The organism is Rahnella bonaserana (assembly GCF_019049675.1).
In the GTDB taxonomy this organism is placed as follows: domain Bacteria; phylum Pseudomonadota; class Gammaproteobacteria; order Enterobacterales; family Enterobacteriaceae; genus Rahnella; species Rahnella bonaserana.
This window is the reverse complement of the sequence record NZ_JAFMOW010000053.1, coordinates 57,672-113,284: the sequence shown is the minus strand read 5'-3', so window position 1 is coordinate 113,284 and position 55,613 is coordinate 57,672. Positions and strand designations below refer to the sequence as shown.

Here is a 55,613-nt window from a genome sequence, read left to right as displayed (position 1 = left end):
GCCCAGCCCTCCCGCAAACAGAAAAAGAATGATAAACATCAGGCGATATAGACTTGTCCTGAACGAACGACGAACCGCCACCTTCACCTTTTGTTTGTTTAAGTGGCTTGTGTAAGCCGATAAGTGGATGTTTTGCATTTTTAACCTAGAGATCTTCTTTTGTAAGCAGTTCAGGCATGTTGCCAGTACGTTTAGCGATTTGTATAAGGGTGCCTTTACCTACACGTCCATCAACAACCAGATTTTCCCGCTGCTGGAATAATTTAATCTTACCGATTAAATCGTTGTCCCATCGCCCGGTTTTACTGAATGGAAGATTAAGGATTTTGCTCAGGGTCATATCCAACCAGGCGGTATCCGTTTCGGGGCTGGTATTGTTGATGACACTTTTCCCGCTCGGGGTCTGTGGCAATAGCTGGATATACTCCCCCGCCCACACGCTATCAAACCAGTTGCGCTGAACCGTCCACGTGCTGCCTTTAATGAGAATATCTAGCGTCTCATCTGTCACTTTCACTACGGTAACGTAGACAGTCTGTCCATCGACGCTAATCGGGCTCAGCCAGGGCATGCCTTGCTCAATTAAGGTATCGAGTATTGCTGTGCCTTTTTTACAGCTCAGCTGTGCCCGCGCAGCTTGGTCGCAAAACGCATCATCAAGCGAGACATCATATCCCCATACCTGGAAGAGCTGACGCATCCCGTGACGCTCATTACTGCCAACATCAATGAGTGTGTTGGCTCCCGCAGGGATTTCATGCAGCCTTTGCGAAAGGCTCACTGGCAGAGGGAGATAAGGTTTTGCATAATTGAAATACGTCCATCCCAGAACACCGCCAAAAAGCATGTAAGAGGCGATGAGCAGCGTGAGGCATTTTTTTCTGCCCGGCATTAGTCCGCGGGTTTCAATGCAGACCTTCATCTGCCGGTAGGTGACTGACGATGTTTTTTCTGCATACGCGCTGTTAAGCGAATCCGCGGCCAATTCATTAATCAACTGGATCTGTCCACCCGAGGCGTTATGCAGTAGTTTGGCCACCGGTCCTTGGATCAGCGCGGGTTCCTCTCCAGCTGATTGCAATCGTTGTGACAGATAATCTGAGGTTTCGGTGAAGCTCATTGGAAGCAGTTGGTAATAAGTATGCGCAAAAGGCTTCCGACAACCTTTACCATTGCCAGAAATCCCCTTGCGTTCCTCAACGAGCAGGAACGAGATGCGAGAGGATTGCGGATAGCTTTTAAATGTTCTTAAAAACTCATAGCTTTCTCTAGTGAGGTTTTCAGCATTGTCTACAACGATCAACCACGGCTGAGCGGTATTTTCATTTTGGCCAAAAAATTCTGCAATTCGTAGAGCAAGAACAGAAGCGGGTAATGAACGCCATTTTTTTAAATGAACACAGCAGGCTAGCAATTGCCCCAGGCATTCGGTACCGGTATCGTCCACTGAGGCTGCACTTAAGTTCAGGATCTGACGCTGACTCTCTCTGGCAATTTCATGCGCAAGACGCGTTTTCCCCACACCTTTATCCCCACCGATAATCGCAATGCCGCCCTGATTTAACGTCTGTAGAATAAAGTCCTGAGCAGCCAACAAACGTATATTATTGAAATAATTATCGACCAGAAACGGGTGGGTAATAAATTTAAAGTAATCACAGTACATGCCAATTTCCATAACATTTTACACATTCAACGAATGGTGTATAAATACAAGAACCCGAAAAAGGAGTCAGTCTGAAAGATCAAGACACACAACCTCATTCATATTGAACATGTATTAATGTGCATCAATGTTTTTCTGCGCATAATATAGCTTAATAAGTAATCCACAGGAATAATGAAAGTGCAAAGGAATGATCCAACACATGTCTGCCATCAAGAATAAAGGGTATTGGCCTAAGATATCATTGAAGATGGCAATGTATATCGTAATTATATTCATATGCGTGATGATTTGTTGCTCCAGCATATTCTTTTTTGTGATGAGTGACAGAACAAACAGTGGGTCGTTGCAGCAGCCTTCTCGCACGTTTCACCCCATAGCCAACACGCCCAATACGCTCTTCGAGAATCGTAAAAACCCGGCGGTAACACAGGCAGTACAGGCTCCTGTAGTAAATGTGATGCTGCCGTTAGTCCTCAAAGGGGTTCTGACAAGCAGCAACAACATTCGCTCGCTGGCCATCCTGCAAGGCCCTTCCGGTCAGCATAGCTATCGCGAGGGCGAGAAAATTGATGATATGGAAAGTGTATACCTGCAGTCAGTAAAACCCGATGAAGTGTTAATACGCACACCGCGGGGAACGGCAACTTTATCCCTTAATGATAAATTAAGAGATAATAAATCTCCTAAAGCAATAATGGATAACGCAAAAAGAGAACATGCAAAATACTTAATACATTATTTAGTTGCCAACCCCATATATAAAAATGAGAAACTTACAGGTTATAGGTTTAATCCCAGAACAGGCAGTGATATTTATCTTAGGGCAGGACTTATTCCTGACGAGGTTGTGGTAAAAATAAATGGGCAAGCTCTCGATGACATTACCACCGCAGAAAAATACATTGGGCAACTGGAAAATCTGAGAGATGTGCAACTTACTGTTCTGAGAGAGAATCAGCTTCAGAATATCTATATAAATTTAGCTACTATCGAAACATGGTTGGATACAAAAAGTTATGAAGAAGTCCATTAATCCTCTCTTAGTAAAGGCATGCATATTATTTGCTATCCTTCCGGGGATTGTCCATGCGGAAGAGTTTACTGCCAGCTTCAAGGGCACGGATATTAAAGAGTTTATTGACACCGTCAGTAAGAATCTTAATAAAACCATCCTAATCGATCCCTCCGTGCAGGGAACTGTTTCTGTAAAAAGCTATGATGTTCTGAATGAAGAGCAGTACTACCAGTTCTTTCTGAGTGTGCTGGATGTCTATGGTTATGCCGTGGTTCCAATGGATAACGGGCTGCTGAAGGTTGTGCGTTCAGCGAATGCTAAAATGTCAGGCGTACCTGTCGCGGACAAAAATCGTCCTGGCATAGGAGATGAAATAGTCACCCGAGTGGTGACGCTCCGTAATGTACCGGTCAGGGAATTGGCGCCTTTGCTTCGCCAGATGAATGACAGTACCGGAGTAGGTAATGTCGTTCACTACGAACCTTCCAATGTCTTGCTGCTGACCGGCAGGGCTTCAGTGGTCAACCGGCTTATTGATCTGGTCGAGCGCGTTGACACGATGGGCGATCAGCAAAGGCAAACTATTAAGCTCAGGTACGCCTCTGCGCCCGAAATGGCAGAGATGATGAATAACCTGATCCGCGAAGAATCCAAAGGGCAATCATCCTCCATATTACAAGCCAAAATCGTCGCTGATGAGAGAACCAATACTTTAATCGTCAGCGGGCCAGAAGGCGTGCGTAGCCGCGCTGCAAAGCTGGTCAGCCAGCTTGATAAAGACCAGTCGTCCCAGGGCAACACACGTGTTTTCTATCTGAAATATGCCAAAGCAGAAAAAATCGTTCCTGTGCTGACAGGCATCACTCAGGAAATGAAAGAAGGCAAGGCGACTCAATCATCGAATGCCTCTAACACCCCGATGAGTATCACTGCAGATGAACAAACGAACTCCATCGTCATTACTGCGCAGCAGGATGTGATGCAGTCACTGGAGCAGGTCATTACCAAGCTCGATATCCGCCGTGCACAAGTGTTAGTCGAAGCCATTATTGTTGAAGTTCAGGATGGTAACGGACTCAATCTGGGTATCCAGTGGAGTAACGACAAATTTGGTGGAACACAATTTACCGGTACCGGTGCACCCATTTCGACCGTTGCGGCCGGCGTACGGCAGTACAAAAAAGACGGTGTAATCAGCAGCGATAACCCGCTGAGCAGCACCCTGCAAACCTTCAACGGCATGACAGCAGGTTTCTTTAGCGGTGACTGGAATGTCTTAATGACCGCCTTATCCACCAGTAACAAAAACGACATTCTTGCTACGCCAAGCATCGTCACACTCGATAATAAAGAAGCCTCATTTAACGTCGGTCAGGAAGTCCCTTCCCTCTCCGGGTCGCAGACGACATCCGGAGATAACATTTATAGCAGCGTGGTTTACAAAACCGTCGGCACGAAATTGAAGGTCACACCACAGATCAACGAAGGTGACTCGGTGCTGATGGAAATCGAACAGGAAGTATCCAGCGTGGATACCTCAACCAACTCTTCGCTTGGCCCAACCTTCAATACCCGCACTATTTCCAATGCCGTACTGGTTCGAACCGGGGAAACCGTAGTGCTTGGCGGTTTGCTGGATGACAGTACCAAAGAAACCAAATCGAAAGTCCCTCTGCTGGGTGACATTCCATGGGTAGGTAATTTGTTCCGCTATACCAGCACGGAATCGGCCAAACGCAATCTGATGGTATTTATCCGGCCGACGATTATTCGTGATGATGAGGTGTATTCCTCAATTTCTAACAAGAAATATTCACATTTCCAGAAACTGCAGAAAACACGTCAGGATGAAGATCATCAGGATCTGCTCATACCGAATACCCGTTCTGTTTTACCGGATTACCCGGAAAGCACTGCACCTAAAACGTCCATTTCAGCTACACCAAATGACGGCAAACCTCGTAACCCGTTTAGCGGATAAGCCATGAACAGGGACAACGAATCACCCCATGCTCCGCAAGCAGAACAGGTCAATCCTGTTCTGCCTTATAGCTATGCCAAAGAAAAGGGCATCACTCGCGTTGATAGCGTGCTTTTTTGCCGTCAGGACATTTCAGTAGAAACGCTGCTTGAAGCGCGGCGGGTCATGGGTGAAATCACAGCGATTGAGATCGTGCATGCACAAGTTTTCGATGAAAAGTTATCTGCAACTTACCAGCGCAGCAGCGGCGCCTCTCAGCAAATTATTGATGATATTGATAACGAGGTCGATCTCCTGTCTTTATCTGAAGAACTGCCTGATAACGAAGATCTGCTGGCGAGTGATGAAAACTCACCGATTATCCGCCTGATTAATGCAGTACTGTCCGAAGCAGTAAAGGAAGGCGCTTCAGATATTCATATCGAAACCTTCGAACGCATGCTGAGCATCCGGTTCCGTATTGATGGAGTCCTTCGCCAGATCCTGCAACCGGCACGCAAGTTGGCGCCGTTCCTCGTATCCCGTATCAAGGTCATGGCAAAACTGGATATCGCCGAAAAACGGTTACCTCAGGACGGACGCATTTCGCTGCGTATCGGCCACCGGGCGATTGATATTCGCGTTTCAACCATTCCTGCTCAATATGGCGAGCGTGTTGTAATGCGACTGCTGGATAAAAACAATTTGTGCCTCGATATTCCGAAGCTCGGCCTTTCCCAACAGGATGAACAACGGCTCACCGCCTTAATCCACAAACCTCACGGGATCATTCTGGTCACCGGCCCGACCGGTTCCGGTAAAAGTACAACCCTGTATGCGGTGCTCTCTGCACTGAACAATAACGAGCGGAACATTCTTACCGTAGAAGACCCGATTGAGTATGAACTGGAAGGCGTGGGACAGACCCAGGTTAACCCGCGTGTAGACATGACGTTCGCTCTCGGGCTCAGGGCAATTTTACGCCAGGATCCGGATGTAGTGATGGTCGGTGAGGTCCGCGACAGTGAAACCGCTCAAATTGCAGTGCAGGCATCGCTAACCGGCCACCTGGTGATGTCAACGCTGCACACCAACAGCGCCGTGGGTGCCATTACCCGTTTACGTGACATGGGACTTGAACCTTTCCTCCTCGCCTCGTCACTGTTAGGCGTGGTAGCTCAGCGCCTCGTGCGGCGTCTGTGCCCGCACTGTGCTCAACCCGCGCCACTGGATATCTCACATATTCCTTTGTTCCACTTTTTACCTGAGCCACCGGCCGCCGTTTTTAAAGCCGTCGGATGCGCGCAATGCCACTTCACGGGTTATAGAGGCCGGGCAGCGATCCACGAATGCATGGTGGTCGATAATGCTATCCGTCAGGCCATTCATGAGAATCAGGATGAATTTTCCATTGAGAGCATTCATCGCATAAAGGCCCGTAGCCTGCGGGAGAATGGCTTGCTCAAGGCCATCAGCGGCGAAACCACTCTCGAAGAGGTGATCAGGGTTACCGCGGAACAAGAGATTACGACAGGGAACCTTGTCTGATGAGCCGCTTCTCCTTTCATTCCACGGATTCGACGGGCAAGACGCAACGTGGCGTAATTGAAGCCGATACCCTCCGCCAGGCTCGCCAGATTATGCGGGAGCGGGGTTTAACGCTGCTTGAAATAAAGCTGGTAGGAAACTCACTGACATCCAGCAAGATGAAGAACAAAGGATTAAAAACCCGCGTCCCATCCCATGCTGTCGCATTATTTTCTCGTCAGCTTGCAACATTAACCAATGCGGCCCTGCCCGTAGAAGCGGCTTTGGCCGTTATCGCCCGACAAACAGAGCACGCAGGACTCACGCAAGTACTTACTGCTATTCGTCATAAAGTAGTGGAAGGACACACCCTTGCCGATGCTCTGGCCGATTACCCGCGCATCTTTGACCCGATGTTCAGAACGCTGGTCACCGCCGGTGAACGAACCGGCCAGCTGGGTACCGTGCTGGAAAAAATGGCGGATTATTATGAAATCCGGCAACAGATCAAAAGCAAACTCTCTCAGGCAATGATCTACCCGACCATGCTCACGATCGTCGCCATCCTGGTGATCGTTATTCTGCTGGTCGCCGTCGTCCCACAAATCATTGAACAGTTTGTTCATATGAAGCATACGCTGCCCATCACCACCCGCATCTTAATCGGCGTGAGCGGATTCCTCGAGCGAACATGGTGGCTGTTAGTCATCGGCGCGCTGGCAGCTCTCGCTGCCATAAAACTGCTTCTTCGCCGTCAAAACAACCTTATGCGGTTTCATACGGCGTTGCTCAGTGTGGCGGTTTTCGGCCCCCTTATCAGGGCGATAAACAGTGCTCGCTATGCCCGCACCCTCAGCATTTTGCAATCCAGTGGCGTCCCTTTACTCGATGCAATGAAAATCTCGACTGAAGGGATAACCAACCTGCGCATCCATTACCTGCTTGTGCAGGCGGCAGAGCATGTCCGACAGGGCAGTTCGCTCTTTGCCGTGCTGGAACAAACACACCTCTTCCCGCCCATGATGCTGTACATGATTGCTTCCGGCGAACAAAGCGGACGTCTTGGTGAGCTCATGGCACACGCTGCAGACAATCAGGACAAGCTGATGCAGCACCGGCTTTCGATGGCATTAGCACTGTTTGAACCCCTGTTGATCGTCACGATGGCGAGCATCGTCTTGTTCATCATCATGTCGATTTTACAACCTATCCTCCAGCTCAATAACCTGGTCAGTTAAAGGAATAATCCAATGTTAAATATTCAAAAACATCATCCTGTTACGGATAAAAAGCAACAAGGTTTCACGTTGATGGAACTGATGGTCGTCATCGTCATCCTTGGCGTTCTGGCTGCCCTCGTCGTCCCCAATGTCATGGGTAACAAAGAGCGGGCGGATACGCAAAAAGCCGTCAGTGATATCGTCGCGCTCGAGAACGCACTCGATATGTATAAGCTGGATAATCATCGCTATCCGACCACCGAACAGACGCTTGAGGCCCTTGTAACCCTGCCCACGATCAACCCGTTACCTGCCAATTATCGCAATGACGGATATATAAAACGTTTACCCGCCGATCCATGGGGTAACGAATACATGCTGCTCAGCCCGGGTGAACATGGCGCTATCGATGTCTTTTCTGCCGGACCAGACGGTGAGCCAAACACGGCTGACGACATCAAGAACTGGGTTGAGAAGGATCAATAACCTTGTCTGCGGCTAAGCAATCCGGCTTCACGCTACTGGAAATCCTGATGGTACTGGCAATATTTGCCATTGCCGCAGGTGTGGTGGTGATGGTTTTACCCTCCGATAATGCCCAGCTGCAGCGCGCTGAGCAAATGAAGACGATAATGGAATATGCTTCAGAACGCGCTGTGTTAGAAGGAAAGCCGGTTGGACTTTCCCTGACGGCCAGTGCCTATCGGTTCGTTATTTTGGGTAACACTCTGCAGCTAATTCCTGATAGCCGTGAGCCTCAGTGGGCAGAAATAGACTCTGCCCGCATGCCGCTTGCTGGTGAGTTTGAGAAACAAGAAACCCTTGCGCTCACTCCGTTGACGCTCAACAAATCTATCGACCGGCCACCACAGATTCTTTTTATGCCTGACGGCACGGTTTCCATATTTGAACTCAGTTTTTCTTCTTCCCCATCTGAGCCAGCCTGTTGCAGCATCATTTCAGAAGGACGATTGCCTCTGAGATTCAATGTCAGAAGGCCTGAAAAATAATGCGTATGCCAGCAAAACCTGACGCTAAAAGTCAGCAAGGGATGACTTTGCTTGAAGTCATCATTGCACTCGCTATTTTCGCCACTGCCGCGCTGGCGTTACTGAACAGCATGAGCTCCCAGATGAGTGCAGTAGAGCATTTCCGCACCACCCTTTTTGCCAGTTGGGTCGCCGAAAATGCTCTGATAAACACGCAGATCCAATCCGAAAATAAAGGCAATAAAGAAAATAAACCCGTCAGGCTTGCAGGTCAGCAGTGGTTCATTGATCAACAGTATGCCGTTGACAAAGAGAACAAAATTCGCCTGAACCGCGTATTCGTTCTTCAGTCTGAAGAAGCCCGTTCACCGATCCTTTCCGTCAGCAGCTGGACGCAGACACCGGCAGAAAAACCATGAGTAAAAGCCGCATAGCCAAACAGCAAGGCTTTACGCTGATAGAAATCATGATTGCGATGGCAATATTTGCGATGCTGAGCCTGCTGGCCTATCAGATCCTTTCTGCATCCGTGAAAAACAGTGAAATGGCACAGGAACACACTGCTCGGCTGAACGAAATTCAGACAGCATTTTCCCTGCTGGAACGCGACCTGATACAAATATTGCCAAGACAGACCAATACAGAAGAGGCGTTCTTATCAACAACTGAAACATCATTGCGCTTTACCACTATTGGCAGCTATCCGGCAGCAGTGCCTTTATCTGCCAGTGATTTGACCCAGGTTGAGTGGGCAATAACAGACCATACGTTGACTCGCAGTGTAAACGCCCTGCCTTCCCCGCCTTTATCGGATGCATCAACATCCTCTGTCCTGAACATGCTGACAGGCATACGCACTTTGCACTGGCGTTTCTATTCCACCGGCTGGACTGACCGCTGGAGCCAAACCGGCACTTTCCCTGAAGCCATCGAACTCGTTGTCACTCTGGAAGACATGGGTGAAATACGCCGGCTGTTCCTGCTGCCAGCAGCCCCCGTGAGCACAGAAGTTGCTGCCCCGGGCAAAACGCCTGGGCCGACAGATTCTGTGCCCACACAGCAGGAGCCGATGAGTGGGGAGGGCATCATCAATGAATAAACAACAAGGTGTGGCACTGCTGATCGTATTAATGATTCTGGCCATCATGGCAGCATTAGCTGCAAAAATGACGTTGCAATTTCAGGTCAGCCAGCAGCGGCAAAGCTGGTTACTCAACCAGCAGCAATTGCGCTGGCTGACGTTTGCCGCAGAGGAAATAGCATTGCCGCGTCTTCAGAACGAACTGACGGAAAATACGCAAAACAACAATCTTGATCAGTTTTCCATGCAGAAAGGCGTTTTTAACGGGCAAGACGGTTTCTCCGTCAGCTATATTGTCGCGGATGGTCAGAACTGCTTTAACCTTAACAGCCTGCGTAATAACGAACCTGGCAAAACGCTGGAGGATGAGCCCTACAATACGCAGATACTCAAGCAGCTGCTGCTTAATGCACAGGCAACTTCCGTGCAAACTGAGCGGTTCACCGACACTCTCAGCGATTATCTTGATACCGATAACGATATCCGCTCCGCCGGTGCCGAATCCGACTATTACGAATCACTGACGCCGCCACGTGCCGCAGCTAACCAACGTCTTTTTTCCATAAATGAACTGGCATTACTTCCCGACCTGCCTCTTATACCGCTGCAGCAAATTCGAAATCAGCTTTGCACACTCCCGGAAGAGTTCCAGCAAATTAATGTGAATACGCTGACACTGGAACAGACCCCCCTTCTGAGCGCCTTATTCCTCGGTGACATTAATCAGGACGACGCAGCGAAACTTATCGCTATACGCCCGCGCAGAGGCTGGGTTTCTGTTGATGCTTTTCTGAAAGAGGTCAAAAAACAAAAGCTGTCTCTGGAAGTAAAAAGCGGGGAATTGAAACCGCTGCTGACAGTCCGCAGCCAGTATTTCGTACTCCATACACAAGGCCAGTTCGAACAACAACACACCATGAGCAGTTATGTTCAGTTCAATCCAAAGGATTCAAAAATCCAAATTTATCAGCGACGCTATCGGGTAATTGAGTAAATGGAACACTTTCAACCGGCCAACAGGCTGTTTATCAGAGCTGGCAACACGCCAGAGCACTCACTCCACTGGTTCACGGAGAGGGCAGAAAACGATGACGACATTCATCTGTTGCCGGATGCTGAGCATTTATCAGAACTCGCCACACAACCGTCAGCACAGGATGTCTGCCTGCTCATTCCTGCCAGTGAAGTGATTTTTCGTCAGGTAACATTGCCGCCACGCGCGGGTAAAAATACCCGCCAGATAATTGCCTGGCAGACGGAGGAAAGCATCGCCAGCGATGTCGATACATTGCATTGGGTTGAGCTTTCTCGTAAAGAGCAGACACTTTTTGTGGCAGGTGTTGAAGCCGAATTCCTGAGAGGCTGGCTACAGAGATTTAGTGATGCGGGACTGCGGGTACGACACGCCTGCATTGATGCATTACTGTTACCTCTGCCTGAAGATGGCTGGTCAGCAACTCGTCTTGATAATCAGTGGCTACTGCGGCAGTCAGAATATTCAGGATGTCTGGCAGAGCAGGTTTTACTCGATGTGCTGCTGGACATCGCAAAACCAGAGGCATTGCACTATTACGGACATGAGCAAGATATCCCTGCTGACTGGGTTCGCGCTGAACTGCCGGATCATCCTTTGATTGCGATGAAAAATAACACCCCGTCCGCGGTGAATATACTGCAGGGCGAATTCGCCGTACGCGAAGAAGAACCTGCGTGGGGCCGCCATCTGCAGCGGATAGCAACAGGTATGGCAATATTCACGCTGGTGTTGATTATCTCTACCAAATTGTTCACCTGGTGGCAGGTTGCACAGCAGGAAGCATTATTGAAAAACGAGATGCTGGCACTTCATCAGACCTGGTTTCCGCAGGACAAGCACACTCGTAATCTGAAGTTCTATTTTGAACAAAATATGAAAAAAGCTCCCACGGCGTTTCTTCCAGCCCTGGCAAAACTGACCGTTTACCAGAGTAAGATCCCACAAATTGCTATCGATAAACTGGATTTCCAGCAGGAAACAAAATCGCTCACGTTGCAGATTACGACCGATGATCGCGCGGCTATTGATGATTTCGTCGAACTGACTGCCAGTGATTTCCATTTTGCCATTTCTAATTTAACCACGTCCTCAGCGGGCATCACCGCCACACTCACTCAGCGGAGTAAATCATGAAACAGTGGCTGATGTTGAAAAGTGAAAGTGAAAGGCGACTGATACTGATTGCCACTTTTTTGCTGGCGGTGGCTTTTGTCTGGTACGGCATTTTAACGCCGCTTAACAATCAGATTGCTCATTCAAGGATCCAGGTCAATACCCAACGTCACCAGCTGGAATGGATGGTTCAGCAAACTCAGCGTCTCGGAGCACCTTCCGGACTGCGGGTTAAGAAAGAAAAGCTGACAGAAGCTATCAGCACCTCAGCGGCGGATTTATCCCTCGAACTTCCTAAGACCACCCAGGATGACCGGGGAGTCACCCTCCGCTTTGAACAAATCTCTTACGCTACACTTTTACGCTGGCTTGAAATCCTCAATAAGGAACACGGTATTCAGGTTGTGGTCATCTCCATAGTGACAGGTAGCGGGCCGACCGGAAGCGTCCGTGTTCTGCAGCTCACACTGCGATAACGGGCAAATGTCATAACAAGGAAGATATTTCATATGGACGAAGGATGGCAGCAATTGACTTATATCGCCTCATTACCCGGCTGGTTTTATCACACCTGTATCGCTGTTTTGGGATTGCTGTTGGGCAGTTTTCTCAATGTCGTCGTTTATCGCTTGCCACTGATAATTCAAAACGAGGGTCAGCTGGCAGAACATGGCTTTAATCTGAGCCTTCCGGCATCACACTGCCCGACCTGTAAACACCCGCTAAAATACTGGCAGAACATTCCGGTTCTGAGCTGGTTGTTGTTACGAGGAAAATGCCATTATTGCGCAGCTTCAATCTCGAAAAGGTATCCTCTGACAGAAGCCGGTTGTGCTGCCATGTTCCTTGGGCTCTCGTTTATATTTACCACGCCGTTAAGTTTACTGAGTGCCCTGACATTATTTTGGTTTCTGCTGGCGTTAAGCCTGATTGATCTGGCCACTTATCTGCTTCCCGATCGACTGACGCTGCCACTGCTGTGGGCAGGATTACTTGTTCATTCCATTATCGGGGAGGTGACTCTTCAGGATGCGTTGTACGGTGCAGTTGCAGGTTATCTGGCGTTGTGGTCTTTGTATTGGGGAGTCAAAATCTTCAGTGGAAAAGAAGGCATGGGCTATGGTGATTTTAAACTGCTGGCGGCACTGGGTGCCTGGGTGGGCTGGCAGATGTTGCCCTATTTATGCATTCTGGCTGCGCTGGCGGGGATTGTTTTCGCACTGGTGCGGATGGGCCTATATAAAATGTCAGAGCAAATCCCTTTTGGCCCCTGCCTGGCACTGGCCGGTGCGCTGATTTACATCAGCCAGGAAAGCAGAGCGATCTGGCTGATGTTTAGCTAAGACACCGAAGTTTACTGTGATTCTTCTTTCAGCTGAGACTGAATGTAATTCTGGATGCCGATACGTCCGATCAATTCCAGTTCGGTTTCCAGCCAGTCGATGTGATGCTCTTCATCCGCCAGAATAGTAATCATTAAATCGCGACTGACGTAATCATGCACCGAGTCCGCGTAAGCAATGCCTTCGCGTAAATCCTTCGCCCCTTCGAGTTCAAGCAGCAAATCAGACTTCAGCATTTCCTCAACGTCTTCACCAATATTGAGTTTGCCGAGATCCTGCAAATTTGGGAGGCCTTCCAGGAAAAGGATCCGCTCAATGTAGATATCGGCATGCTTCATCTCATCAATGGATTCATGATATTCGATACCGTTGAGACGCATCAGTCCCCAGTTTTTAAACATGCGGGCATGCAAAAAGTACTGATTGATAGCAACCAGTTCATTTCCAAGAAGTTTATTGAGGTGTGCAATGACTTTTTTATCGCCTTTCATAGGTAACTCCTCCGTTCCGGTATCTAAAGCGTAGATCCGGTTCAGAGTAAGTCAAAAAAAAGGCACACTTTTTAGCTAAGTATTTTTACGCGATGTTTTTGTACTCAGGAATTTGCTGTAATTCATCTTCCATTATCTGTCGTGCCGCGCGCACGCATTTGCCACATTGCGTTCCTACCGGAACAAAACTTCTAAGCTGTTGGAACGTTTGCGGCTGGTAACGTCTGACTGCCTGTCTAATCGTTTTATCGCTGACTGAATTGCACAAACACACGTACATATTAACCACACTTCGTTTAAATCTTAAACTAACTGTAAATGAGAATGGTTATTATTGCAAATGTAGTTTGTACTCTTTTACCTGCAAATTTTGGGCAATAAAAAAGGGTGCCGAGGCACCCTTTTTTTGCTCTTAATTATCAGCGATTAAGCGATAACTTTAGCAACAACACCAGCACCTACAGTACGGCCGCCTTCACGGATTGCGAAACGCAGACCGTCATCCATCGCGATTGGGTGGATCAGGGTAACAACCATGTTCACGTTGTCACCAGGCATTACCATCTCAACGCCTTCTGGCAGTTCGATAGTACCGGTCACGTCAGTTGTACGGAAGTAGAACTGTGGACGGTAGCCTTTGAAGAATGGAGTATGACGACCACCTTCATCTTTGCTCAGGATGTACACTTCGGAATCAAACTTGGTGTGTGGTTTGATTGAACCTGGTTTAGCCAGAACCTGACCACGTTCGATGTCTTCACGTTTGATACCACGCAGCAGAACACCAACGTTCTCACCAGCACGGCCTTCGTCCAGCAGTTTGCGGAACATTTCTACGCCAGTACAAGTAGACTTAACAGTGTCCTTGATACCAACGATTTCAACTTCTTCGCCCACTTTAACGATACCGCGCTCTACACGACCGGTAACAACTGTACCACGACCGGAGATGGAGAATACGTCTTCGATTGGCAGCAGGAATGGCTTATCGATAGCACGCTCTGGCAATGGAATGTAGCTGTCCAGTGCTTCTGCCAGTTCGATGATTTTCGCTTCCCAAGTTGCATCGCCTTCCAGTGCTTTCAGCGCTGAACCTTTGATGACCGGGATGTCGTCGCCTGGGAATTCGTAAGCAGACAGAAGTTCACGAACTTCCATTTCTACCAGTTCCAGCAGCTCTTCATCATCAACCATGTCGCATTTGTTCATGAACACGATCATGTATGGAACGCCAACCTGGCGACCCAGCAGGATGTGCTCACGAGTCTGAGGCATAGGGCCGTCAGTTGCAGCAACAACCAGGATAGCGCCGTCCATCTGTGCAGCACCGGTGATCATGTTTTTCACGTAGTCGGCGTGCCCTGGGCAGTCAACGTGCGCGTAGTGACGAGTCGGGGTGTCATATTCAACGTGGGAAGTGTTGATGGTGATACCACGAGCTTTTTCTTCTGGTGCGTTATCGATCTGGTCGAATGCGCGTGCAGAACCGCCGTAGGTTTTAGCCAGAACGGTAGTGATTGCTGCAGTCAGGGTAGTTTTACCGTGGTCAACGTGGCCGATAGTACCAACGTTAACGTGCGGTTTGTTACGTTCAAATTTTTCTTTAGACACGGCTATATTCCTTACTCTTGTGCTCTCCCTTCATAGAGAGAGCACGGGATCATTGTGTTTAAAACTGTGGCTTATTTGCCACGAGCTTCAATAACGGCCAGGGCCACGTTATTTGGCGCATCATCATACTTCAGGAATTCCATGGAGTAAGATGCACGGCCTTTGGTCAGTGAACGCAGCTGAGTCGCATAACCGAACATTTCGGAAAGCGGAACTTCAGCATGAATCACAACGCCAGTAGCGTTAGATTCTTGGCCTTTCAGCATACCACGACGACGGCTAAGGTCACCGATGACGTCACCAGTGTTCTCTTCCGGAGTTTCTACTTCAACCTTCATGATCGGCTCAAGCAGAACTGGTTTCGCTTTCTTAAAGCCATCTTTAAAGGCGATAGAAGCGGCCAGTTTAAACGCCAGCTCGGAGGAGTCGACGTCATGGTAAGAACCGAAGTGCAGACGCACGCCCAGATCTACTACCGGGTAACCGGCCAGTGGACCAGACTTCAGCTGTTCCTGGATGCCTTTGTCAATCGCGCCGATGAATTCACCAGGAATTACACCGCCTTTGATTTCGTTGACAAACTCATACCCTTTCGGATTTGTGCCAGGTTCTAATGGGTACATGTCGATCACAACGTGACCATACTGACCGCGACCACCAGACTGCTTAGCGTGTTTACCTTCAACATCGGTAACTTTAGCGCGGATAGCTTCACGGTACGCAACCTGCGGCTTACCGACGTTAGCTTCAACGTTAAATTCACGACGCATACGGTCAACCAGGATATCCAGGTGAAGTTCACCCATACCTGCGATGATTGTCTGACCAGACTCTTCATCAGTCCAAACGCGGAATGATGGGTCTTCTTTCGCCAGACGGCCCAGAGCCAGACCCATTTTTTCCTGGTCAGCTTTGGTTTTTGGTTCTACCGCAACGGAGATTACCGGCTCAGGGAATTCCATGCGCTCCAGGATGATCACGTTATCCGGATCACACAGAGTATCACCTGTAGTCACGTCTTTCAGACCGATCGCTGCAGCGATATCGCCTGCGCGAACTTCTTTAATTTCTTCACGCTTGTTAGCGTGCATCTGAACGATACGACCCAGACGTTCACGCTGAGATTTCACTGGGTTAAATACAGTGTCACCTGAATTGACGAGACCGGAATAAACACGGAAGAACGTCAAGTTACCCACGAATGGGTCAGTAGCGATTTTGAACGCCAGAGCAGAGAACGGCTCTGAATCGTCAGAATGGCGAACTGCCGGAGTGTCTTTACCGTCATCCAACAGACCGTTGATAGCTTCAACGTCAGTTGGTGCTGGCAGATACTCAACAACAGCATCCAGCATTGCCTGTACGCCTTTGTTTTTAAACGCAGAACCACAGGTAACCAGGATGATTTCGTTGTTCAGAACGCGCTTACGCAGAGAAGTTTTGATCTCTTCTTCAGTCAGCTCTTCGCCACCAAAGAATTTCTCCATCAGCTCATCAGAGCCTTCAGCAGCGGCCTCAACCAGTTTCTGACGCCATTCTTCAGCCAGTTCTTGCATGTTTGCAGGGATTTCTTCGTATTCGAAGGTAACGCCCTGATCAGCTTCGTTCCAGTTGATAGCTTTCATCTTCACCAGGTCAACAACACCGGTGAATTTCTCTTCCGCGCCGATTGCCAGTTGCAGTGGCACCGGAGTTGCGCCCAGACGTTTTTCAATCTGATCAACAACTTTCAGGAAGTTAGCACCCATACGGTCCATTTTGTTAACGAACGCGATACGAGGAACTTTATATTTGTTTGCCTGACGCCATACGGTCTCAGACTGTGGCTGAACACCACCAACAGCACAGTAAACCATTACCGCGCCATCAAGAACACGCATGGAACGTTCAACTTCGATGGTGAAGTCAACGTGCCCTGGGGTGTCGATGATGTTGATGTGGTGTGGTTCGAACTGCTTAGCCATACCTGACCAGAAACAGGTGGTCGCAGCGGACGTGATGGTAATACCACGTTCCTGCTCCTGCTCCATCCAGTCCATGGTGGCTGCGCCATCATGTACTTCACCGATTTTGTGGTTTACACCGGTGTAGAACAGAACACGTTCGGTAGTGGTTGTCTTACCGGCGTCGATGTGAGCACTGATACCAATGTTACGGTAGCGCTCAATGGGTGTTTTACGAGCCATTTGATTCCTCTATAACTAGGACGTTCAAGTTCAGTTAACCCAAGCGGGTTGGCTTCTTGAAGCGCCCGCTTGGTTAGCATAACTACTGCGAAGTGATTACCAGCGGTAGTGCGCGAACGCCTTGTTGGCTTCAGCCATACGGTGAACGTCTTCACGTTTCTTAACTGCAGTACCTTTGTTCTCTGCAGCATCAGAAAGTTCGTTCGCCAGGCGGAGAGCCATGGATTTATCACCGCGTTTACGAGCAGCTTCAACGATCCAACGCATTGCCAGAGCATTACGACGAACCGGACGGACTTCAACTGGAACCTGATAAGTAGAACCACCTACGCGGCGGGACTTAACTTCGACAGTCGGACGAACGTTGTCCAGAGCGACTTCGAAAGCTTCCAGGTGGCCTTTACCGCTACGTTGAGCCAGGGTCTCAAGAGCAGTGTAGACGATTGCTTCTGCAGTAGATTTTTTACCATCTACCATCAGAATGTTGACGAATTTTGCCAGCAGTTCGGATCCGAACTTAGGATCTGGCAGGATTTTACGTTGACCAATGACGCGACGACGTGGCATGGAAATACTCCGTTGTTAATTCAGGATTGTCCAAAACTCTAAGAGTTTATTTTGACAGTAAAGTGAAAATGTTTGGCCTTACTTAACGGAGAACCATTAAGACTTCGGCTTTTTAACGCCGTATTTAGAACGAGATTGCTTACGATCCTTAACGCCTGAACAGTCCAGCGCGCCACGGACGGTGTGATAACGCACACCTGGCAAGTCTTTTACACGACCGCCACGGATCAGGATCACGGAGTGTTCCTGAAGGTTATGACCTTCACCGCCGATGTAGGAGGTAACTTCAAAACCGTTAGTCAAACGCACACGGCATACTTTACGCAGTGCGGAGTTTGGTTTTTTAGGGGTGGTAGTATATACACGAGTACATACGCCACGTTTCTGCGGGCAAGCTTCCAGCGCTGGAACGTTGCTTTTAACAACCTTCGTAGAGCGTGGTTTGCGTACCAGCTGATTAATTGTTGCCATTAAAAAGCTCCTGGATTTTGGTTCATAAACTACTTTGTAAACGCGTGATAAATCGCCCCATAAAAAGCATAAGCTAATATGGGGACGCAGAATTTTAGGGCTGACCTAAGAGGGTGTCAAGAAATATACAGCACATCAGTAAATCACCATGCTGTTTGCTGGGTATGTTTCTCAGTCAGCGCGACGAATCCAGTATAGTCGATCAATGTGATTCTGTGCGAAATTTGACCAACCAATCCTCTGGCCGCCAGATCCTCGCTGAGGACATAAATCGACTGAACATGTTGGCTGAGCAGATTACATGCCTCACTGCCATCAAGCGCAGCCAGTACGCCATCCTGCATCAGCAAAAGTGCATCTTCCTGAGCGACCAGCTTAACAATCAATGAGAAATCACATTGTTGCGGGGAACGGGCAAGAGTAAAAAGCATGGAATTTCCTGATTTAAAACGTCATCACCACATCAAAACTGGCCAGTCGTCCGCGAATTTCAGTCGCAGACAACGGCTCGACATCCAGTACCCATTCATGTCCCGCAGATAAACCACGTGACTTCAGCGAGTCTTCACAGACAAAGCACTGATCGACGTCGTAAAGTGATAACACACCGAATGTGGCAATATAATTACGGGCGAGAATTTTTTCTGGTTGTTGTGCCGGCATGAGCTGAAAAACGCCATCAGCCATAAAAAACACGCCGATATCTTCGGTCAGGGCTGATGTCGCCAGCAGCGCATCCAGGCCTTCTCTTCCCGCTGAAGTGCCGTGGGGTCCCTGAGTGAACACAAACGCTATTTTCTTCATTGCCGGTCCCTGCTCCATCAGAACTGCACCACGCGATCGCAGGTCAGCGACGCTTCTGCGAGGCTGCCCAACCCGGTCAGGGCAAAACCGGCTTGTAAATTCGTCTGGCCGTGTCCCTGATTGTGGGCTTCTGTTTCATCGATGACACCGCGACGTAAAGCCGCTGCCACGCAAACATTGAGAGCGACCTGATGGTCCGCCGCCATACGCTGCCAGGATCTGACCAGATCAAATTCGTCCGACGCGGGTGCGGAAAGCATATTACCGTTGAGAACGCCCTCACGATAAAAAAACACGCTGTCCAGCTGATGGCCGCTGTCTATCAAGGCCAGGGCGAACTGATACGCTGCACTGGCTTGTTGTGTTCCGTAAGCAGGACCGGTTACCAGGAGGCAATAACGCAGTTTCAACGCTCGTTCCCCACCAGATCCCCGCTTTTAAACTGGCGGATATACAGGTAAACCGTATGCTTGGAAATATTGAGGCGGTCAGCAACCTGATTTATGGCATCTTTGATATCAAAAATACCCTTTTCATAAAGATTCAACACAACCTGACGGTTCTTCGCGTTATTAGAAACGGTGCGGTCAGCGTTCACTTCTTCGATAGTGAATTCCAGCGTTTGCGCAACCAGGTCATCCACAGATGAGGCGAAGTTTACGGAAGATGCCACTTCCTGAGTTTCAGGCGGCATAAAGGTCTGAATAATTTGCGAGAAAGGTACGTCGAGATTCATGTTGATGCACAGCAGACCAATAACGCGTTGCTCACGGTTACGAATAGCGATGGTGACCGACTTCATCAACACACCACTTTTCGCACGCGTGAAGTAGGCTTTGGACACATTGCTGTCCGCACCGGTCATGTCATGCAACATGCGCAGAGCTAAATCGGTAATCGGTGAGCCGATCTTACGGCCGGTATGCTCACCATTTGCAATACGAACCGCTGAACATTTCAGGTCTTCCAGTGAATGCAGAACAATTTCGCAATGCTCACCGATCAGCATCGCAAGTCCGTCCACCACGGCCTCGTATGAAGACAAAATCTCATGATCGACCTGGCTGAACGGACGTTGGTCCAGCAAATCCAGTTCACCGGTTTCGCCAGTTATAAGCGAATTAGACATCGAAGCTACCACCCTCTCTATCGCGCCTTCCAACGGGAGTCAGGACGCATTATTCATCATTCCACGGTCGTTACTGTATCAAAGACACAGAAAAAACGGCCTTGCGATTATATGGATCTGTGACGTTATGCCGGGGAAACAAAAGCGTCAAGTTATCATCATAGAGTAACCTCAATAAAATGAAGGGCGGGCTGTAAGAAAAGTTTAAGGCGAAAAAAAACCGCCGCATTTAGCGACGGTTTTCTGCAACAGCTCAACAGCAACTTAGTTTGCTTTTGGTGCCGCTTCAGCAGGTTTTTCAGCTGCTTTCGGGTCAGCCTTTGGTGCCGCTTTCACATCCAGCAGTTCAACATCGAACACCAGAGTAGAGTTAGCAGGGATCCCCGGGACGCCAGTTTTGCCGTAAGCCAGTGCTGGTGGGATGACCAGCTTGATTTTGCCGCCTTTCTTAAGGTGTTTCAGGCCTTCGGTCCAGCCCGGGATAACACCGTCAAGACGGAAAGACAGCGGCTCGCCACGGGTATAGGAGTTATCAAACTCAGTACCGTCGGTCAGAGTTCCTTTGTAGTTCACTACAACGGTATCGCTGTCTTTTGGCGCTGCGCCAGTACCTGGTTTTTCTACCTGGTACAGCAGGCCTGATTCAGTCTTCTTCACGCCTTTTTCTTTGGCGAAATCAGCACGGAATTTGTCGCCTTTGTCAGCGTTAGCTTTAGCGTCCTGCTCCATCTTAGCCTGTGCAGATGCTTTCACACGGCCTTCGAAGGTTTGCAGAGTCTTCTCGATTTCCTGATCAGACAGTTTGCTTTTGTTGGCGAACGCATCCTGAACACCGGCGATCAGCTGGTCTTTATCCAGTTTGATGCCCAGTTTTTCTTGCTCTTTCAGGGAGTTGTCCATGTAGCGACCCAGTGATGCGCCGAGAGCATAAGCAGCCTGCTCGTCATCATTTTTGAACTTGGTCGTGTCTGTTGCTGCCGGAGCAGCTGCAGCAGGGGCAGCGGCTGGCGCAGGGGCAGCAGCGGCCGGTGCTGTGGCTTCAGCAGCCATAACCTGGGTGGCATTCAGGGCGAGCGCCATGGTAGTTGCCAGCAGAGTTACTTTAAACAGTGATTTCATCCATTTCTCCAAGACCAGAAGCATATGACCTCTGGTAATAATTACGAAAGTTCGGCGGTTACTATAACTGTCCGTCTCACGACAAAACAATCTCTATACACGCCATTAGCGTCATATTCAGACCTTTTGTACCTCAATTAGTTTCGTCTGGTTATGAAGAGTCGAAGATAAAGCGCCGCAGAGGTCAGGCAATTAAGCAGGTTTACGGGTAGAATCGCCGGTCTACAATAGAGTATAGGGTTCCGGTCAGTGCTCAACCTGATCAACTTGAGCCGCACAATGAGGTAATGATTATGGACTCAAACACCGTTGAACAACGTCTTGAGATGCTGGAAAACAAGCTGGCTTTTCAGGAAATCACGATTGAAGAGCTGAATTTGATCGTCACACAGCACCAGCTGGAGATGAGCAGATTGCACGATCACCTGCGCCTGCTGACAGACAAACTTCGTGCCAGCCAGCCATCAATGATTGCCGATCAGTCGGAAGAAACGCCTCCGCCGCATTACTGATGCTGTTTCTGACGCAACAAAAAGGCGCCCTTGCGGCGCCTTTCGTTTTTATCACTGTGCAAAGACAGTGATTAGTGGCAACCGCAGCCACCATTACCGCCACAACCGCCTTTTTTGCCGTGATCATGACCGTGGTCGTGATCATGATCGTGGCCGTGACCACCGCAGCAACCTTCACCGTGTTCATGGTCGTGACCATGATCGTGGCCGTGTTCGCCGTGAACGTGGCCGTGAGCCAGTTCTTCTTCAGTCGCTTCACGAATTGCCACAACTTCAACGTGGAAGTTCAGATCCTGACCTGCCAGCATATGGTTGCCGTCGACAACAACGTGGTCGCCATCAACTTCAGTGATTTCTACAGGAACCGGACCCTGATCGGTGTCAGCCAGGAAACGCATACCCACTTCCAGCTCATCAACACCCATGAACACGTCTTTAGGCACGCGCTGAACCAGGTTTTCATCGTAGTTGCCGTAAGCGTCATTCGCGCCAACATGCACGTCAAAAACGTCACCAATGGCATGACCTTCCAACGCAGTTTCCAGACCGGAGATCAGGGAACCATGGCCATGCAGGTAATCCAACGGCGCGCTCACCGGAGATTCATCAACCAACACACCGTCTTCTGTACGTACCTGATATGCCACGCTGATGACCAGGTCTTTTGCTACTTTCATGATAACTCCTACCGTTGGAAACTCAATTTGTTGTCTGCGGGCGTTTCATCACGCACGCAACTTCGCTTAAGGCTAATTCAGTGACGGCCACTTTTCGATGAGATCATCCTGAAAAGCGCGGCCGGATAAATTTGGCGAAGAGTGTAGCGGAAATCCGCGTCTCTGTACTACCAGCATAAAAAAACACGAGCAATAACGCTACTTCGGATCGAAAATACCAATCACCTGCTCTTCCGGCCGCAGCTTCTTGCTGACCTGTGCATCGGTCTGACGCTGATGGTGCCCGCACTTCACACACTCCACCACTTCGACCTGATCTTCCTGCCATAAAGCCAGCGTATCCATCGCCTTACATTTCGGACATACCGCACCAGCGATAAACCGTTTACGGGTTGTAGCCATGTTACTTCTCCTGAAATCTGCGACATTGCGTCCGGTCATTTTTCATTCAGACGGCAAAATTATTTTTTCGCCAGCCGGACTATTCGTCATCGTCCCAGCCATCAAGCTGACGACGTTCGTTGTGCATTTCGCTCTGGAAGATATCTTCCAGTTCGCGCCGCGCTTCTTTCACACGGGAAATCTGCGCCACATCGCCGCGGTTTTGCGGTACCAGTTCACGTAGCATCCGCATATCAAGACGACGGAAATGTTGCTGGGCGCGGTACGCACTGTGCGGATGCATGCCCAGCGTGACCAGCGCCTTTTTGCCTAATTCCAGCGCACTGGAAAATGTCTCACGGGAGAAATTCGCCACACCAGCCTGCAACAGCTCATGCGCTTCAACACGTCCGCGGGCGCGCGCCAGAATATTCAAATGAGGAAAATGCTGCTGACACAAATGCACGATGGTCATGGTGTCCGCAGGCTCATCGCAAGTGATCACAATCGATTTTGCTTTTTCAGCACCTGAAGCCCTGAGCAGTTCCAGTTCGGTCGCATCGCCGTAATACACTTTATAACCGTAAGTCCGCATCAGCCCGACGGCACTGATATCACGCTCCAGCACTGTGATGCGCATTTTATTGGCCATCAGCAAACGTCCGATCACCTGTCCGAAGCGTCCGAATCCGACAATAATCACCTGCGGTTCGTCATCCTGCACAAAATGCTTTTCATCACTCTCTTCGCCGTCGTTGTAGCGACGTACCAGGATCCGGTCGACCCACTGCATCAGTAGTGGTGTGGTCATCATGGATATTGTTACCACGACCAGCAACAGCGAAAGCTGCGAGGAGGAGATCACTTTCTGCGCGCCAGCCGCCGAAAACAGCACGAAAGCAAATTCACCGCCCTGACTGAGCACGGCAGAAAACTGCAGGCGTACCGATGTGCGCAGGCCAAATATGCGGGAAAGCCCGTACAGTACCGCGCCTTTGACCGTGACCAGAATGATCACGCCTGCCAGCACCAGCAAAATGTGGGTATATAGCACGCCCAGATTCAGCGCCATGCCGACAGAAATAAAGAACAGCCCGAGCAGTAAACCCTTAAATGGCTCGATAGCGATTTCCAGTTCGTGCTGATATTCGCTTTCAGCCAATAAAATCCCGGCGATAAACGTTCCGAGCGCCATCGAAAAGCCCAGCGTATCCATGAACAGCGCCGAACCAAGCACCACCAGCAGTGCGGCGGCGGTAAATACTTCACGCACGCCGGAAGCCACAATCAGCCGGAAAATCGGCCGCAGCAGATAACGTCCGCCGATCAGCATGCCGCCAAAGGCCAGCACTTTCAGGCCGATCATCTCCCAGTTATTGCTGCCTTCAGAGCCTCCCGCCAGAATCGGTATCAGCGCCAGCGCCGGGATCACCGCGATATCCTGGAACAGCAATACGGCAAAACCCAGCTGACCGCCTTCGTTACGCGTCATGCCTTTGTCACGCATCAGCTGCAATGCCATCGCCGTGGATGACATCGCCAGCCCGATACCGCCGATCACCGCGGCTTGCCAGGAAAACTTCGTCAGATACAACAACCCGCCAAGTACCAGCGCGGTCAGGATCACCTGCCCGGCGCCGACGCCAAAGATTTGCCGCCGCAACGCCCACAGTTTGCCGGGGTTCAGTTCCAGCCCGATGATAAACATCAGGAAAACCACGCCGAGTTCAGAGAAGTGCAGAATTTCATCCACGTCGCGGATAAAGCCCAGTCCCCACGGACCGATGGCGATCCCGGCCAGCAAATAACCCAGCACTGCGCCAATCCCTAAACGCTGCGCCACCGGCACGGCGACCACAGCAGCGAACAAAAACAGCAGGATCGCCATGGGAATATTGGAAACGTCCATTATGCAATCCCTCCGTTTGGTAACGGGGATTTCAGCCATTCGCCGTAAGCTTCGGCATGACTTTGCAGCACATCCGGTTTCTGGCGGCGCGCCCAGTAAATGATGATGGGCGTCATCCAGTGCATATGGCACATAGCAGACGTCAGCTCGAATGGGCGCATAATGTCGGACATCGGATAACGGTTATAGCCCCCCGCCCGGTACGCACCCTCCGGTTCACCCGTGGTGACCACCGAACGCCAGTACTTTCCGTTAAGCGCATTGCCGCCTGCCCCGCTGGCAAAACCGCGCGCGAGGACGCGATCCATCCATTCTTTCAACAACGCCGGACAACTGTAGGTATAAAGAGGATGCTGAAAAACAATCACCTTATGATCGCGCAGCAGTTGTTGCTCACGATGGATATCAATAAAAAAATCAGGGTAGTGGGCGTACAAATCATGCACGGTGACATGTTCAAGCTGTTGAGCCTGTTGCAGTAAAACGCGGTTGGCGACCGAATCGGGTGATTCCGGATGGGCATACAGCAGCAAAACCTTTGGTGGCTGCGACATCAATACCTCCAAAGCGTCGTCAGGGTGCGGTTTTTCCGTTACCATGCTTCGCAAAGACAAAATGGGACGCGATACGTCTTGTTTAGATCATTATCATGACAATTTAACATACTCTCAACACGGCGCTTTATGATTGTTTTCTCCTCCTTACAAATCCGACGCGGCACAAACGTGCTGCTGGACAACGCGTCTGCGACCATCAATCCCGGCCAGAAAGTCGGGCTGGTGGGCAAAAATGGCTGCGGTAAATCCACCCTGATTTCCCTGTTAAAAGGTGAAATGAGCGCCGATGCAGGCAACCTGACGTTTCCGTCTAACTGGGCGCTGGCCTGGGTGAATCAGGAAACGCCTGCGCTGGACGAACCGGCGATAGAGTATGTTATCGACGGCGACCGCGAATTCCGCCAGCTGGAAGCACAATTACAACAAGCCAACGAGCGGGATGACGGCCATGCCATCGCCACGTTGCACGGTAAACTCGACGCGATTAACGCCTGGACCATTCCTGCGCGCGCGGCCAGCCTGCTCAGCGGTTTAGGGTTCACGCAAAATCAGTTGCAGCAACCGGTGAAATCATTCTCCGGCGGCTGGCGTATGCGTCTCAATCTGGCGCAGGCGCTGATTTGCCGTTCTGATTTACTGCTGCTCGACGAACCGACTAACCACCTGGATCTGGACGCGGTGATCTGGCTGGAAAAATGGCTGAAAAGCTACACCGGCACGCTGGTGTTAATTTCCCATGACCGGGATTTCCTCGATCCCATCGTCGATAAAATTATGCATATCGAACAGCAGTCGCTGAACGAATACACCGGCAACTACTCGTCCTTCGAACGCCAGCGCGCGACCAAACTGTCGCAACAGCAGGCATTGTTTGAAAGTCAGCAGGAAAAAGTGGCGCATCTGCAAAGCTACATCGACAGGTTCCGTGCACAGGCGACCAAGGCCAAGCAGGCGCAAAGCCGTATCAAAATGCTTGAGCGTATGGAGCTGATTGCCCCGGCACACGTCGACAATCCTTTTCATTTTAGCTTCCGTTCGCCGGAAAGTTTGCCCGATCCGCTGTTGCGTATGGAAAAAGTCAGCGCCGGTTATGGTGACACCACCATTCTGGAGTCGATCAAACTGAATCTGGTGCCGGGATCGCGTATCGGCTTACTGGGCCGTAACGGTGCCGGTAAATCCACTTTGATCAAACTGCTCGCAGGTACCATGCCACCGCTGCAGGGTGATATCGGCCTGGCGAAAGGCGTCAAACTCGGTTACTTCGCCCAGCATCAGCTGGAGTTTTTGCGCGCTGAAGACTCACCGTTGCAACATCTGGTTCGTCTGGCGAACAAAGAAACCGAACAGCAGTTGCGCGATTATCTCGGCGGATTTGGTTTCCACGGCGATAAAGTGACAGATCCGACCGGGCGTTTCTCCGGTGGCGAAAAAGCGCGTCTGGTACTGGCGCTGATTGTCTGGCAGCGCCCTAACCTGCTGCTGCTCGATGAGCCGACCAACCACCTAGATCTCGATATGCGTCAGGCGCTGACCGAAGCGCTGATCGACTTCGAAGGCGCGATGGTCGTCGTCTCGCATGACCGTCACTTACTGCGTTCCACCACCGACGATTTGTATCTGGTTCACGGCGGCAAAGTCGAACAGTTCGACGGCGATCTGGAAGATTATCAGCAATGGCTGGTGGACATTCAGCGTCAGGAAAGCCAGCAGGATGCACCGGCCAAAGACGGTGGCGTTAACAGCGCGCAGTCGCGTAAGGACCAGAAACGTCGCGAAGCCGATTTCCGTAATCAGACTCAGCCTCTGCGTAAACAAATCACCAAACTCGAAGCCCAGATGGAAAAACTGAGTACCGAGCTGGCGACTATCGAAGAGCGTCTGGCTGATTCCGCGATTTACGACAACAGCCGTAAAACCGAACTGACCGAATGCCTGCAACAGCAGACCAAAGTCAAAGGCGCGCTGGAAGAAACTGAAATGACCTGGCTCGATGCACAGGAACAGCTGGAAGAAATGTCGAAGGCGTTTGATCTCGACTAGTTGATCGTTCGGTAAGAAATGAGAAAGGCGCCACGACGGCGCCTTTCTTTTATCTGCAAATCAGTGCCAGATCAGCAACACACAGGCGGCGGTCAGAATACCCATCGCGATATTGAAGGTGTACCACGCACGCTTACTGCGCAGCAGGCGGCCAATGACGGTACCGAATCCAAGCCAGATAATCCCGGACACCAGATTCACCAGAAACATGCCGAGGCTGATGCCGGCAATCGATTGGTTGTAAGCCGCACCCGCCAGACTGAAACTTGCCACTGCGCCCAGCCCCATCAGCCATGCTTTTGGATTCAGGAATTGCAGCAACCAGCCCTGATATAACCGGATTGGCTTCGGTGGTGGGGCGCCGGTTTCCAGCTTTTCATAGGCCGAGGTCGCAATTTTCCACGCCAGCCAAAGCAGATACAGGCTACCGGCGATTTTGAGGAAAAGGTGTAATGCGGGATAAATCGTGATCAGACCGCCCACGCCGAAAGCCACCAGCAGCAAAATACTCTGCATGCCGAGCATAATGCCGACCATCAGCCAGATTGAGCGGAAGAAACCGAAGTTAGCGCCAGACGTGGTTAACAACATATTGTTCGGGCCCGGGGTGATAGCGGCGACCCATAAAAATCCGAGCATTGAGAAAAATAAACCGAGTTCCATTTAATTTGGGTACTCCGACCCGAAAGATGTGCGATAGCATTGAAGCTAACAGCGTGATATTGATCGCACAAGAGCCTCTTAAGAGAAATTTATTCATCTTATGGTTGAATCCTTTCGTCCCCTGCGCGGGGCCAGTAACCCTCATATCCAGACGTTGTTACCGCGGCTGGTGCGACGTCATGCAAAACTTAAACCTCACTGGCAAAGACTGGATACGCCGGACGGCGATTTTCTCGATTTAGCCTGGAGCGAAGACCCGGAAAAGGCGCGTCATAAACCGCGCATGATCTTGTTTCACGGACTGGAAGGCAGTTTCTACAGCCCTTACGCCCACGGTTTATTGCAGGCGTGGAAAGACAAAGGCTGGCTCGGCGTGGTGATGCATTTTCGCGGATGCAGCGGCGAACCGAATAAGCTTCAGCGGATTTATCATTCCGGCGAAACCGAAGATGCACGCTTTTTCATTCGCTGGCTCAATGAAACCTATGGTGAGGTGCCAACCGGTGCTGTCGGCGTTTCGCTGGGCGGGAATATGCTGGCCTGTTATCTCGGGCAGGAAGGCGAAAAATGTACGCTGAGTGCTGCCGTGGTGGTGTCTGCGCCGCTGATGCTCGAACCTTGTGCTTACCGGCTGGAGCGCGGCTCATCCCGCATTTATCAGCGGTACCTGCTCGATCAGCTTAAAGGCAATGCTTCGCGCAAACTGGCGAAATATCCGGGCACTTTGCCGGTGACGCTGGCACAACTGAAATCCATGCGCCGCATTCGTGAATTTGATGATGCCATCACCTCCAAGGCGCACGGGTTTACCGATGCGCTGGATTATTACCGCCGTTGCAGCGCTCTGCCGTTGCTGTCGCAGGTCAGAACGCCGCTGCTGATTATCCACGCCAAAGACGATCCCTTTATGACGCCGGAGGTGATCCCGAAAGCAGAGGATTTACCGGCTTGCGTGGAATATCAGTTAACAGAACATGGCGGGCATGTCGGCTTTGTTTCCGGCAGCTTACGTCATCCTCAAATGTGGCTGGAACACCGCATTCCGGCCTGGATTGCCCCGTTTTTAGAAATAAAGACAGAAACAAAGACAAAGGAAGCAACAAAGTGATTATTCCCTGGCAGGAACTGGACGCCGAACTGCTCACCAGCGTGGTGGAATCCTTCGTATTGCGCGAAGGCACCGATTACGGCGAGCAGGAGCGATCTCTGGAACAGAAAGTCGACGACGTAAAACGTCAGCTGAAAAGTGGCGATATCGTGCTGGTCTGGTCAGAACTGCATGAAACGCTGAACATTATGCCACGCGGTCAGTTCCGCGCCGGGCAGGAAGAAAATCCGCAGGACTGGTAAACCCGATCATAAATTGGATTTGGGCAGCCTGTCCCTCTGCGAATAATTATGGTAACAATGGGATTAATTATGCGCTTTGTTTGCGCCCGCCCTGAATGACCTGAAGGGCAATATGGCGTGACGTTTATGGAGTAAGTCCGACTATGTCAGCAAAACATCCTGTTATTGCAGTTACCGGCTCCAGCGGAGCAGGCACCACCACCACCAGCCTGGCATTTCGTAAAATATTTCAGCAGCTTGGCCTGCGTGCCGCTGAGCTGGAAGGCGACAGCTTTCACCATTTCACCCGCCCCGAAATGGATGCGGCAATCCGCAAGGCACGTGACCTTGGACGTCACATTAGCTATTTCGGACCGGAAGCCAACGACTTTGGTTTGCTGGAAAAAAGTTTTATCGAGTACGGTAAAACCGGTACCGGTCGCTCGCGCAAATATCTGCATACTTATGACGAAGCGGTTCCCTACAATCAGGTGCCGGGCACCTTCACGCCATGGCAGGCGCTGCCGGAACCGACTGACATTCTGTTCTATGAAGGGCTGCACGGAGGTGTTGTCGCAGACAACATTGACGTTGCCGCGCAGGTTGATTTACTGGTCGGCGTGGTGCCCATCGTCAACCTTGAGTGGATCCAGAAACTGGTGCGCGATACCGGCGAGCGCGGACATTCCCGCGAAGCCGTGATGGATTCCGTCGTACGTTCGATGGATGACTACATCAGTTACATCACGCCACAGTTTTCCCGCACGCACATCAACTTCCAGCGGGTTCCAACCATCGACACCTCGAACCCGTTTGCGGCAAAAGCCATTCCCTCCCTCGATGAAAGCTTTGTGGTGATCCACTTCCAGGGGCTGGATGACATTGATTTTCCCTATCTGCTGGCGATGTTGCAGGGCTCGTTTATCTCACACATTAAAACGCTGGTGGTTCCGGGCGGGAAAATGGGACTGGCGATGGAGCTGATTATGGCGCCGCTGGTGCAGCGCCTGATGGAAGGGAAAAAGATCGAGTAACGGGCGGATAAGCCCTTCTGCGTCATCGTCAGGTGTGAACATCCGCTGACGTTTGCCGCGCGGCGATTTTTGGATTTATTGCGCAGCCAGTGCCACGCGTATGACTGGTCGTAAATTATTCGACGTCGACCACTTCAAAACTGTGCGTGATAGTCGCCGCTTTGCCGAGCATCAGGGACACTGAACAGTACTTTTCGGCAGACAGGCTCACTGCGCGTTCAACAATCTTATCGGTGAGATCTTTACCGGTGACGATAAAATGCAGATTGATGTGCGTGAACAGGCGCGGCGCTTCTTCGCGACGTTGTGACGTCAGTTTCACTTCGCAGTCACGGACATCGTTGCGGCCTTTTTGCAAAATAGACACCACATCAATCGCGCTGCAACCACCCGCGGACATCAGTAACATTTCCATCGGGCTGGGTGCTTTATCGCCCGCATTGCCATCCATAGAAATCTGATGGCCTGACGCTGACTCGCCTAAAAACGTCAGCCCTTCTACCCATTTTACGCGTGCGTGCATGAACTATTCTCCCGGTGAATAAAGTCGTCGAATTCCGCTCCCAGAGTACCCTTTCACCTAAAATCTGGCAACGTAACCCGATCGCCATCATGCTGAAGCGAGACAACAGAAGACAGCATCACAAACCTGTGTTACAAACAAAGCCGAAACATACTTTCCAGTGAATTGCGGTGACGGTTTTCGCGGTTTAAGAACAGAACCCACGGTGATAACGGCAATAATCAGGCTGTTTCACTCCGACACCCGCTTGCAGCATTTCTGGGGAGTTATATGCTGAAAGGGCGCTTTTTTTATGAGGTGCCATACAGGGAACTCTGAGCCCTGTGATTTTGGGCAGCGATAACAACAGAGGATAATAGCAAATGGTTCTCGGCAAGCCACAAACAGACCCGACTCTCGAATGGTTCCTGTCTCACTGTCATATACATAAGTATCCTTCTAAAAGTACGCTGATTCACCAGGGTGAAAAAGCCGAAACGCTTTACTACATCGTGAAAGGGTCAGTTGCTGTCCTTATCAAGGATGAAGAAGGCAAAGAAATGATACTGTCCTACCTTAACCAAGGTGACTTCATCGGCGAGCTGGGACTCTTCGAAGAAGGTCAGGAACGTAGTGCGTGGGTTCGTGCAAAAACTGCCTGTGAAGTGGCTGAAATTTCTTATAAAAAATTCCGCCAGCTGATTCAGGTTAACCCGGATATTCTGATGCGTCTTTCCGCGCAGATGGCAAACCGTCTGCAAGTGACGTCAGAGAAAGTCGGCAACCTGGCCTTCCTCGACGTAACAGGGCGTATCGCTCAAACTCTGCTTAATCTGGCTAAACAGCCTGATGCGATGACCCATCCGGACGGGATGCAAATCAAGATCACCCGTCAGGAAATCGGCCAAATCGTCGGTTGTTCACGTGAAACAGTCGGACGTATTCTCAAAATGCTGGAAGATCAAAGTCTGATCTCCGCACACGGTAAAACGATTGTCGTTTACGGCACACGTTAATCCCTCAAAAATCGGCGCGGCAGAACACTGTCGCGCCTTTTTTATGGGCTAAGCTTTATCCATGACGCTTTGGCGAAGACTGTTTTACCACCCGGAAGTTAACTACGCGCTGCGCCAGACGCTGGTGTTGTGCCTGCCCGTTGGTATCTGCTGGTTGTTCGGCAATCTGCAAATGGGGCTGCTGTTCTCTCTTTGTCCTGCCTGCTGCAATGTTGCGGGCCTGGATACTCCGCACAAACGCTTTTTCAAACGCCTGATTATTGGCGGAACGCTCTTTGCCGTGAGCAGTATTCTGCTGCAAGTCATGCTGGAAAACTGGCACATTCCCCTGCCGCTCATCATGCTGTCGCTGGCCTTGCTGTTAGGCGTGACCGGTGAAATCAGCCCGCTGCATGCACGTCTGTTGCCCGGTGCACTGGTCGCGACCATCTTCACGCTGAGCATGGTTGGCTTGCGTCCGATGTGGCAGGCACCGGTGCTTTTCGCCGCCGGCACGGCCTGGTACGGATTGTTTAACTGGGCGTGGTTTCGTATTTCGGAAGAACAGCCGATGCGCGAAACGCTCAGTCAGCTCTATCTGCAACTCGCGGATTACTTCGAAGCTAAATACAGCCTGCTGACGCAACACACCGATCCTGAAACCGCGTTACCACCGCTGCTGACGCGCCAGCAGCAGGTCATTGACCTGATTGCCCTGCTTTATCAGCAATTGCACATGCTGCCGCAAAACGGACATCACCATCACCACAAACGGCTGTTCCAGCGTTTTCAGGTCGCGCTCGATTTGCAGGAACACATCACAGTGAGCCTGCACCAGCCGGAAGAAGTGCAGAAACTGGTGGAAGAAAGCCACGCCGAAGCGGTTATACGCCGTAATGCCCAGGTGATTTCCGCACGTCTGCGGGTCATCGCCGACGACATTCTTTATCACCGTTTATCCGAACGGTTTACGATGGCCAACGAGCTGGCCGCGCTGGAGAAAATCGCCGCGCGTAATCCCGAGAACCCTGTCGGCCAGTTTTGCTATTACCACTTCAGCCGCATTGCGCGCCTGCTGCGGACACAGCGCCCGCTGTACCGCCGCGACCTGATGAACACTCAGCCGCGTTTACCGTTCTGGCCTGCGCTGAAAAGTTATCTCTCGTTTAAATCTGTCGCCCTGCGCAATGCCGCCCGTCTGGGGATCATTCTGGCGATTGGCAGCAGCCTGGGACTGTTCTTCAACCTGCCTAAACCTTACTGGATTTTGCTGACCATCATGCTGGTCAGCCAGAACGGTTATAACGCGACGCGGGTGAGGATCCAGCACCGTGCGCTGGGTACGCTGGCCGGATTGCTGATTGCCTCAGGATTGTTAAAACTGGAGCTGCCGGAAGGCACCACGCTGTTATGCATGCTGCTGATTACGCTGTTATCCTATACGGTTTTGCGCAAAAACTACGGTCTGGCTATGGTCGGTATGACGGTGACGGCGGTATATACCCTGCAACTTCTGGCCATGAACGGCGTGCATTTCCTGGTACCGCGGCTGGTGGATACGCTGATCGGCTGCGCGCTGGCTTTCGGTGGCACCATCTGGCTGTGGCCACAATGGCAAAGCGGATTACTGCGCCAGAACGCGCACCAGGCGCTGGAAACGTATCAGGATGCCATCCGCTTACTGCTTGAAGAAAACCCGGATGCCTCGAAGCTCGCCTACACCCGCATGCAGGTTAATCAGGCGCACAATAAGCTGTTCACTTCGCTCAATCAGGCGATGCAGGAACCGGGCTTCAACTCGCATTATCTGGCGGACATGCGCCTGTGGGTGACGCACAGTCAGTTTGTGGTCGAACATATTAATGCGATGACCATCCTCGCCCGCGAGCATTACATGCTGCCGGAGAAACTGGCGACGGAGTATTTACAGACCTGCGAAATCGCGTTGCAAAGCTGTCAGCAACGGCTGCTTTACGACGGGCCAGGCAGCGAGAACAACCTGTTCAATGCGCCTGAACTGCATCCTGATATGCCACTGACCGAGATGGAACGCCACCTGCGGCGTGTGATTTCGCATCTCAGCGTGATGCATACCATTTCGTCACTGGCGTGGAAGCAGAGACCACATCATGGGATCTGGTTGACGCGGAAGGCGTGAACGTGAAGGGGATTGCCCCTTTTAAATCCCCTTTTTACTGGCTTACAGCCAGACTGCTTTTTGAAATTGCGAATATTTCAGTTTCTCAAGTGCGGATGCCACGCACTGACGGCTTAAAACGGATTGAGAAAGTTTCGGTTTCTCAAGTACGGGGATCACTTAACGCGCTGCGCCGAAACCGCCCAAAAGGGGAAAGTGCTTTTCCCCTTTTGGATTTCCCCTCGCTTTTTCAACACGCGCTCCGCTCGCTGGCTATGTTTCAGGTATCACTGCGAAAGGCTGGAAATCTTGCCGCTTTGCGGTTCCTTCTCTCGGTCTTCGAGCCACTGGTCTCGAAGCCGCTCCGTTCAGCAAGATTTCTGAAACGCCCGCAGGATTCTAAATTCAAAAGCAGAATGGTTTTATCTTTTAGAAATGTCGATTGGCGTTCTCAAAAATGGCACCGAATGAACGGTTCGAGACCTATGGCTCGAAGCCTGAAATTCGGGAATCGCGTAGCGATGACATTTTGCGCCACTCACTAATGCACCGGAATATGTCCGTCGTGCCTGCGGCAGCGCGCAGTAAAAAAGCGAGGGGAGTGCAGAGGGGAAAAGCCTTTCCCCTCTGCTCGGTTTCGGCGCAAAAGGCCTTGTGATAACCGTTATTGAGAAACCGAAATTTACTCAGTCAGTTGCAAAGATGGGGCCGTGGGGCTCACCCCCCACAAACTTTCCCCACTGCTTTCTCAAACCGCTCCATCCCCTCTTCAATGTCAGCGAAATCAATCACCAGCGAGGGTGCAAACCGCATCACGTTCGGTCCGGCGACCAGCATCATCAGGCCGCATTCGGCGGCGGCGGCGTGGAACTCGCCCGCGCGATTTTTATATGCGTCAGAAAGCTCAGCGCCGATCAGCAGTCCCTGCCCCCGGAACTCGCTGAAGATGTGATATTTCTGATTGATGGCTTCCAGCGCACTGATAAATTTCTCGCGGCGTTCTTTGATACCGGCCAGCACGTCTGGCGTATTGATGATATCCAGTGCGGCTTCGGCGACGGCACAGGCCAGCGGGTTACCGCCGTAGGTGGTGCCGTGTTTGCCCGGCTCCATCACCGAGGCGACTTCTTCAGTTGCCAGCATGGCTGAAACCGGGAAACCGCCGCCCAGCGCTTTCGCGGTGGTCAGAATGTCCGGCGTCACGCCGTAATGCATGTAGCTGAACAACTTACCGCTACGCCCCATACCGCTTTGGACTTCGTCCAGCACCAGCAGCGCCTGATGTTTATCGCAAAGTTCACGCAGCCCTTGCAGGAATTCTTTGGTGGCAGGTGTCACTCCGCCTTCGCCCTGAACGGGTTCGACAACGATCGCACAGGTGTGATCGTCGATGACGGCTTTCACTGCGTCCAGATCGTTGAACGGCACGTGGACAATATCGGCAGGTTTCGGGCCGAAGCCATCGGAATATTTCGGCTGACCGCCGACGGAAACGGTAAACAAGGTACGGCCATGGAAAGCGTTATGGAAAGCGATGATCTTGCTTTTGTACGGGCTGTGGCGATGGGAAGCGTAATAACGCGCCAGTTTAAACGCGGCTTCATTGGCTTCAGCGCCGGAGTTGGCAAAAAATACGCGGTCTGCAAAGGTTGCGTCGATCAGCTTCTGAGCCAGTCTCAGCGCGGGTTCGTTGGTAAACACGTTGCTGACATGCCACAAGGTTTCGCCCTGTTCATGCAACGCTTTTACCAGCGCCGGATGGCAATGCCCGAGCGCCGTTACCGCGATACCACCGGCAAAATCAACGTATTCGGTGCCCTGCTGATCCCACACACGACTGCCTTTACCTTTGACGGGAATAAATTTCGCAGGTGAATAAACCGGCAAAATCACTTTGTCGAACGTGCCCCGATCTACCGCTGATTTCTCTGCCATAACCCTTCGCCCTTACTAATAGTGATATGAAAATATAATCATAAAATATGCATAAAAAATCACCCGCAGGCAAACAGAAATCGCACCGGATGGGTAAGTAATTTTTGCAGCGATGTTAACGAGGAATTAAGCGGTTAAATTTTAAGGAAATTATCCAGAAGCTGATGCCCCTGCTCACTCAGAATGCTTTCCGGATGGAACTGAACCCCATGCAGCGGTAAGGTTTTGTGCATGATGCCCATGATTTCATCGCGTCCGCCATCGCGTTCTGTCCAGGCGGTGACTTCAAAACAGTCCGGCAGCGTGTCGGGGGCGACCACCAGGGAATGGTAGCGGGTGACGGTCAGGGGGTTATTCAGCGCGGTAAATACGCTCTGACCGGTATGACGAACCGGCGACGTTTTACCGTGGATCGCCTGACGCGCCCGTACGATTTTCGCGCCGAACGCCTGCGCCATGGCCTGATGCCCGAGGCACACGCCAAGGATCGGCAAACGGGTGGAGAAATGCGTGATGGCTTGCAGGGAGATGCCTGCCTGATCGGGTGTGCAGGGACCGGGAGAAATCACCAGATGCGACGGGGCAAGTTGCTCAATATCGGTCAGCGTCAGCTGATCGTTACGCATCACTTTCACCTCTGCGCCAAGTTCGCAAAAATATTGATAGAGGTTGTAGGTGAATGAGTCGTAGTTGTCGATCAGCAGCAGCATAGTGTTCCCGGTAAAAGTCGAAAATTTACCGGGCAATTCTACGCATTTTTCAGCACAGGCTTCAGCATTTTGTCATTCTGATCTTGCGGATCAATGTTCGTCATCGATTTCACTGATCACTTCATTGAAGATGGCGACCAGATCCGTTTCATCACCAAACACTGCCGTTTTATTGGCAGACAGCCAGCGTTCACGGCTGATTTTAGACCAGTCGATATCATATCCGGCGTGGATAACCAGCTGCTCTACAAAAATTCTCAGCACCCGCCCGTTGCCCTCGCGAAAAGGATGCAACAGATTCAGGCCGGTATAATAGTGAGCCAGGCGCTCGGCAAGTTTATCCAGCGGCAAACCGACCAAAAACTCTTCTTCCTCAAGCTCCTGCATCAGGGCGTTGCCTTCATTTTCGATATAACCGAAATGGCAGAACTGGGTATCGTCCTTGTAAATGTCGATCTCACGAAACTCCCCGGCCCACGGATAAATATCCTGAAAAAGCGACAGGTGAATGGCGCACAGATGTGGCAACCCCATAACCGCCGGGCCCAGTGGCATCGCCGCAGCCCGTAACGCGGTAAAGGCCAGTTCAGCCTGTTGCAGCCGGTGCGCTTCACGAATTTCGAGAGAGTTTTTCAGGACATTGATGCCGGGATAATAATAAGGATCCGCACCGTCCAGGAGTTTATCGTTCATAGTGCCCCCTCAGTTCGGCCAGACGTTGTGCGATTTTCTCGTTATCCAGAGACACGACTTCCACCTCGAGGCCATCCAGCGCGCTGCTGGCCTGAAAGTTCTGCCGCTGACGTTCGCGAAAGAGTTTTTCCTGCTGTCTGAGTGTCAGTTTCTTCGCCATATTTCCTCCCTGGTTACCGCCATTCGGGCGCATACCTTGTGGAGTTAAGTATAGACAGAGAAAAAAGGGCGCCGGTCGTTGCGCCCTAAACTAGGATTATTCAACAGCGATGGGTTTATCGCTGACATCTGTTTTGTGGTCTGCCTGCAAGGTTTTCACCCGTTCTTCAAGCTGTTGTACCGCTTTAGCATCCGGCAGCAGAGAGTATTTCAGTTCAAAGACGGTGCTCTGTCCCGGCTGTAGCTGTTTTACCCGTCCCTGTTCACGTTCGATGGTCACCGGATAGGCATAATTGGTACCCGGTTCAATGCCTGTCACATAGCCTTGTTTCAGGGTATCGGTGTTTTTCCACAACGTCAGTAATGGCAACTGATGGGTATCAAATTCAATCGATGCCCCTTTATTCCCCGCTTTGTTCACCACACCGGCAATGGTTTTGCCCTGCGCATCGGCTAGCGGCACCATATTGAAGACCATTTCATCGAAGCCTTTGGCAGGCCCGGCGTAAGTCTGCCAGTCATTCAGCCCTTTTTTGGCGTACTCGTTAAACGGAGAAATCGATTTCAGTGGTGCGATGAAACGGGCACCCTCTTCCAGGATCGGCTGACCGAAATTGCTGTGATAAATAATCTGATAATCGTGCGGATAATCAGACTGGTTAGTCAGGGTGTCATGAATGGTCCACGAATGGCTGCCGGGGACGTAGCGCAGCTCAGTCCAGGTTTCCAGCTTCGCCTTTTTAAAAGTGTCCTCCTTCAGCAGACCGCGGACGGTGATTTCATACGGCGCTTTATCAGCGATCTCGACCTCCACTTTGGAGGCTGGTGTATTTCCGGCGCGGCCATGCAGCGTATAAATCATGGCGTCGGCGGTGACAGGATGCCCGGTCCATTCAAAGCCGCACCGTACCATCATTTCATTGAAACCTTCCAGCCAGCCCACGCCGTTACGACTTTCAAGGTTGATATAGGCCGGATTCACTACTTCCTGAACAGGTGAATCCCAGCCCAAACGAATGTTATCGCCGGTGACATGCAGCAAATCCATGCCCCGGGTCGGGCTGAGGGCGATAGTCAGCCCTTTACTGGTAATTGTGATGACCTTTGATCCTTCCTGCTTACCGCCATGCAGGACTTTTTGTTCGATGCTGAAATCCGTACCTGCAATGTTCAGCCTCTTGTTATCTGTCTTCCAGTTTCCCAGTTCAGTACCGGCTTCAGCATCCGTCAGCACAATAGTTTGTGCCGCAGCCTGCCACGAAAAAAGGCCCATAACGATCCCGGTAACGAGTAATTTTTTCACAATAACTCCTTTTTGCTGAATTGATTTAGCCCAAAAGCAATTCAGCCTACAAACCCACAAAGACTAAAAACGTGACAGCCTTCAAGTTGAGCGGTTTTAATACTGAACAGCAGGCAGTAACGTGCCAGGTTTCGCAAAAAGCCTTGTAGTCAGTGGGAAATTGCAGACAAAACTGAGATATCAGACATGCTTATCGGCCCATCAGCTGATGCGTTTCAGCTTAAACGTGTTAGCAGAAAAAGTTACTTTTTACAGTCCCCCAATCATCAATAATAAACCTCTGAAAATTCCATTTTCCAAACCCAGCTAATTGTTTATCAAACAACGCAGGCATAACGTGTTGGCTCTCTTTTAAAAAGGAATTTATGAAAATGGCAATACCCATTTACTTGTGGCTCAAGGATGACGGAGGTTCAGATATCCGGGGGTCTGTTGATGTGATAGATCGCGAAGGCAGCATCGAAGTTGTTTCTCTATTGCACGATGTATCAATGCCGACCGACAATCTCACCGGAAAAATTACAGGCACCAGAATCCACCAGCCCTTCCTAATCAATAAAGAAATTGATTCTTCGACTCCATACCTCTACAAGGCGATCACAACCGGTCAAAAATTCAAATCTGCTGAGTTTAGATATTACCGAATCAATGATGCCGGCCAAGAAGATGAGTACATGAACGTACTTCTTGAGGGGCAAGAGTTACGGCTATGATCCCGATTATGTACGACGTCAAATCTGTATACGGCAAGGCCAGAAATCATCTTGAGTGCGTTCAGTTGCATTACGAAAAAATCACCTGGAAGTATCTTGATGGGAACATCATTCACTCAGATAGCTGGAACGTCCGCCAAAGCGCGTAAGGAAACACAATGACTTGGGTCTATCATCAAAGTACAGGTGAGATTTTCCATAATGGAGTCCACGTCGACACAGGATATTCTGGGTCACTGACAAACAAAAACAACCCATCCCGTCAGCAAGTAAAAGGGATGGGGCCGTTGCCCCGCGGTACATATCAGATAACGGGCTATACGAACTCTAAGGGACCGATGACGATCAATCTTGAGCAAAGATCTGGCGAGTCGTTTGGTCGTTCTCTTTTCAGAATACACGGTGAAAAACGACCACCGTCAACGCCTGGATTCGCGTCTGAAGGATGCATTATTTTGGGACCATCCACGCGCAACCGGATATTGAATTCGGGCGACAGCAATTTGGAGGTTGTAGAGTGAACAAACTTCGGCTATTGGCGCTATTACTTCCATTGGCAACATTACCAATCTGCGCTCACGCCGTGAGTAAAGCGCTGATAGCTGATATCCAGAATGGAAATGCTCAAACGTTGCAGCAGTTGCCAACCACAATAAAACGCATCACCAGCTCTCTAAATGACGAGCAATCAGCCGAATTGAGTGAGGCAATAGGGTTTGCTTTGCTTAAAAATCCTGTCCCCACTCTAAGGGCTACGGACGCAATGGATAAGGACGATGATTTACTCGTCCAGCGCTTTGGGACTGGTGCGGCGTGTGCTCTTCCAGTCGATATGAATTACACGCGAAACTCCACGCTGTTGTATTACAAATTAGCGTCTGAGTCATTGATAAGAGCTGGTGCTCCCGCGCTAGAGTGCCTAAGCATAATGCAAGAATCGATGGAGGAAGTTAAATCTGAAGATGACCGAGGGAATATGAAGTGGGGTGTGAAGATCTTTACCCCATGAGCAATCCAGAATTTAAGGGGCGTCAAATGGGCAAGAAAAAGCCCCCGGCTGGCGGAGGCTTTTTCTTGTACTGCAGAAAGGAACGGAAAGGCTGAGTAATTAAGGCAGCACTTTCGCAGACAAAATCACAATCGGCGTGGTCGGCACGTTCTGGTAAGGCCCGACGTTGTCCGTTTTCACCTGTGACATTTTGTCTACCACGTCCATACCTTTGATGACTTTACCGAATACGGCATAGCCGAAATCACGTTGACCGTGATCCAGGAAAGCGTTATCCGCCACGTTGATGAAGAACTGGCTGGTTGCGCTGTCTTTGTCAGCGGTACGCGCCATCGCAACAGTACCACGCAGGTTGCGCAGGCCGTTGTCGGCTTCGTTCTTGATCGGCTCTTTAGTCGCTTTCTGCTGCATGTCAGTAGTAAAGCCGCCGCCCTGAACCATAAAGCCTGGGATCACGCGGTGGAAAATGGTGTTGTTGTAATATCCGCTCTGGGCGTAATCAACGAAATTCTTCACAGAAACCGGTGCTTTAGCACTGTCGAGTTCCAGTTCGATGTTCCCTGCTGAAGTGGTCAGCATGACATGGGTTTGACCGGCAGCAAAAACCGGCGACATCGCGGTCATGGAGAGCAGCGCAGTTAAGGCCACCAAAGTACGTTTAAACATGACAATTCCTTTCTTGAAAATACAAACAACAGATCCTACTGATTCTAAAGAGCCTTTACGCTCAGCGCCAGACCTTTACGGTTATTTACGCTTCACAGCAACTTTTTCAGATATTTCAAATTGTTACTATCACTTTCTCAACGGTTAGCTGTTGAAATCAACGGGATAATCTTTATCGAGATGGATAGTCGTTTTCGCAGGCTGAGTTTCAGCTATCACCGAGCCCTGCCGGATGGAATAACGCACAGGGACTTGCCTGCGTACCGCATCAAAACCGCTTTCTGCCGGCAGGATCACCAGGCTGGCGGCATTGCCACTTTCCAGACCGTAACCGTCAAGATTCATGGTGCGCGCGCTGTAAGTGGTAATCAGCTTCAGCCCGTCATCAATTTGCTGATAACCCATCAGCTGGCAAACATGCAGCCCCATGTGCAGCACCTGCAACATACTGGCAGTGCCCAGCGGATACCACGGATCGAACACATCGTCATGACCAAAACAGACGTTAATGCCGGCATCCAGCATCTCTTTGACGCGCGTAATGCCGCGGCGTTTCGGATAGGTATCAAACCGTCCCTGCAGATGAATATTCACCAGCGGATTGGCGACAAAGTTAATCCCCGACATCTTCAGCAGACGGAATAAGCGCGAGGTGTAAGCGCCGTTATAAGAATGCATCGCCGTCGTGTGGCTGGCGGTGACGCGTGCGCCCATGTTTTCCCGCAGCGCCAGTGCCGCGACAGTTTCGACAAAACGCGACTGTTCATCGTCAATTTCATCGCAATGCACGTCGATAAGCGCATTGTATTTTTTCGCCAGCGCGAAAGTTTTGTGCAGAGATTCCACGCCGTATTCGCGGGTGAATTCAAAATGCGGGATAGCGCCGACCACGTCCGCGCCTAGCTTCAGCGCCTCTTCCAGCAAGGCTTCGCCGTTCGGGTAAGACATTATGCCTTCCTGCGGGAACGCCACAATTTGCAACGTCACCCACGGCGCGACTTCGGCTTTCACTTCGAGCATTGCTTTCAGTGCGGTGAGCGTCGGGTCGGAAACATCAACGTGCGTGCGAACATGCTGAATGCCGTTGGCGATTTGCCATTTCAGCGTCTGCCATGCACGCTGTTTGACGTCCTCGTGCGACAGCAACGCCTTGCGTTCCGCCCAGCGTTCAATGCCTTCAAATAAGGTGCCGGACTGATTCCACGCAGGCTGCCCCGCAGTCTGCGTAGTATCGAGATGAATATGAGGCTCGATAAAAGGAGGTATTGCCAGACCGCCTTCCGCGTCCAGGATATGTTCGCCGTAATCGGCATTATCCAGCTGCGAAGCGATATGGCGGATGACGCCGTCTTCGATATCTATCTGCCACAACCCTTCCCGGTCAGGCAGGCGTACATTTTTAATGATACGCAAAGGAGTTTTCGTCACGCATTACCTCATCGTTTTAGAAAGACTTCACCGTCAGTGATTTTAAAGCCCGTCTTAGAACAATAGCCTGAAAGTGTTTATAAATCGAAAGGTTACACAAAAACCCAATGAAATCAGTCAAATACTCACTAAGGAGTATATTGGGAGCAGCTTGATTTGCATCAATACCCCCCGTTTCGCGCGCGTTATGTTTAGCCTCAGAAAATCAAAATTGAGGCAATTATGAGCAAAGTCAGACTCGCGATTATTGGCAACGGCATGGTCGGCCATCGCTTTATCGAAGACTTACTGGATAAAGCAGAACCGGGTCAGTTCGACATCACGGTATTATGTGAAGAGCCGCGCGTGGCCTATGACCGCGTCCATCTTTCCTCCTATTTTTCACATCATACCGCCGAAGAACTGTCACTGGTTCGTGAAGGATTTTACGAAAAGCACAACGTCAAGGTGCTGATCGGCGAACGCGCCATTACACTCAACCGCCAGGAAAAAGTCATTCATTCCAGCAGCGGCCGGACGGTATTTTACGACAAACTGATCATCGCGACCGGCTCCTACCCGTGGGTTCCGCCGATCACCGGCTCTGACAGCCAGGATTGCTTTGTTTACCGCACCATTGAAGATTTACATGCGATTGAATCCTGCGCCCGTCGCAGCAAACGCGGTGCCGTGGTCGGCGGCGGGTTACTTGGCCTCGAAGCTGCGGGTGCGCTGAAAAATCTCGGCGTTGAAACGCATGTTGTTGAATTCGCACCCGGTCTGATGGCCGAACAACTTGATGTCATGGGCGGCAGCCAGCTGCGTCAGAAAATCGAAAGCATGGGTGTGCAGGTTCATACCGCCAAAAATACCAAACAGATTGTTCAGGGCGGTACGTCAGCCCGTAAGACGATGGAATTCGCCGACGGCACTTTCCTCGAAGTCGATTTCATCGTGTTCTCCACCGGTATCCGTCCGCAGGACAAACTGGCGCGCCAGTGTGATTTAGAAATTGCCCCGCGCGGCGGCATCGTGATTAACGATCAATGCCAGACCAGCGATCCTGACGTGTACGCCATCGGCGAATGTGCGTCGTGGAATCAGCGCACCTTCGGTCTGGTCGCGCCGGGCTACAAAATGGCGCAGGTCACGGCAGACCATTTACTCGGTCGCGATAACGCCTTCACCGGCGCAGACATGAGCGCCAAACTGAAACTGTTAGGCGTAGATGTCGCCGGTATCGGTGATGCGCACGCACGCACACCGGGCGCGCGCAGCTACGTTTATCTCGATGAAAGCAAAGCGCTCTATAAACGTCTGGTGGTCAGCGAAGATAATAAAACGTTGCTCGGCGCGGTGCTGGTGGGTGATACCAGCGATTACGGCAATCTGCTGCAACTGGTGCTGAACAGCATTCCGTTGCCTGAAAATCCGGACGCGCTGATCCTGCCAGCCCACGCAGGCAGCAGCGGTGGCGCGGTAATAGGTACCGATGCCTTGCCGGAAAGCGCGCAAATCTGCTCCTGTTTTGACGTCACCAAAGGCGACATCATCAAAGCGGTTCAGGGCGGCTGCCATACCGTGACGGCACTGAAATCTGCGACCAAAGCCGGTACCGGCTGCGGTGGCTGTATTCCGCTGGTGACACAGGTTCTTAATGCCGAACTGAGCAAACAAGGTATCGAAGTTAATCATCATCTGTGCGAGCACTTCGCTTACTCGCGACAGGAGCTGTACCACCTGATCCGCGTGGAAGGTATCCGTTCGTTCGACGAATTGCTGAACAAATACGGTAAAGGCTACGGCTGTGAAGTCTGTAAACCGACCGTCGGTTCACTGCTGGCCTCCTGCTGGAACGATTACATATTGAAACCGCAGCACACGCCGCTGCAGGACACCAACGACGTGTTCCTCGCCAACATGCAAAAAGACGGCACCTATTCCGTGATCCCCCGCTCACCGGGTGGTGAAATCACGCCGCAAGGGTTGCAGGCCATCGGTGAAATCGCGGCTGAATATCATCTTTACACCAAGATCACCGGCTCGCAGCGTATCGGCATGTTCGGCGCACAGAAAGACGATTTACCGGCCATCTGGCAGAAACTGATTAACGCCGGATTCGAAACCGGTCAGGCCTACGCTAAAGCGTTGCGTATGGCGAAAACCTGCGTCGGCAGCACCTGGTGCCGTTACGGCGTGGGCGACAGCCTCGGGTTCGGCATCAGCCTGGAAAACCGCTATAAAGGCATCCGTACGCCGCACAAAATGAAGTTCGGCGTGTCCGGCTGTACCCGTGAATGTTCCGAAGCGCAGGGCAAGGATGTCGGGATTATCGCGACGGAAAATGGCTGGAACCTGTATGTCTGCGGTAACGGCGGCATGAAACCTCGTCACGGCGATTTACTGGCAGCCGATCTGGATAACGATACCCTGCTGCGTTACCTCGATCGCTTCATGATGTTCTACATCCGTACCGCCGATAAGCTGCAACGCACGTCAGTCTGGATGGACAACCTTGAAGGCGGCATCGATTACCTGCGTAAAGTCGTCATCGATAACAAACTCGGGCTAAACGATCAGCTGGAAGCTGAACTGGCACGCCTGCGTGGATCCGCCGTTTGCGAGTGGCAGGAAACGCTGAATGACCCGGCGGCGCAAACCCGCTTTACCCACTTTATCAACAGCAGCCAGCGCGACCCGAATGTGCAATTCGTCGGTGAGCGTCAGCAGCATCGTCCGGCGCGTCCGGACGAGCGTATTCCGGTTAAACAAATCGCTGACGGGGAGGAAGTATTATGAGCCAGTGGTTAACGCTTTGTTCTGTCGATCAGATCCTGCCAGGTTGCGGCGTTTGTGCGCTGGCGGGCGAACAGCAAATCGCGCTGTTCCGTCCGTATGCCGGCGAGCAGATTTTTGCGCTGTCGAATATCGATCCTTTCGCGCAGGCCAGCGTGCTGTCACGCGGGATTATCGCAGAACACCAGGGCGAACTCTGGGTGGCCAGCCCGCTGAAAAAACAACATTTTCGCCTGACAGACGGCCTTTGTATGGAAGATGAAGCGTATTCAATTTCCGCCTACGACGTGCGTGTCCGCGACGGCAATGTTGAACTGAATACCGCCAGTCTTCAGGCGCAAACCAGCTAAACTCCGCGCTTTCCACGCCGCCTCCGGGCGGCGTTGTTCTTTATTTTAAATAATGTCGTCAAAAGAACGCCGTATCAAATCGCGCCATCTCAGAGAAGATTATCTATGGATTACCTGCCCCTTTTTTGTCAGTTAAAAAACAGAGCCTGTTTGCTGGTCGGTGCCGGTGACGTGGCTGAACGTAAAGCGCGCCTGCTGCTGGATGCCGGTGCAAAACTGACGGTTAACGCCCTCACCTTCACGTCGCAATTTCAGATCTGGGCTGAGGAGGGCAAAGTCCGGCTGCTGAAAGGCGAATTTTCCCCGTTGCTGGTCGACGAAAAATGGCTGGTGATCGCGGCGACCGATTCAGACTTAGTGAATCAGGAAGTCAGCGAAGCCGCTGAACACCGCCGCGTATTCTGTAATGTGGTCGATGCCCCTGAAAGCGCCAGCGTGATCATGCCGTCGATCATCGACCGTTCACCGCTGATGATCGCGGTGTCTTCCGGCGGTAATGCGCCGGTGCTGGCACGTTTGTTGCGTGAGCGCCTGGAATCCATTTTGCCGCAACATCTGGGCAAACTGGCACAGGTGGCGGGCGGATTGCGGGCTCGCGTGAAAGCGCACTTTCCCGAGGCCTCTGAGCGCCGCCGCTGGTGGGAAAAGTTGTTCAATCATCATCGTCTGGCGCAGTCGCTGGCGAATAATGACGAGGCACAAAGCGGACAATACCTCGAAGAACTGTTCAGCGAATCGGTTGATAAACATGGGGAAGTCATTCTGGTCGGTGCCGGTCCGGGTGATGCCGGATTGCTGACACTCAAAGGTTTGCAGCAGATGCAACTGGCCGATGTGGTGGTTTACGACCGGCTGGTTTCCGACAGTGTGATGAAACTGATACGTCGTGACGCTGAGCGTATTTTTGTCGGCAAACGCGCCGGGCATCATTGTGTGCCGCAGGAGCGTATCAACGAAATCCTGCTGGAACAGGCGCAAATGGGCAAACGCGTTGTCCGACTTAAAGGCGGCGATCCCTTTATCTTTGGCCGTGGCGGCGAAGAACTGGAAGCACTGAAAGCCGCAGGTATCGCATTTTCCGTGGTGCCGGGCATCACCGCGGCGTCCGGTTGCTCAGCGTATAGCGGCATTCCGCTGACCCATCGCGATCACGCACAAAGCGTGCGGCTCATAACCGGTCATGCAAAGCAGGATGGCGTTTTAGACTGGGCCTGTCTGGCTCAGGGTCAGCAAACGCTGGTGTTTTATATGGGGCTGACGCAGGCCTCTGAGATCCAGCGTCGCCTGCTGGAAAACGGTCTGTCAGCAGAAACGCCTGTCGCACTGATCGAAAACGGCACCAGTCAGACGCAACGCGTGGTCACCGGCAATCTCACTGAACTCGAAATTTTGGCGAAACAAGTACAGAGCCCGAGTTTGATCATTGTGGGTACCGTAGTGAGTTTACGCCCGAAACTTAACTGGTTTGCCAGCGAAACCTGTCTGTGATGCCCTTCTGTACAAAAAAACTCCATTTATTTTATTAATCAATTCAGAGAAGTGAATTCAGATTCACTTCTCTCCCTGCACTTATAAGATAAATCTTATAACAGAATATAATTCCTGTTATCTCACCTGTATCAGTCCAAATTCAAAATAATCACCGCTACCAAATGGAATATTCAGAATCTTCAACTTAAACTTTAATTACGCCAACTGTGGCGTAATCTCCCGTGGAGGGTCAAATCATGCGCCATACCATTCATGTTGGTCATGTTAACAAGATTGCCCTGGCAATCTTAGTCGCCCTGTCACTGGCTGCCTGTAGCGGCAGCGGCGGCGGCGGTTCTTCTCATACGGCAAAAACATCCACTACCGGATCAGCAACCACCGGTGATGGAACCACTTCAGGCAGTGACGGAACCACTACCGCAGGCAACGGTACCAGCACAGGAACAGGCACCACCACGACAGGTGATGGCACCACCACCGCGGGGAACGGAACAGGTACCGGGACGGGTACAGGAACGGGTACAGGTACAGGAACGGGCACTGGCACTGGAACCGGGACAGGCACCCCGTCTACCACACTCACTACCGGCACCATCCTGAGCAGTGCGGGTGGAGCAGTCAGTGGCCTGGGGACACAGGTCAGCAGTATCGCCAGCCAGACACCGGTCGGTAGTATTCCGGTCGCTGGCACCGGCGTCGTCACCATCATAGACAGTACAGGGAAAGCCGTGACGGCCGTTGGCAGCGGTGTGCAAAACGGCGTGGGACAACTGGGCACCAATCCTAATGCCATCGGAACTACCGTTGCCGGTGTTCCCATTGCCGTGGCTGATTTAGGCACCGGTGTGTCGGGTCTGGGCACCTCGCTGGCAGCGAATACAACCGGAACCCCGGTCAGCGGAGTCACAACGGGAGTCGGCGGACTGGTCAATAATGTCGGGAAAGTCGTAACGACGACGGGTAACGGATTAGCGACCAATGTGCAAAGCGGTGCGCTTTCGGGCGTGACGACGGCTGCAACCGGCGTAGTCACGCCTGTTGTCGCACAAGTACAAAACACCACTCAAACCGTGGGCGGCGCGACGGGTCTCGGCACACCGGTTAATGGCTTGCTGAATCAGGTCGGCACCACCGTGAGTGGCGCAGGGACACAACTTTCCACCAGCACGCCCGCGCTGGCAGGACTGGGTACCGTGGTTACGGATACCGGACAGGCCGTTTCCAAAACCGGTACGATCCTGGTTCCGGCCAGCAGCAGCACGACCACTACTGCCAGTAATTCAGGCGGCATCTCGGCAGGCGCTGGCGCGTCAGTTTCTCAGTCCGGCGGTTTACTCGCTGGCGTGGGAACCACCGTTGGCGGACTTACCGGCGGGCTCGGGCTGAAGTTGAATAAAACACAATAACCTTTCGTGGTAATAAGCCCGTTCTCCGGCTCTGGCGGAGAGCGGGTTTGCGTTCCCGGCTTCAACTTTTGCCTGTGCGTTCAAAGGAATGTTTATGAGAATAAAATCCTGCATAGTGGCTTTATTAGGTTCTGCCATTGGTTACAGTTCGGCAGATATGTTTCCCACTTTGATTGACCCGAATAACCCGGCCAAACTGGCTGAGCCTGTTTCCCAGCCTCCGGCCAAATCACAAAAAATTAATCTCCCCCCTCACTCGTCATCCGCAAAAGATTCAGCGCCAGGCCTGACGCCTCAGACGCTGGTTGATGTGAAACACATTCAGTTTGTCGGCGGCACTCAGTATCCGCTGGATTCGCTGGCCGCGCCATTCGCCCCGTTTGTGGGTAAGAAAGTGCCGATATCGTCACTGCTGGCCGCGACAAATTCCATCACGCAGCGCTATCATCGCGACGGTTTTATCCTCTCGTATGCCTACATTCCGGCGGATAATTTCAAAGATGGCGTACTGAAGATTGGTCTGGTCGAGGGGTACATTTCCGGAACCCAAATCCACAGCGACAATCAGCAGGTTGGCCGCTGGCTGAGTAAATTATCGCAACATATCATGGCGGAGAAACCGCTGACGCAGGATACCTTCGAGCGTTACACCCTGCTCATGCAACGCACTCCCGATACCAAAATCAACGCCTCAGCTAAAAACCCGGATAACATTTACGGCGCCACCACGCTTAATGTCGACGCCACACGCCCGCGAAACTGGAATATCGCCACCGCCGTAGATACCCGCAAAGGTGACAGTTCTGCCGTTGTGAACGCCACACTGAGCGGCCTGAGCACCTATGGCGAGCAACTGGGTATTGCGACATTAATCCCGCTGGAAAGTGACACCCGCAAAACTTATGCCGGTGTGAACTATCAGCAATATCTCGGTGACGATGGCTTGCTGATGCAGCTTAAAGGCAGCTATTACCAGCAAAAAGACAAGGATTACAACACTATCTTGTTCCTGCCCAACGGCATCACTGTGGGCTCACAGGATAAGCAAACGCAATACAACGGTGGCGTGGTATTCAGTTATCCGTTACAGCTGACACGGAAAAAACAGTGGACGGTCAGCGGCGGTCTGGATTATCTCGATAAGAAATATGAGTACGATTTACTGGCAAGACTCGGTGATCAGAAACTGCAATTACCGCAGGTAAACCAGCGGATACGCTATCCGGCAGCCGATCTTTCCCTGACCGGATATCGTGAATACGATCAGGCTTACTGGAATACGACGTTTAACGTTCGTCAGGGAATTGACGGGCTCGGCGCAACCAATTCGACACCCAACGCCGATCTGACTTTTACCCGCTGGAAATTTAACGGTGACTCGGCTTATCTGTTTGATAAAAAATGGCGGCTCAGCGCGTCGGTTGAAGGTGACTGGTCGGACAATGATTTGCCGGAACCTGAGCGGGTGAATTTCGGTGCCCTGCATTACGGGCGCGGCTATCCTGACAGCGATGCGCAGGGGGATTACGGCGTCGGCGGGCAGGTAGAAATGCGCTATATCCATACCCTGGAACAGGGAGTGTGGCTGAAAACCATTCAGCCTTACGCTGTGGTAGATGCCGCGCATACTGGTTTCAATCAGCAGGGATTACCGAAGCAAAATCTGTCGTCTTACGCCATCGGTGTGATGTTTGGCGATAAACGTCACTACACGTTATCCGTGGAAGCCGCGAGACCCATCGGTGATGCACCGCTGGACAGCACCTCCCGAGACTGGCGTTATAATGCGACATTTACCTATAACTTCAGTGCCGGTTCGTGATGCCCTGACAATAAAAAAACCACGTCCAGAGACGTGGTTTTTGGATTTGATACTGAACCAGAATTATTCGTAGCTGACGAAGCCGATAGCATTGTAGGCTTTTTTCAGCGTCACGCGGGCGCGGGCGCGGGCCTTCTCAGCCCCCTCTTTCATCACCTGCTGCAGGTAAGCTTCGTCACTGCGGAAGCGGTTAAAGCGCTCCTGCACTTCGGTCAGCATGCCTGAAACAGCTTCAGCCACTGCGCCTTTCAGATGACCATACATCTGGCCTTCGAATTCCGCTTCCAGCTCAGGAATCGCTTTGCCGGTAACGCCGGAAAGAATATCCAGCAGATTAGAAACACCCGGCTTGTTCTTAATGTCGTAGCGGATGACTGGCGGCTCTTCAGAATCGGTCATCGCGCTTTTGATTTTCTTGGTCACCGCTTTCGGATCTTCCAGCAGACCGATGACGTTTTTACGGTTGTCATCAGACTTGGACATCTTCTTGGTCGGTTCCTGCAGGGACATCACGCGCGCACCAGACTTCGGAATAAACGGCTCAGGCACAGTAAATACATCGCCATACAGCGCGTTGAAACGGGCGGCGATATCGCGGCTCAGCTCCAGATGTTGTTTTTGGTCTTCACCAACCGGCACCTGATTGGTCTGGTAAAGCAGAATATCAGCGGCCATCAGCACCGGATAGTCGAACAGACCGGCAGTGATGCTTTCGCTGTTGGAGGTCTCATAGCGGGCAGACTTGTCTTTAAACTGTGTCATACGACCCAGCTCACCAAAATAGGTGTAGCAGTTCAGTGCCCAGCTCAGCTGGCTGTGTTCAGGAACCTGAGACTGCACGAAGATGGTACTTTTCTTCGGATCAATGCCGACGGCCAGATACAGCGCCAGCGTGTCGAGTGTCGCTTTGCGCAGTTTTTCAGGATCCTGACGCACGGTGATCGCGTGCAAATCGACGATGCAGTAAATACATTCGTAATCGTCCTGCATTTTGACCCATTGACGCAGCGCACCCATGTAGTTGCCAATGGTCAATTCGCCGGAGGGCTGTGCGCCACTAAATACGATGGGTTTACTCATTTTATGCTTCCTGATCTTTTAAAGATGACAGCCCAAGTGTGGGCAAAAGGTCGGCAAAATTATCCAGTACGCGATCGGGTTTGGTCAGCGCGATAGTTTCACCGTAGTTGTAACCGTAGGTCATGCCGACACACGGGCAGCCTGCGGCCTGTGCAGCATGAATATCATTGCGGGAATCGCCCACGAATACCATTTCACTGGCACGTAATCCGAGCAACGCTAACGTCATATAGACCGGTGCCGGGTGCGGTTTTTTCGCCACGACATCGTCACCGCCAATCACCACGGTGAAATAGCTGTCGATACCCAGCGATTGCAATAACGGCGCGATGAAAGGCGTAGGTTTGTTAGTCACCAGCCCCATCGGAATTCCGGCGGCGGCGAGAGCGGCCAGCGTCTCTTTAACTTGCGGGTACAAACGGCTGCCGCCCGCGGCGGTATCGGCATAATAGTGATCGAATTTATCGCGCACTTTCTGCAGAAACTCAGGTGATAAATCGCCTTCGGCCCAGCGCACGGCGCGCTCAACCATGATATCCGCACCGTTACCAATCCAGGTGCTCAGGCGCTCAACGCCTGCGGCAGGCAAATTAAAATCTTGCAGCGCCTTATCCAGCGCTTCACAAAGACCGGGCGCGCTGTCAACCAGCGTGCCGTCCAGATCAAAGCCTAAACCGCGGGCTTTCAGTGGCTCAGTCATGGGTGGCCTTAGCCAGCTCACTGCGCATGTGATCGATAACCGTACGGTAATCCGGCTGATTGAAGATGGCTGAACCGGCCACGAACATATCCGCGCCCGCAGCGGCAATCTCACCGATATTTTCGGCCTTCACACCGCCGTCAACTTCCAGACGAATGTCATAACCGCTGGCATCAATGATTTTACGAACCTGGCGCAGTTTATCGAGTGTGCCCGGAATAAACGACTGACCGCCAAAACCCGGGTTTACCGACATCAGCAGGATCACATCGAGTTTATCCATCACGTAATCGAGATAACTCAGGGATGTCGCCGGGTTAAACACCAGACCGGCTTTACAGCCATGACTTTTAATCAGTTGCAGCGAACGGTCAACGTGTTCTGAGGCTTCCGGATGGAAGGTAATGTAAGTCGCACCGGCCTCGGCAAAATCCGGGATAATGCGATCCACCGGTTTAACCATCAGGTGAACATCGATCGGTGCCGTAATGCCGTAGTTGCGCAGCGATTTCAGTACCGCCGGCCCCATCGTCAGATTAGGTACGTAGTGGTTATCCATTACATCAAAATGGACAACATCTCCGCCAGCTTCCAGTGCTTTGGCTGTGTCCTCACCCAGACGGGCAAAGTCAGCCGACAGAATGGACGGTGCAATCAAAAACTGTTTCATCCGCTTCTCCAAACGATAGGGTTATCCGTGGATCACCGCTGAACGGCAATCACCGGTAGAGCGCTAAAAGTTCATTCACCAGGCTGCGTTTTGCAACTTTACTGCTGATGGTACGCCGCGCCGAAACGCGATGCAGAACCGCCTGTGCGTACCATTCCAGCGTTTGTGGTGTTTCGTGGTTGGAAATCAGCACCGGCACGTCATTTTCATGGGAAAGCTGATACGCCAGCCGCGCCAGATTGCGCTGATCATCCATACTAAAACTGTTGGTGTGGTAAGCCGTAAAATTTGCTGTCGCAGAAAGCGGGGCATACGGAGGATCGCAATACACCACAGCGCCAACCTGTGCTTTCAGCAAAGTGTCCTGATAATGCTCACACACAAATACTGCATTTTTTGCTTTTTCAGCAAACCAGTAGAGTTCTTCTTCCGGGAAATACGGCTTTTTATAACGGCCGAAAGGCACGTTAAATGCCCCACTGAGATTGTAACGGCACAAGCCGTTGTAACAATGGCGGTTGAGATAGAGGAAAAGCACTGAACGACGATAGGGGTCGCTGCTGGCATTAAACTCAGCCCTCAGGACGTAAAAACGCTCTGACTCGTTAAACTCTGGTGTGAAAAGCACACGGGCATCACGCACAAATTCCTCAGTGCGTGTCTTCACAATGTTGTAGAGGTTGATCAGGTCGTTGTTGATGTCCGCCAGAATATAAGCATCATACTCGGTATTTAAAAATACCGAGCCCGCGCCAACAAAAGGCTCAATCAGACAATCTCCCGCCGGAAGATGACGTTTGATGTCATCAATCAGCGGGTATTTGCCGCCAGCCCACTTCAAAAACGCGCGGTTCTTCTTCATGCCGTCAGTTAGCTACTTATACAATTCACAGCCGCGGATTGTATCCTGTTTTTAGACAGCAAATCGCGTTGAGATCAGTTTCATTTTTTCAGGTCTTGCTGTACCTGATGTACAGGCTTGACCCACGGTTTTTTCGCCTGAACTTCCGCAGGCAAGCTGGAAATGGCACGTTTGGCTTCTGCAGAAGAAGCATAGTTACCACTGACCAGCACAAACCACGGCTTCCCGTCGCGGGCTGTCTGATATACCAGATAATTCTTCAGACCTTGCTGTTTAGCAAAGGCATTCAGCGAGTTCGATTGAGAAGCACCGCTTAATTGCAGGGTAAAGTGTGTACCCGGCGCTGACTTGATGGCCGATGAACTGCCTGATGACGCGACAGAAGACGACGGAGCCGGTGTTGCCGATGATTTGGAAGCCTGCGGTTTGGCTGTATGGGCAGTCTGGCTGGTCGCAGCAGGTTTGTGCTCTGCTGGTTTCGCCGTGTGCGCAGTCTGCGGATTACGAACAACCGGAGCCGGACGGATATGCGAGGCGGATGGCTGAGAGCCGGCCGCAGCCTGAGTGCGGGCAGAACCGTTCACGGTTGCCGGCGCTGTTGGCAAAGAAGTCAGTGATTGCGCAGCAGGATTCATTCCACCCTGCGCGGCATTATCCACCTGATTTTGCTGAGAAGATAACGCATCACTCATATCGCCAGGCAAATCGACACGCTCTTTCGCCTGACCATTATCCGGAACTGGCTGGGCTTCAGTTGGTGTGGAGGAAACCGGCGGTAAGCCGATACTCTTCGGTTGCTGGCCATCGGCAGGTTGCTGACCGTTAATGGCCTGCGCCGTATTGGCCTGAGCCTGGGCAGAAGGCTGAGCAGGCGCTGCTGCATCGTTACCGGCAAGACTAATGTCTTTCGGTCCGTTGTTCTGCTGGGCTGGCTGATTGGATGTTGGCGACTTCATGGCAGAGCCGATGCCGACAATCAGCAAGACCAGCACCACAATACCGATGCCGATCATCACGTACTGGCGGGAAACAGCAACTTTTGGAATGGAAGGAGACGGTTTGCGGGCGCGCGGGGGGCGGCGATCGCTGGTGTCTGGTTTGAGATCGTCTTCCGGTGTTAAATCATCCATCTAAAACCTCCAACCCGGCTAAAAGCCTTAACTGGCTTTACGCGGAGCAACTATCCTGACTAAAAATAAAGCTTTGCTGGCATGGGTGAAATCGGTCGTTATCTGGCCAAAATTATGGCCGCAGTCTTAACGGCAATCTTCAATCGAAGCCAGCACCATTTCATGTGATACGCCGGAGCGTACTTCAGACTGACCAATGGCTTTTGGCAAAACCAGACGCAGCTCACCAGCCAGCACTTTCTTATCACGCATCATGTGCGGCAGATAAGACGGGGCGTCCATCTCTACGGGACCGGTTACCGGTAAACCCGCACGAGTCAGTAACGCTTTCACCCGGGCAATATCACCCAGACTGAATTGCCCCAGACGGTGAGCCGTATAACAAGCCATCACCATCCCGGCCGCCACAGCTTCGCCATGCAACCAGTTGCCATAACCCATTTCTGCTTCAATAGCATGGCCGTAAGTATGGCCCAGATTCAGCAAGGCGCGCAGTCCGTTTTCACGTTCATCGGCTGCCACAACCTCAGCTTTCAGCTCGCAGCAACGACGGATACAGTAAGCAAGCGCGTTCATATCCAGCGCCAGCAAAGCGTCCATGTTGTCTTCAAGCCAGGTAAAGAAGTCGGCATCTAAAATAA

The 55,613-nt window shown here is 51.4% G+C and carries 58 protein-coding genes and 1 pseudogene (1 of these 59 only partly in view); 28 read left to right on the top strand and 31 right to left on the bottom strand.

All coding sequences use genetic code 11. The features are described from left to right. Nucleotides 1–145: 145 nt before the first annotated feature. The gene (locus J1778_RS04840) at nucleotides 146–1,678 is read right to left on the bottom strand and encodes an ExeA family protein (RefSeq protein ID WP_238484569.1); all 1,533 of its coding nucleotides are present in this window, start codon (nucleotides 1,676–1,678) and stop codon (nucleotides 146–148) included. A 190-nt stretch (nucleotides 1,679–1,868) separates the two neighbouring features. Here J1778_RS04840 and gspC point away from each other — a divergent pair, with 190 nt between their 5' ends. Genes gspC through J1778_RS04780 form a run of 12 tightly spaced genes read left to right on the top strand, consistent with a single transcriptional unit; the run spans nucleotide 1,869 to nucleotide 12,953 of the window. Further along, entirely contained in the window at nucleotides 1,869–2,702 is an 834-nt protein-coding gene (gene gspC / locus J1778_RS04835) for a type II secretion system protein GspC (protein ID WP_217172221.1), read from the top strand. Next, nucleotides 2,686–4,665: a type II secretion system secretin GspD gene (gspD, locus tag J1778_RS04830; RefSeq protein WP_217172220.1), complete on the top strand. Its 1,980-nt coding sequence runs from the start codon at nucleotides 2,686–2,688 to the stop codon at nucleotides 4,663–4,665. Before gspC ends, gspD begins: the two co-directional genes overlap by 17 nt. A gap of 3 nt (nucleotides 4,666–4,668) precedes the next feature. After that, entirely contained in the window at nucleotides 4,669–6,192 is a 1,524-nt protein-coding gene (gspE, locus tag J1778_RS04825; protein WP_217172219.1) for a type II secretion system ATPase GspE, read from the top strand. Then, on the top strand, nucleotides 6,192–7,409 hold the full coding sequence (gene gspF, locus J1778_RS04820) for a type II secretion system inner membrane protein GspF (RefSeq protein ID WP_217172218.1): 1,218 nt from the start codon (nucleotides 6,192–6,194) through the stop codon (nucleotides 7,407–7,409). The genes gspE and gspF overlap by 1 nt, the downstream gene beginning before the upstream one ends. Nucleotides 7,410–7,421: 12 nt before the next feature. Then, nucleotides 7,422–7,877, top strand: coding sequence for a type II secretion system major pseudopilin GspG (gspG, locus tag J1778_RS04815; RefSeq protein WP_217172217.1), 456 nt, complete (start codon nucleotides 7,422–7,424; stop codon nucleotides 7,875–7,877). A 2-nt stretch (nucleotides 7,878–7,879) separates the two neighbouring features. Further along, nucleotides 7,880–8,401, top strand: coding sequence for a type II secretion system minor pseudopilin GspH (gene gspH, locus J1778_RS04810; protein WP_217172216.1), 522 nt, complete (start codon nucleotides 7,880–7,882; stop codon nucleotides 8,399–8,401). Next, on the top strand, nucleotides 8,401–8,799 hold the full coding sequence (gspI, locus tag J1778_RS04805) for a type II secretion system minor pseudopilin GspI (RefSeq protein WP_420804064.1): 399 nt from the start codon (nucleotides 8,401–8,403) through the stop codon (nucleotides 8,797–8,799). Before gspH ends, gspI begins: the two co-directional genes overlap by 1 nt. Further along, nucleotides 8,796–9,479 (top strand): type II secretion system minor pseudopilin GspJ, encoded by a 684-nt coding sequence (gene gspJ / locus J1778_RS04800; RefSeq protein ID WP_217172215.1) that lies wholly within the window; start codon nucleotides 8,796–8,798, stop codon nucleotides 9,477–9,479. Before gspI ends, gspJ begins: the two co-directional genes overlap by 4 nt. Further along, the gene (gene gspK, locus J1778_RS04795) at nucleotides 9,472–10,455 is read left to right on the top strand and encodes a type II secretion system minor pseudopilin GspK (RefSeq protein WP_217172214.1); all 984 of its coding nucleotides are present in this window, start codon (nucleotides 9,472–9,474) and stop codon (nucleotides 10,453–10,455) included. The genes gspJ and gspK overlap by 8 nt, the downstream gene beginning before the upstream one ends. Then, nucleotides 10,456–11,631 carry a type II secretion system protein GspL gene (gspL, locus tag J1778_RS04790; protein ID WP_217172213.1) on the top strand — a complete coding sequence of 392 codons (1,176 nt, stop codon included), beginning with the start codon at nucleotides 10,456–10,458 and terminating at the stop codon, nucleotides 11,629–11,631. Next, nucleotides 11,628–12,086, top strand: a complete 459-nt coding sequence (gene gspM, locus J1778_RS04785) for a type II secretion system protein GspM (RefSeq protein WP_217172212.1) — start codon at nucleotides 11,628–11,630, stop codon at nucleotides 12,084–12,086. Before gspL ends, gspM begins: the two co-directional genes overlap by 4 nt. A 33-nt stretch (nucleotides 12,087–12,119) precedes the next feature. Next, on the top strand, nucleotides 12,120–12,953 hold the full coding sequence (locus tag J1778_RS04780; protein WP_217172211.1) for a prepilin peptidase: 834 nt from the start codon (nucleotides 12,120–12,122) through the stop codon (nucleotides 12,951–12,953). Between the two features lie 11 nt (nucleotides 12,954–12,964). On the opposite strand, the gene bfr is transcribed toward J1778_RS04780, so the two are convergent. From bfr to fkpA, 11 genes are all read right to left on the bottom strand, one after another. After that, entirely contained in the window at nucleotides 12,965–13,444 is a 480-nt protein-coding gene (bfr, locus tag J1778_RS04775) for a bacterioferritin (RefSeq protein WP_014333589.1), read from the bottom strand. An 85-nt stretch (nucleotides 13,445–13,529) separates the two neighbouring features. Beyond that, on the bottom strand, nucleotides 13,530–13,724 hold the full coding sequence (gene bfd / locus J1778_RS04770; protein WP_217172210.1) for a bacterioferritin-associated ferredoxin: 195 nt from the start codon (nucleotides 13,722–13,724) through the stop codon (nucleotides 13,530–13,532). A 146-nt stretch (nucleotides 13,725–13,870) separates the two neighbouring features. Beyond that, nucleotides 13,871–15,055, bottom strand: coding sequence for an elongation factor Tu (gene tuf / locus J1778_RS04765; protein ID WP_013573670.1), 1,185 nt, complete (start codon nucleotides 15,053–15,055; stop codon nucleotides 13,871–13,873). A gap of 71 nt (nucleotides 15,056–15,126) precedes the next feature. Continuing rightward, nucleotides 15,127–17,241 (bottom strand): elongation factor G, encoded by a 2,115-nt coding sequence (gene fusA, locus J1778_RS04760; protein WP_013573669.1) that lies wholly within the window; start codon nucleotides 17,239–17,241, stop codon nucleotides 15,127–15,129. Between the two features lie 96 nt (nucleotides 17,242–17,337). Beyond that, the gene (rpsG, locus tag J1778_RS04755) at nucleotides 17,338–17,808 is read right to left on the bottom strand and encodes a 30S ribosomal protein S7 (RefSeq protein ID WP_005969574.1); all 471 of its coding nucleotides are present in this window, start codon (nucleotides 17,806–17,808) and stop codon (nucleotides 17,338–17,340) included. Nucleotides 17,809–17,904: 96 nt separating this feature from the next. Further along, on the bottom strand, nucleotides 17,905–18,279 hold the full coding sequence (gene rpsL / locus J1778_RS04750; protein WP_009638963.1) for a 30S ribosomal protein S12: 375 nt from the start codon (nucleotides 18,277–18,279) through the stop codon (nucleotides 17,905–17,907). A 143-nt stretch (nucleotides 18,280–18,422) separates the two neighbouring features. Continuing rightward, the gene (gene tusB, locus J1778_RS04745) at nucleotides 18,423–18,710 is read right to left on the bottom strand and encodes a sulfurtransferase complex subunit TusB (protein WP_217172209.1); all 288 of its coding nucleotides are present in this window, start codon (nucleotides 18,708–18,710) and stop codon (nucleotides 18,423–18,425) included. Between the two features lie 13 nt (nucleotides 18,711–18,723). Next, on the bottom strand, nucleotides 18,724–19,083 hold the full coding sequence (gene tusC / locus J1778_RS04740; protein WP_120162580.1) for a sulfurtransferase complex subunit TusC: 360 nt from the start codon (nucleotides 19,081–19,083) through the stop codon (nucleotides 18,724–18,726). A 17-nt stretch (nucleotides 19,084–19,100) separates the two neighbouring features. After that, nucleotides 19,101–19,493 carry a sulfurtransferase complex subunit TusD gene (gene tusD / locus J1778_RS04735; RefSeq protein WP_217172208.1) on the bottom strand — a complete coding sequence of 131 codons (393 nt, stop codon included), beginning with the start codon at nucleotides 19,491–19,493 and terminating at the stop codon, nucleotides 19,101–19,103. Then, on the bottom strand, nucleotides 19,490–20,212 hold the full coding sequence (locus J1778_RS04730) for a helix-turn-helix transcriptional regulator (protein WP_167459614.1): 723 nt from the start codon (nucleotides 20,210–20,212) through the stop codon (nucleotides 19,490–19,492). The genes tusD and J1778_RS04730 overlap by 4 nt, the downstream gene beginning before the upstream one ends. 264 nt (nucleotides 20,213–20,476) lie before the next feature. Next, nucleotides 20,477–21,331, bottom strand: a complete 855-nt coding sequence (fkpA, locus tag J1778_RS04725) for an FKBP-type peptidyl-prolyl cis-trans isomerase (RefSeq protein WP_217172207.1) — start codon at nucleotides 21,329–21,331, stop codon at nucleotides 20,477–20,479. Nucleotides 21,332–21,624: 293 nt separating this feature from the next. Between fkpA and J1778_RS04720 the strand changes: the two genes are divergently transcribed. Further along, nucleotides 21,625–21,843 carry a protein SlyX gene (locus tag J1778_RS04720; RefSeq protein ID WP_112288598.1) on the top strand — a complete coding sequence of 73 codons (219 nt, stop codon included), beginning with the start codon at nucleotides 21,625–21,627 and terminating at the stop codon, nucleotides 21,841–21,843. A gap of 71 nt (nucleotides 21,844–21,914) precedes the next feature. Here J1778_RS04720 and slyD read toward each other — a convergent pair whose 3' ends face one another. The 4 genes from slyD to kefG all read right to left on the bottom strand — a co-directional run bounded on the left by slyD (nucleotide 21,915) and on the right by kefG (nucleotide 25,364). Next, nucleotides 21,915–22,520 (bottom strand): peptidylprolyl isomerase, encoded by a 606-nt coding sequence (gene slyD, locus J1778_RS04715; protein WP_120162582.1) that lies wholly within the window; start codon nucleotides 22,518–22,520, stop codon nucleotides 21,915–21,917. A 198-nt stretch (nucleotides 22,521–22,718) separates the two neighbouring features. Beyond that, nucleotides 22,719–22,922 (bottom strand): YheV family putative zinc ribbon protein, encoded by a 204-nt coding sequence (locus tag J1778_RS04710; protein ID WP_013573660.1) that lies wholly within the window; start codon nucleotides 22,920–22,922, stop codon nucleotides 22,719–22,721. A 79-nt stretch (nucleotides 22,923–23,001) separates the two neighbouring features. Continuing rightward, nucleotides 23,002–24,810, bottom strand: a complete 1,809-nt coding sequence (kefB, locus tag J1778_RS04705; RefSeq protein ID WP_120133979.1) for a glutathione-regulated potassium-efflux system protein KefB — start codon at nucleotides 24,808–24,810, stop codon at nucleotides 23,002–23,004. Continuing rightward, nucleotides 24,810–25,364: a glutathione-regulated potassium-efflux system ancillary protein KefG gene (kefG, locus tag J1778_RS04700; protein ID WP_217172206.1), complete on the bottom strand. Its 555-nt coding sequence runs from the start codon at nucleotides 25,362–25,364 to the stop codon at nucleotides 24,810–24,812. Before kefG ends, kefB begins: the two co-directional genes overlap by 1 nt. A 129-nt stretch (nucleotides 25,365–25,493) precedes the next feature. Between kefG and J1778_RS04695 the strand changes: the two genes are divergently transcribed. Continuing rightward, nucleotides 25,494–27,410: an ABC transporter ATP-binding protein gene (locus J1778_RS04695; protein ID WP_217172205.1), complete on the top strand. Its 1,917-nt coding sequence runs from the start codon at nucleotides 25,494–25,496 to the stop codon at nucleotides 27,408–27,410. A 60-nt stretch (nucleotides 27,411–27,470) separates the two neighbouring features. Here J1778_RS04695 and J1778_RS04690 read toward each other — a convergent pair whose 3' ends face one another. Beyond that, entirely contained in the window at nucleotides 27,471–28,073 is a 603-nt protein-coding gene (locus J1778_RS04690; protein WP_217172204.1) for a LysE family translocator, read from the bottom strand. A 100-nt stretch (nucleotides 28,074–28,173) separates the two neighbouring features. Between J1778_RS04690 and J1778_RS04685 the strand changes: the two genes are divergently transcribed. The 3 genes from J1778_RS04685 to J1778_RS04675 all read left to right on the top strand — a co-directional run bounded on the left by J1778_RS04685 (nucleotide 28,174) and on the right by J1778_RS04675 (nucleotide 30,436). Beyond that, entirely contained in the window at nucleotides 28,174–29,181 is a 1,008-nt protein-coding gene (locus J1778_RS04685) for a hydrolase (protein WP_217172203.1), read from the top strand. Continuing rightward, on the top strand, nucleotides 29,178–29,423 hold the full coding sequence (locus tag J1778_RS04680) for a YheU family protein (protein WP_217172202.1): 246 nt from the start codon (nucleotides 29,178–29,180) through the stop codon (nucleotides 29,421–29,423). Before J1778_RS04685 ends, J1778_RS04680 begins: the two co-directional genes overlap by 4 nt. A 143-nt stretch (nucleotides 29,424–29,566) precedes the next feature. After that, the gene (locus tag J1778_RS04675) at nucleotides 29,567–30,436 is read left to right on the top strand and encodes a phosphoribulokinase (protein ID WP_217172201.1); all 870 of its coding nucleotides are present in this window, start codon (nucleotides 29,567–29,569) and stop codon (nucleotides 30,434–30,436) included. A 115-nt stretch (nucleotides 30,437–30,551) separates the two neighbouring features. On the opposite strand, the gene J1778_RS04670 is transcribed toward J1778_RS04675, so the two are convergent. Beyond that, nucleotides 30,552–30,959: an OsmC family protein gene (locus J1778_RS04670; protein WP_217172200.1), complete on the bottom strand. Its 408-nt coding sequence runs from the start codon at nucleotides 30,957–30,959 to the stop codon at nucleotides 30,552–30,554. Between the two features lie 362 nt (nucleotides 30,960–31,321). Between J1778_RS04670 and crp the strand changes: the two genes are divergently transcribed. The 3 genes from crp to J1778_RS04655 all read left to right on the top strand — a co-directional run bounded on the left by crp (nucleotide 31,322) and on the right by J1778_RS04655 (nucleotide 34,615). Beyond that, complete coding sequence (gene crp, locus J1778_RS04665; RefSeq protein WP_013573634.1) at nucleotides 31,322–31,954, top strand: cAMP-activated global transcriptional regulator CRP; 633 nt, start codon at nucleotides 31,322–31,324, stop codon at nucleotides 31,952–31,954. A 61-nt stretch (nucleotides 31,955–32,015) separates the two neighbouring features. Further along, nucleotides 32,016–34,091, top strand: a complete 2,076-nt coding sequence (locus J1778_RS04660; RefSeq protein WP_217172199.1) for a YccS/YhfK family putative transporter — start codon at nucleotides 32,016–32,018, stop codon at nucleotides 34,089–34,091. Nucleotides 34,092–34,093: 2 nt separating this feature from the next. Next, nucleotides 34,094–34,615: a hypothetical protein gene (locus J1778_RS04655; protein ID WP_217172198.1), complete on the top strand. Its 522-nt coding sequence runs from the start codon at nucleotides 34,094–34,096 to the stop codon at nucleotides 34,613–34,615. Nucleotides 34,616–34,787: 172 nt separating this feature from the next. Here the strand turns inward: J1778_RS04655 and argD are convergent, their stop codons facing one another. The 5 genes from argD to J1778_RS04630 form a co-directional block, all read right to left on the bottom strand. After that, the gene (gene argD / locus J1778_RS04650) at nucleotides 34,788–36,005 is read right to left on the bottom strand and encodes a bifunctional acetylornithine/succinyldiaminopimelate transaminase (RefSeq protein ID WP_217172197.1); all 1,218 of its coding nucleotides are present in this window, start codon (nucleotides 36,003–36,005) and stop codon (nucleotides 34,788–34,790) included. A 134-nt stretch (nucleotides 36,006–36,139) separates the two neighbouring features. Next, the gene (locus J1778_RS04645) at nucleotides 36,140–36,715 is read right to left on the bottom strand and encodes an aminodeoxychorismate synthase component II (protein ID WP_217172196.1); all 576 of its coding nucleotides are present in this window, start codon (nucleotides 36,713–36,715) and stop codon (nucleotides 36,140–36,142) included. Between the two features lie 90 nt (nucleotides 36,716–36,805). Continuing rightward, nucleotides 36,806–37,408 carry a putative adenosine monophosphate-protein transferase Fic gene (locus tag J1778_RS04640; protein ID WP_217172195.1) on the bottom strand — a complete coding sequence of 201 codons (603 nt, stop codon included), beginning with the start codon at nucleotides 37,406–37,408 and terminating at the stop codon, nucleotides 36,806–36,808. Beyond that, entirely contained in the window at nucleotides 37,398–37,568 is a 171-nt protein-coding gene (locus tag J1778_RS04635) for a YhfG family protein (RefSeq protein ID WP_112288617.1), read from the bottom strand. Before J1778_RS04635 ends, J1778_RS04640 begins: the two co-directional genes overlap by 11 nt. A 96-nt stretch (nucleotides 37,569–37,664) precedes the next feature. Next, entirely contained in the window at nucleotides 37,665–38,870 is a 1,206-nt protein-coding gene (locus J1778_RS04630) for an aldose 1-epimerase family protein (protein ID WP_217172194.1), read from the bottom strand. Between the two features lie 371 nt (nucleotides 38,871–39,241). On the opposite strand from J1778_RS04630, the pseudogene tssD reads away from it, so the two are divergent. From tssD to J1778_RS04615, 3 genes and pseudogenes are all read left to right on the top strand, one after another. Next, a pseudogene (gene tssD, locus J1778_RS04625) lies at nucleotides 39,242–39,732 on the top strand (type VI secretion system tube protein TssD). 9 nt (nucleotides 39,733–39,741) lie between these two features. Then, complete coding sequence (locus tag J1778_RS04620) at nucleotides 39,742–40,104, top strand: tlde1 domain-containing protein (RefSeq protein ID WP_112288621.1); 363 nt, start codon at nucleotides 39,742–39,744, stop codon at nucleotides 40,102–40,104. Beyond that, entirely contained in the window at nucleotides 40,101–40,592 is a 492-nt protein-coding gene (locus J1778_RS04615; RefSeq protein WP_217172193.1) for a hypothetical protein, read from the top strand. The genes J1778_RS04620 and J1778_RS04615 overlap by 4 nt, the downstream gene beginning before the upstream one ends. 99 nt (nucleotides 40,593–40,691) lie before the next feature. On the opposite strand, the gene ppiA is transcribed toward J1778_RS04615, so the two are convergent. Together ppiA and J1778_RS04605 are read right to left on the bottom strand one after the other, a co-directional pair. Beyond that, complete coding sequence (gene ppiA, locus J1778_RS04610; RefSeq protein ID WP_217172192.1) at nucleotides 40,692–41,258, bottom strand: peptidylprolyl isomerase A; 567 nt, start codon at nucleotides 41,256–41,258, stop codon at nucleotides 40,692–40,694. 144 nt (nucleotides 41,259–41,402) lie between these two features. Continuing rightward, the gene (locus J1778_RS04605) at nucleotides 41,403–42,686 is read right to left on the bottom strand and encodes a cytosine deaminase (protein ID WP_217172191.1); all 1,284 of its coding nucleotides are present in this window, start codon (nucleotides 42,684–42,686) and stop codon (nucleotides 41,403–41,405) included. 222 nt (nucleotides 42,687–42,908) lie between these two features. Between J1778_RS04605 and nirB the strand changes: the two genes are divergently transcribed. The 5 genes from nirB to J1778_RS04580 all read left to right on the top strand — a co-directional run bounded on the left by nirB (nucleotide 42,909) and on the right by J1778_RS04580 (nucleotide 50,530). After that, complete coding sequence (gene nirB / locus J1778_RS04600; RefSeq protein WP_217172190.1) at nucleotides 42,909–45,464, top strand: nitrite reductase large subunit NirB; 2,556 nt, start codon at nucleotides 42,909–42,911, stop codon at nucleotides 45,462–45,464. Further along, the gene (nirD, locus tag J1778_RS04595; RefSeq protein WP_217172189.1) at nucleotides 45,461–45,811 is read left to right on the top strand and encodes a nitrite reductase small subunit NirD; all 351 of its coding nucleotides are present in this window, start codon (nucleotides 45,461–45,463) and stop codon (nucleotides 45,809–45,811) included. The genes nirB and nirD overlap by 4 nt, the downstream gene beginning before the upstream one ends. A 105-nt stretch (nucleotides 45,812–45,916) precedes the next feature. Further along, nucleotides 45,917–47,299: a siroheme synthase CysG gene (gene cysG / locus J1778_RS04590; protein ID WP_217172188.1), complete on the top strand. Its 1,383-nt coding sequence runs from the start codon at nucleotides 45,917–45,919 to the stop codon at nucleotides 47,297–47,299. 239 nt (nucleotides 47,300–47,538) lie between these two features. Continuing rightward, nucleotides 47,539–48,708 (top strand): collagen-like triple helix repeat-containing protein, encoded by a 1,170-nt coding sequence (locus tag J1778_RS04585; RefSeq protein ID WP_217172187.1) that lies wholly within the window; start codon nucleotides 47,539–47,541, stop codon nucleotides 48,706–48,708. A 94-nt stretch (nucleotides 48,709–48,802) separates the two neighbouring features. Continuing rightward, nucleotides 48,803–50,530 (top strand): ShlB/FhaC/HecB family hemolysin secretion/activation protein, encoded by a 1,728-nt coding sequence (locus tag J1778_RS04580; protein ID WP_217172186.1) that lies wholly within the window; start codon nucleotides 48,803–48,805, stop codon nucleotides 50,528–50,530. A 63-nt stretch (nucleotides 50,531–50,593) separates the two neighbouring features. Here the strand turns inward: J1778_RS04580 and trpS are convergent, their stop codons facing one another. The 6 genes from trpS to aroB form a co-directional block, all read right to left on the bottom strand. After that, nucleotides 50,594–51,610, bottom strand: a complete 1,017-nt coding sequence (gene trpS / locus J1778_RS04575; protein WP_217172185.1) for a tryptophan--tRNA ligase — start codon at nucleotides 51,608–51,610, stop codon at nucleotides 50,594–50,596. A 1-nt stretch (nucleotide 51,611) separates the two neighbouring features. Beyond that, on the bottom strand, nucleotides 51,612–52,310 hold the full coding sequence (locus J1778_RS04570; protein WP_217172184.1) for a phosphoglycolate phosphatase: 699 nt from the start codon (nucleotides 52,308–52,310) through the stop codon (nucleotides 51,612–51,614). Next, on the bottom strand, nucleotides 52,303–52,980 hold the full coding sequence (gene rpe / locus J1778_RS04565) for a ribulose-phosphate 3-epimerase (RefSeq protein WP_217172183.1): 678 nt from the start codon (nucleotides 52,978–52,980) through the stop codon (nucleotides 52,303–52,305). Before rpe ends, J1778_RS04570 begins: the two co-directional genes overlap by 8 nt. Before the next feature lie 49 nt (nucleotides 52,981–53,029). Then, nucleotides 53,030–53,842, bottom strand: coding sequence for an adenine-specific DNA-methyltransferase (gene dam / locus J1778_RS04560; protein WP_217172182.1), 813 nt, complete (start codon nucleotides 53,840–53,842; stop codon nucleotides 53,030–53,032). Nucleotides 53,843–53,922: 80 nt separating this feature from the next. Beyond that, nucleotides 53,923–54,972, bottom strand: coding sequence for an SPOR domain-containing protein (locus tag J1778_RS04555; RefSeq protein WP_217172181.1), 1,050 nt, complete (start codon nucleotides 54,970–54,972; stop codon nucleotides 53,923–53,925). 126 nt (nucleotides 54,973–55,098) lie between these two features. Next, a protein-coding gene (gene aroB / locus J1778_RS04550; protein WP_217172180.1) for a 3-dehydroquinate synthase crosses the window boundary here: on the bottom strand, nucleotides 55,099–55,613 show its end. 568 nt of this gene lie beyond the right edge of the window; 515 of the gene's 1,083 nt are visible here — the last part of the coding sequence; the start codon falls outside the window, past its right edge; it ends in the stop codon at nucleotides 55,099–55,101.

Excerpts from the sequence above, each read along its gene's own strand:
- J1778_RS04780 (WP_217172211.1), top strand. The coding sequence starts at position 12,120 with ATGGACGAAGGATGGCAGCAATTGACTTATATCGCCTCATTACCCGGC.
- cysG (WP_217172188.1), top strand. The coding sequence starts at position 45,917 with ATGGATTACCTGCCCCTTTTTTGTCAGTTAAAAAACAGAGCCTGTTTG.
- tusC (WP_120162580.1), bottom strand. The coding sequence starts at position 19,083 with ATGAAGAAAATAGCGTTTGTGTTCACTCAGGGACCCCACGGCACTTCA.
- kefB (WP_120133979.1), bottom strand. The coding sequence starts at position 24,810 with ATGGACGTTTCCAATATTCCCATGGCGATCCTGCTGTTTTTGTTCGCT.
- J1778_RS04670 (WP_217172200.1), bottom strand. The coding sequence starts at position 30,959 with ATGCACGCACGCGTAAAATGGGTAGAAGGGCTGACGTTTTTAGGCGAG.
- fusA (WP_013573669.1), bottom strand. The coding sequence starts at position 17,241 with ATGGCTCGTAAAACACCCATTGAGCGCTACCGTAACATTGGTATCAGT.
- J1778_RS04555 (WP_217172181.1), bottom strand. The coding sequence starts at position 54,972 with ATGGATGATTTAACACCGGAAGACGATCTCAAACCAGACACCAGCGAT.
- tusB (WP_217172209.1), bottom strand. The coding sequence starts at position 18,710 with ATGCTTTTTACTCTTGCCCGTTCCCCGCAACAATGTGATTTCTCATTG.
- rpe (WP_217172183.1), bottom strand. The coding sequence starts at position 52,980 with ATGAAACAGTTTTTGATTGCACCGTCCATTCTGTCGGCTGACTTTGCC.
- rpsL (WP_009638963.1), bottom strand. The coding sequence starts at position 18,279 with ATGGCAACAATTAATCAGCTGGTACGCAAACCACGCTCTACGAAGGTT.
- gspF (WP_217172218.1), top strand. The coding sequence starts at position 6,192 with ATGAGCCGCTTCTCCTTTCATTCCACGGATTCGACGGGCAAGACGCAA.
- J1778_RS04570 (WP_217172184.1), bottom strand. The coding sequence starts at position 52,310 with ATGACTGAGCCACTGAAAGCCCGCGGTTTAGGCTTTGATCTGGACGGC.
- bfr (WP_014333589.1), bottom strand. The coding sequence starts at position 13,444 with ATGAAAGGCGATAAAAAAGTCATTGCACACCTCAATAAACTTCTTGGA.
- nirD (WP_217172189.1), top strand. The coding sequence starts at position 45,461 with ATGAGCCAGTGGTTAACGCTTTGTTCTGTCGATCAGATCCTGCCAGGT.
- J1778_RS04720 (WP_112288598.1), top strand. The coding sequence starts at position 21,625 with ATGGACTCAAACACCGTTGAACAACGTCTTGAGATGCTGGAAAACAAG.
- bfd (WP_217172210.1), bottom strand. The coding sequence starts at position 13,724 with ATGTACGTGTGTTTGTGCAATTCAGTCAGCGATAAAACGATTAGACAG.
- gspI (WP_420804064.1), top strand. The coding sequence starts at position 8,401 with ATGCGTATGCCAGCAAAACCTGACGCTAAAAGTCAGCAAGGGATGACT.
- fkpA (WP_217172207.1), bottom strand. The coding sequence starts at position 21,331 with ATGAAATCACTGTTTAAAGTAACTCTGCTGGCAACTACCATGGCGCTC.
- gspK (WP_217172214.1), top strand. The coding sequence starts at position 9,472 with ATGAATAAACAACAAGGTGTGGCACTGCTGATCGTATTAATGATTCTG.
- argD (WP_217172197.1), bottom strand. The coding sequence starts at position 36,005 with ATGGCAGAGAAATCAGCGGTAGATCGGGGCACGTTCGACAAAGTGATT.
- J1778_RS04635 (WP_112288617.1), bottom strand. The coding sequence starts at position 37,568 with ATGGCGAAGAAACTGACACTCAGACAGCAGGAAAAACTCTTTCGCGAA.
- J1778_RS04675 (WP_217172201.1), top strand. The coding sequence starts at position 29,567 with ATGTCAGCAAAACATCCTGTTATTGCAGTTACCGGCTCCAGCGGAGCA.
- gspC (WP_217172221.1), top strand. The coding sequence starts at position 1,869 with ATGTCTGCCATCAAGAATAAAGGGTATTGGCCTAAGATATCATTGAAG.
- gspL (WP_217172213.1), top strand. The coding sequence starts at position 10,456 with ATGGAACACTTTCAACCGGCCAACAGGCTGTTTATCAGAGCTGGCAAC.
- J1778_RS04580 (WP_217172186.1), top strand. The coding sequence starts at position 48,803 with ATGAGAATAAAATCCTGCATAGTGGCTTTATTAGGTTCTGCCATTGGT.
- rpsG (WP_005969574.1), bottom strand. The coding sequence starts at position 17,808 with ATGCCACGTCGTCGCGTCATTGGTCAACGTAAAATCCTGCCAGATCCT.
- J1778_RS04660 (WP_217172199.1), top strand. The coding sequence starts at position 32,016 with ATGACGCTTTGGCGAAGACTGTTTTACCACCCGGAAGTTAACTACGCG.
- trpS (WP_217172185.1), bottom strand. The coding sequence starts at position 51,610 with ATGAGTAAACCCATCGTATTTAGTGGCGCACAGCCCTCCGGCGAATTG.
- J1778_RS04710 (WP_013573660.1), bottom strand. The coding sequence starts at position 22,922 with ATGGCTACAACCCGTAAACGGTTTATCGCTGGTGCGGTATGTCCGAAA.
- gspJ (WP_217172215.1), top strand. The coding sequence starts at position 8,796 with ATGAGTAAAAGCCGCATAGCCAAACAGCAAGGCTTTACGCTGATAGAA.
- gspG (WP_217172217.1), top strand. The coding sequence starts at position 7,422 with ATGTTAAATATTCAAAAACATCATCCTGTTACGGATAAAAAGCAACAA.
- J1778_RS04645 (WP_217172196.1), bottom strand. The coding sequence starts at position 36,715 with ATGCTGCTGCTGATCGACAACTACGACTCATTCACCTACAACCTCTAT.
- crp (WP_013573634.1), top strand. The coding sequence starts at position 31,322 with ATGGTTCTCGGCAAGCCACAAACAGACCCGACTCTCGAATGGTTCCTG.
- J1778_RS04685 (WP_217172203.1), top strand. The coding sequence starts at position 28,174 with ATGGTTGAATCCTTTCGTCCCCTGCGCGGGGCCAGTAACCCTCATATC.
- dam (WP_217172182.1), bottom strand. The coding sequence starts at position 53,842 with ATGAAGAAGAACCGCGCGTTTTTGAAGTGGGCTGGCGGCAAATACCCG.
- kefG (WP_217172206.1), bottom strand. The coding sequence starts at position 25,364 with ATGTCGCAGCCACCAAAGGTTTTGCTGCTGTATGCCCATCCGGAATCA.
- nirB (WP_217172190.1), top strand. The coding sequence starts at position 42,909 with ATGAGCAAAGTCAGACTCGCGATTATTGGCAACGGCATGGTCGGCCAT.
- J1778_RS04585 (WP_217172187.1), top strand. The coding sequence starts at position 47,539 with ATGCGCCATACCATTCATGTTGGTCATGTTAACAAGATTGCCCTGGCA.
- J1778_RS04620 (WP_112288621.1), top strand. The coding sequence starts at position 39,742 with ATGACTTGGGTCTATCATCAAAGTACAGGTGAGATTTTCCATAATGGA.
- J1778_RS04695 (WP_217172205.1), top strand. The coding sequence starts at position 25,494 with ATGATTGTTTTCTCCTCCTTACAAATCCGACGCGGCACAAACGTGCTG.
- J1778_RS04730 (WP_167459614.1), bottom strand. The coding sequence starts at position 20,212 with ATGTCTAATTCGCTTATAACTGGCGAAACCGGTGAACTGGATTTGCTG.
- gspM (WP_217172212.1), top strand. The coding sequence starts at position 11,628 with ATGAAACAGTGGCTGATGTTGAAAAGTGAAAGTGAAAGGCGACTGATA.
- J1778_RS04640 (WP_217172195.1), bottom strand. The coding sequence starts at position 37,408 with ATGAACGATAAACTCCTGGACGGTGCGGATCCTTATTATTATCCCGGC.
- slyD (WP_120162582.1), bottom strand. The coding sequence starts at position 22,520 with ATGAAAGTAGCAAAAGACCTGGTCATCAGCGTGGCATATCAGGTACGT.
- gspE (WP_217172219.1), top strand. The coding sequence starts at position 4,669 with ATGAACAGGGACAACGAATCACCCCATGCTCCGCAAGCAGAACAGGTC.
- gspD (WP_217172220.1), top strand. The coding sequence starts at position 2,686 with ATGAAGAAGTCCATTAATCCTCTCTTAGTAAAGGCATGCATATTATTT.
- ppiA (WP_217172192.1), bottom strand. The coding sequence starts at position 41,258 with ATGTTTAAACGTACTTTGGTGGCCTTAACTGCGCTGCTCTCCATGACC.
- J1778_RS04840 (WP_238484569.1), bottom strand. The coding sequence starts at position 1,678 with ATGGAAATTGGCATGTACTGTGATTACTTTAAATTTATTACCCACCCG.
- J1778_RS04690 (WP_217172204.1), bottom strand. The coding sequence starts at position 28,073 with ATGGAACTCGGTTTATTTTTCTCAATGCTCGGATTTTTATGGGTCGCC.